Raw genomic sequence first — 56,568 nt, 5'->3', positions numbered from 1 at the left:
CGTTGTAGGCCCACTGTACACTGGCAGCGCCGCCGCCCAGCATGGTCTTCTGCATGCCGGCGGGGATCGCGACGATGCCGAACGCGCGGCGCTCGCGGATCAGGTGAAACGCTTCTGTCTCGCTGTTGGCGGCGAGCGCGACCTTCAGGCCCGGCGACTGGTCAAGCATGCGGATCAGGCTGCGCGAGAGCACCGAATGGTCGCGGTCGATCACCACCAGCGGCAGGTCGCGCGCCACGCCGGCCGAAAATATCCACCACGTCAGCAGGTACAGCGCGAGCGGGATCGACGTCAGCATGGCGAAGTCCCAGGGGTCTGCGCGCAGGCGCGTCCATTCGCGCCGCACGGATGACGAGATGGCGTTGGCGGCGCGCGTCATCGCTGCCGCTCAGCGATCGAACACGACCGTCATCCCCGGCCGCAGACCCGGCACCGGCGCGGTCGGGCGCAGCCGGATCTCGAACGTGCGCAGGTCGGTGCCGCCCGGGCGCGCCGCGCGCCAGGTGGCAAACGCCGGCAGCGCCGACACCACGGTGGCCTTGAACTGCGCCCTGGCCTTCAGCGCGGGAATGGTGGCCTGGTGCAGCGAACCGAGCGCGTACGGCGTGAATTCGTCTTCACGCACGGCCACCACCGCCCAGACATCGGCCAGGTCGACCAGCGTGATGACGGGAAAGCCCTGCGGCGCCAATTCGCCCGGCTGGATCGCCAGCTTGGTCACTTCGCCCGCAGCGGGCGCCATGATGCGCGTCTCGGCCAGCGCGGCGTCGGTTTCGGCAACCACGCCGGCGACCTGGCGCGTCTGCGCTGCGGCGGCCAGCTTGTCTTCCGTCCGGGCGCCCTGGCGCGCCAGATCGTACTGCGCCCTGGCGGCGGTGGCCAGTTCATCGGCCGAGCGCGCCTGCGCCTCGGCTTCGTCGCGTTTCTGGCCGGCGAGCACGCCCTCCGCAAACATCGATTGAACCCGCTGGAACGTCACGCGGGCCAGTTTGGCGCCCGCCTGCGCGCGCTCCCAGTTGGCGCGCGCGGCAACGATTTCCTGCGGCCGCGCGCCGGCCTGCACTTTCTGGTTGGCGGCACCGGCGGCGTCACGCGCGGCAGCGGCCTGCGCCACCTTGGCACGCACTTCCGGGCTGTCGAGCTCGAACAGCAGGTCGCCACGCTTGACCGTCTGCCCCAGTTGCACGTGGACCTTGCCGACCCGGCCCGGCACCTTGGAAGACACGTTCACTTCCTGCGCCTCGATCTGGCCCTGGACCGGATCACGGGTGGGCTGGAACGCCTGGTATGCGCCCGATCCGAGCAGGGCGATGACGACGACGGCGGCGCCAGCCGGGAGCAGGCGCCTGGAAGCGGGTTTGGCCATGTGTTCAGTCTTTCGTGATCTCGATGGTGTGCGTTGCGGTCCGCGCCAGCGCGGCCAGCCGGTCCGGCTCGCCCGCGGTAGCGAGCACTCTGGCGAGCGCGAGGACGTACTCGTAGGCGGCCTGGGCGCGCTCGAGCGAGACCTTGGTGAAGTTCAGCGAGGCATCGGCGACGTCGGTCGAAGTGGCCTGGCCGTTCTTGAACGAGACCTGCGCCAGGCGCCGCGTTTCTTGCGCCAGTTCGATCGCCGAGCCCATCGCCAGGTAGCGCTGGCGGGCGTCTTCCATCGCGCGCCACTGGCTCTCGGCCAGCGTCGCGATGTCGCGCCCGGCCTGCTCGGCGGCCACGTCGACGCGCTGCTGCTCGAGGCGCGCGGCGGCGCCCATCTTGGCGCGGTCGATGCGGTCGATCAGCGGCACGCTGAGCGACACGCCGACGAGCCAGTTCGCGCGCGCCGAGCTGCCGCGGTTGAGGTTGTAGTTGGCGATGCCGATGACGGTGGGGCTGAACTGGCCGCCCGCCAGCTGCACCGCGCCGGCGGCCTGGCGGCGCTTGCTGTCGATCTGCTTCCACGCCGCGTTCGACGCCATCGCCGCATCGACGAACGAGGCCAGCGAACCGGCCGGCTGGTCATGGACGAACAGCGGCGTGGCGGCGCTGACGGCGGCCGGCGCGCCGAGCAGGCGGCGCAGGGCCAGCTGCGCGATCTCGAGGTCGCTGGCTGCCTTGGACGCTTCACGGTTGGCGTTGTCGACGGCGACATCGGCCTTCAGCCGGTCCACCCTGGCGATCAGGCCGGCGCGTTCCATCTTCAGCGCGTCGCCCTGGTGTTCTTTGGCCAGCCGCGCCGCGCCGGCGCGCAGGTGCGACGCCTGGCGCGCCAGCTGCACCGTGAAATAGCGCTGCGCCAGCACGGTCGCCGCCTCGTCCTCTTCCTTGCGCACGCCCGCGCCCGCCTCGTCAGCGCGGCCGGCGGCGATCTCCTTGACCGCCTGCAGGCGTCCGCCGGTGTACAGCGGCCAGACCGAACTGACGCCGAGCGAGCGCACGTCGAACACGCGGTCGACGTTCAGCGTCGACGGGATCTCCGGCAAGTTCAGGCCCGGCAGCGGCGGCAGCAGGTCGAGCACCGGGTTGCCCGCCTGCGCCAGGTTGCTGGTGTCGACGCTCAGTGTGGTCGAGACGCGGCCGGCAAAGCCGGACAGGCGCAGGTCGGGGCCGTCGATGCGGCGCAGCGCCTCGGCCTGCAGCGTCCTGGCCTGGAAGTCGAGGCCGGCGCCGTTGATCGCGCCCGAACTGGCCTTCAGCTGGCGCAGCGCCTCGGCGTAGTCGACGGCGGTGCCGCCATTCGCGGCTGGCGCAGCAATGAGCACGACGGCCGCCGCGATCGATCTCGGATGGACAAACATTACTCGCACGGCGCACTCCGCTACGGCCTTGGTGGATCGAACATCAGCGCCCTGTCGGGCGCGATGAAAAGGAAATTAGTGCAGCCCTCCGTGTAGCTGGTGAAAAACATACCACCTCGAAATAATATCGTGTTTGTTGTATAGACGGGGCCTTATACCTCGTGCTTGCCCATCGCCTTAGACGACCGGTCTAATTTCATGTATAGTTGGTGCATGACAAGCGCAAAACCTGACGTCCGCCAGCACATCATCGATACCGGGATGGCCATCATCCTCGGCAAAGGATACTCGGCGGTCGGCCTCAACGAAATTCTGGGTGCCGCCGGCGTGCCGAAAGGTTCGTTCTATCATTATTTCCCGTCGAAGGAACGATTCGGCGAAGCCCTGCTGGCCGATTACGTCGCCGATTACCTGGCGCGGCTCGATGCCGTGCTCGGCGCGCCAGGCACGGCGGCGCAGCGCCTGATGCTCTACTGGGACAGCTGGATCGAACCGGGCAGCGACGACAGCGCCTCCTGCTCCTGCCTCGTCGTCAAGCTCAGCGGCGAAGTGGCGGACATGTCGGAGGCGATGCGGCTGGCCCTGCTCAACGGCACCAACCTGATCATCGCGCGCATCGCCGCCTGCCTGCGGGAAGGCGGCGCCGACGGCTCATTGCCGGCGCAGGCCGAGCCGGGCGACATGGCGCAGACCTTGTATCAGATGTGGCTTGGCGCCGCCCTTCTCACCAAGCTCAGGCGCAATCCAAGCGCACTGCGCAGCGCCCGCGCCGCCACCGAGCGCCTGCTCGGCCTGGCAACGCACCACGCTGCCTGAATTTTTGCCGCACGACCTGGCGTTGCGCCATCGTGTGTTTTTTTGCATCACTTACTAGACGACCAGTCTAATTACAGGAGTATCTTTCATGCTGAACTTCGAATTTCATAACCCGACCAAGATCGTCTTTGGCGCCGATACCATCGCCCGGCTGTCGACCCTGGTGCCGCCCACCGCGCGCGTGCTGATCCTTACCGGCGGCGCCAGCGCCGAAAAGAACGGCACCATGGACCAGGTCCGCGCCGCGCTCGGCGAGCGCAGCGTCCACCAGTTCACCGGCATCGAGCCGAACCCGAGTTTCGAGACCCTGATGCGGGCCGTCGAACAGATCCGCCGCGACGACATCGACTTCCTGCTCGCCGTCGGCGGCGGCTCGGTCATCGACGGCACCAAGTTCGTCGCCGCCGCCGCCCAGTACCAGGGCGATCCGTGGGAAATCATGCTCAGCGGCGGCGCCAAGGTGTCGTCGGCGCTGCCGTTCGGCGCCGTGCTGACCTTGCCGGCGACCGGCTCGGAAATGAACAACGGCGCCGTGGTGACGCTGAAGGCGACCCACGACAAGCTGGCGTTTCGCAGCGCCCACGTGTTTCCGCAGTTTTCGGTGCTCGACCCGACCCGCACCTATACCTTGCCGGCCAAGCAGGTCGCCAACGGCATCGCCGACGCCTTCGTCCACACCGTCGAGCAATACCTGACCTACCCGGTCGGCGCGCTGGCGCAAGATCGTTTCGCCGAGGGCCTGCTGCAAACGCTGGTCGAGATCGCCCCGCAGGCATTGGCCGCGCCCGAGGACTACGCCACCCGCAGCAACCTGATGTGGACCGCGACGCTGGCGTTGAACGGGCTGATCGGCGCCGGCGTGCCGCAGGATTGGGCCACCCACATGATCGGCCATGAACTGACGGCCTTGTACGACATCGACCACGCGCGTACGCTGGCGGTGGTGCTGCCGGCGCTGCTCGATGTGCAGCGCGCCGGCAAACGCGAGAAGCTGCTGCAATACGGCCAGCGTGTCTGGGGCATCGACAGCGGCAGCGAAGCGCAGCGCATCGACGCCACCATCGCCGCCACGCGCGCCTTTTTCGAGTCGCTCGGCATCCCGACGCGCCTGTCCGGCTACCAGCTGGGCCAGGCGGCGGTCGAGGCTGTCATCGACCAGCTCGGCGCGCACGGCATGACGGCGCTTGGCGAGCACAAGAACATCGACTTGGCCACCAGCCGCCGCATCCTCGAAGCGGCGCTATAAGCGACCGGATCTTCCATGATTGACTTCAACGAGGAAATAGCTGCCATGACCGAGACCATCAACCGTTCCATCGTCCTCGCCCGCCGCCCGCATGGCGCGCCGACCGCGGCCGATTTCCGCCTCCAGCAGAGTGCCGTACCGGCGCCGCAGGAAGGGCAAGTGCTGCTGCGCACCCTGTACCTGTCGCTCGACCCGTACATGCGCGGCCGGATGAGCGATGCGCCCTCCTACGCCGCCCCGGTGGCGCTCGGCGCGCCGATGGTCGGCGCCACCGTCTGCCGGGTCGAAGCGTCCCGACATCCCGGCTTCGCCGTGGGCGAACTGGTGCTCGCCTTCAGCGGCTGGCAGGACTATGCGGTCGCCGACGGCGCCGGGTTACAAAAGCTGGCCGGCCTGGCACAGCCGTCGAGCGCGCTCGGTGTGCTCGGCATGCCCGGCTTCACCGCCTACATGGGCCTGCTCGACATCGGCCAGCCCAAGCCGGGTGAAACGGTGGTGGTGGCGGCGGCCAGCGGGGCGGTCGGCAGCGTGGTCGGCCAGGTCGCCAAGATCAAGGGCTGCCGCGTGGTCGGCATCGCCGGCGGCGCCGAAAAGTGCCGCTACGTGGTCGAGGAACTTGGATTCGACGCTTGCATCGACCACCGCAGCGCCGACTTCGCGCAGCAGCTGGCCGCCGCCTGCGACGAGGGCATCGACGTGTATTTTGAAAACGTCGGCGGCGCCGTGTTCGACGCGGTGCTGCCGCTGCTCAACGCCCGCGCCCGCGTGCCGGTTTGCGGCATGATCGCCGACTACAACGCCACCGAACTGCCGCCGGGACCGGACCGCTTGCGCTTGCTGACGCGCACCGTGCTCACCAAACGCATCAAGATGCAGGGCTTCATCATTTTCGACGACTATGGCGACCGCAACGGCGAATTTTTCGCACAGATGAGCGCGTGGGTCGCAGAAGGCAAGATCAAGTTCCGCGAGGACATCGTCGACGGCCTGCAGAACGCACCGCAAGCGTTCATCGGCCTACTCGAGGGCAAGAACTTCGGTAAGCTGGTGATCCGCGTCGGCGACGCCTGAACCCAACTGACAACAACACGAAAAGGAATTAACATGGCCTACCAAAGCACCAATCCCTATGACGGCAAGATTCTCGCCACCTTCGACGACCACGATGCCGCCGCGCTCGAGACCAGGCTGCAAGGCGCCGCCGACTGCTTCGAACGCGACTGGCGCGAGCGCAGCTACGCCGGGCGCGCCGTGGTGCTCAAGCGCGCCGCCGCGCTGATGCGTGAGCGCGCCGGCGAGCTGGCCAGGCTGGCCACCCTCGAGATGGGCAAACTGCTGGCACAAAGCGCCGGCGAAGTGGCGCTCAGCGCGGCCATCCTCGACTACTACGCCGACAATGCGGAAGCGTTCCTGGCGCCGGAAACACTGGCCTCGCGCGCCGCCGACACGATCGTCGAAAGCAGCCCGGTGGGCGTGCTGCTCGGCGTCGAGCCGTGGAATTACCCGTATTACCAGATCGCCCGCTTCGCCGCGCCGAACCTGATGGCCGGCAATGTGGTGATGGTCAAGCACGCCTCCAACGTGCCGCAGTGCGCGCTGGCGTTCGAACAGCTGCTGCACGACGCCGGCGCGCCGGCCGGCGCCTACACCAACCTGTTCATCTCCAAAGACCAGATCGCCCAGCTGATCGACGACCCGCGCATCCGCGGCGTCGCCCTCACCGGCAGTGAAGCGGCCGGCGCGGTCGTCGCCGCGCGCGCCGGTCAGAACCTGAAGAAGACCACGCTCGAACTGGGCGGCAGCGACGCCTTCATCGTGCTCGACGATGCCGACCTCGACAAGGCGGTCAAGCACGCCGTGTCCGGCCGCATGGGCAACGCCGGCCAGGCCTGCACCGCCTCGAAACGGTTCATCGTCGTCGAATCGATGGCCGACCGATTCCTCGACAAGTTCCAGCAGGCACTGGGCAATTTCAGCGCCGGCGATCCGCTCGACGCCGGCACCACCCTGGCCCCGCTGTCGTCGGCACGCGCGCTCGACACCCTGCTCGAGCAGGTTGAACGGTCGGTTGCCGCGGGCGCCCGTCTGGTCATGGGCGGTGGCCGCATCGACGGCGCCGGTGCCTTCATGCAGCCGACTATCCTGGCCGATATCGACGCCGCCAATCCGGCCTATAAGGAAGAGTTTTTCGGCCCGGTGGCGCTGTTCTTTCGCGTCGCCGATGACGACGCCGCAGTGGCGCTGGCCAACGATTCACCGTTCGGGCTGGGCGGCTCGGTGTTTACCGCCGACATCGAGCGCGGCAAGCGCATCGCCCGCCGCATCGACACCGGCATGGTGTTCATCAACAGCGCCGCGGTGTCGTCACCCGAACTGCCGTTCGGCGGCGTCAAGAATTCCGGTTACGGACGGGAATTATCGGCCGCCGGCATCCAGGAGTTTGTCAACAAGAAGCTGATCCGCGTGGCCTGAGTGCCACCATGGGGGGCGCTGCTGGCGCCCCTCTCACCGCCATCAGTACGAAGCCCATGAAGTCACTTTCATGGGCTTTTTGCGTTGTCGCTCTTGTGGCGAATTCAGCCAATTCGATATGCGTTTATAAACCCCTTGCCTCGGCCACGAGCGAACAATAGTAGCCGACTGATAAATACTTGTAGCTGCGGCACAGATTGATCACGGTCGTTCCTGCGGCAGCGTAATCGTCCGGAGAACTCAGCAATTGAGCTGCTATGACGCCCTTGTATGGTGTCGTCGTATCGGGCCAATCCTTTAGTTGCTCAAGAACAATGATTAGGCGAGGAGTTTCAGTGCGTGATCGAAGCGATGCCGAGCGTGGGATGGCGGGGGGGCTGTTGCGAGTCCTCATCGAGGTGAGCTGCAAAGTGCGCAATCGTTGGGCACGGTAACTTGGTACGTAATGGTTGCATAATTTATTGGACGGTTGGTTGACTGCTCGTAGGACTGTTTTGCAGTTTGCCTACGGCCGAACAGGGCGCGCGCATCACGTTCCTCGACCAGGCGTAATCTTAGCCGCTCGCTTGAAAGCACCAACGGCGCGGTCCGATGAGATTTCATACGACGCCTTCAGCGAAGATTGTTTTCACAATGACGTAGACGACCGCAATTATCGTCGCGATAAGTGCAACCCAAAAAATTGTATGAAAGGTGGTGTTCTGCGCGTCAGATAGTCCCGCTTTCTTACGCGGGATTTTTCGAACACACCGACGATAGGAACTGCTATGCCGTTGATCTTTCATGTACGGGGATAGTTGGCCTCAGGTGTACACTCCACCGCCATCTCACGGGGCACGCTGGATTCGACGACTCAGCACCTGTAAACTGAGGCAATTAGTGTACTAATCTCCGCGTAAAGAATTTGTAAAAAATGAGGCCGTTCCCGTGAGGTTTCCGTAAACGGCGTCCGGAACATCGGCTTCCCGCCTCCATGGCAGGGCCGACGGGCTATCGGGCGGCACGTTCCGCGATATCGTTCTTCAGGTGCTAGGCCGGAACGGTCAGAAGCCTATATCCCACTCCCGTTTCCGTAAGTAGGTACTGCGGTTGGGCCGGATCGTCCTCAAGCTTGTGGCGCAAGTGACCCATGTAGATCCGCAAATAATGTCCATCTTCGGCGTGTGAAGGCCCCCATACAGAGCGGAGTAATTGGGGATTGGTTAGTACCCGGCCGGCACTTGCCACCATCATGGCGAGCAAACGATACTCAGTTGGCGTCAGATGCACACCGACGCCGCCCTTTGAGACACGTCTATCTTTGAGGTCGACGGTAACATCACCAAATTTGACTTGGCCGGCATTATCAATTTCTGGCTGCCGTTGACGCCGGATCGTCGCACGGACCCTGGCCTGCAATTCCCCAACACTAAACGGCTTGGTCAAATAGTCGTCCGCACCCGCATCGAGCGCAGTGATTTTGTCGGCCTCGCCGGTTCGCGCTGAGAGAACAATGACAGGGACACTCGACCATTTTCGAATATCGCCAATAAAATCAATTCCATCACCATCAGGCAGGCCCAAATCGAGAATGATCAGATCCGGACTGCGCGTGCCCGCGTCGCTAAGACCCCGCTGGACGGTAGCGGCTTCGTGGACATGCCACCCCTCCTCCTCCAGGGCTGCACGTACAAAGCGGCGAATTTGCGGTTCGTCTTCTACCAAGAGCGCAAGTGGGGCAATTCCGTTCATAGCGTGTTCCGTATGTCCATTTCCAGTTCTGGGGTTGATGGTGGCTGACCCAACGGCAAAGTGATGATGAATGCGGCGCCGCCAAGATCCGATCTGGCGTAACCAATCTGGCCCCCATGTGCCTCGACGATGGCGCGACAAATCGCCAGGCCCAGCCCAACTCCGCTCCGCGCCGCCTCGCGCTCGCCGCGCGTAAATTTCTCGAACATTTCTTCTTCCCGCCCAGGTGCAACACCTGGGCCGTTGTCGGCGACTGTCAGCGTCGCCAAAGTGCCAACAAGAGCGGCGGAGATGTCGATTCTAGATCCAGATACCGTATACTTTGCAGCATTTTCAAGCAGGTTACACAGGACCCGCTCCAGCAAGACAGCGTCAAATCGTATCAGGGGAAAATCCGCGGGAATATTCGTTGTCACGAGATGGTTGCAAAGCGACGATGAAGTCAAACGCAATGCCGTGCCTACCGCCTCTTCTAGCACTTGCCATTCCAAGTTCAGCTTTACCTCGCCGCTTTGCAGGCGCGCCATATCCAACAAATTGGCGACTAGCGCACTCATGCGCAGCGCCTCGCTGTGCAGCCCTTGCGCCATCTCCAATTGCGCATCCGGTAGCAATGGTTTCGAGCGGGTTAGTGATTCGGACAAGCCGACCAGCAATGTCAAAGGTGTACGCAAGTCATGCGACAGCGCGGCCAGCAAGGAATTGCGAAGGCGTTCCGTCTCCATGCTGACCAGCGCGCCTTGTGCAACTTCGATGTAATGTACGCGCTCAAGCGCGATCGCGGCCAAGGCCGCGAAGGTGTCGAGCTGTTTGCGTTGCTCCGGAATTAGGATCCAGCGTTGCTGTTCCGGCTCGATGGCCAGCACGCCTCGGGTCCGCATCGGAGCCACCAGCGGCAGGTAGAACAGTGGGCTGGCGGGCAATGTGTCTGTGCCCAGGCCAGCACTTTCGGCATGATCATAGGACCATTGCGCAATCCCCAGGTCCGGGATTCCTGCTCCATCGGCCGGCGCAGGCGCCTGCAACCTGTCGTCCAGGCCGGGGACGAGAAGAATCGCCTTGGCGCGGAAGGTGCGCTGAATGAAGTCGCGAGTTGCGTCAAAAATCTGTTCGGTTTGTAGAGCGCCGGACAGCTCTCGAGCAAATTCGTAAAGAGCCCGCGAACGCCTTTCACGATGGGCTGAAACGTGGGCCTGGAATCGAAGCCCTGCAGTCAGGTGGCCGGTGACTAAACCGACCGCAAGCATAACGCCAAACGTGATCAGGTACTGCAGATCGGACACAGCGAACGAGAAGCGCGGCGGGACGAAGAAGAAATCGAAACATGCAACACCAACGCAGGTCGCAACGACCGAGGCACCACGACCGAAGCGTACGGCAATCAGGACGACCACCAGCAGGAACAGCATGGCAATGTTGGCCAGGTCTAGATAGGGAAGCAGTGGCGTGGCGAGCAGTGCGGTGCCCAGACTGCTGGCCGCAGCAATAGAATACGAAATCCACTTGCGCTTGCCTCCGACGAAAGCTTGCGCTACTGTCCCCTGCGTAGATGCTTCCGCAACCGCATGGGCGGCGTCGCCGATTTCAATCAGGTCAATATCAGGCGCCATCGCCGTGATGCGCCGGAAGTGTGGCGTTCGCCAAGGCCATGTTTTATGCCCGCGCGCCATAACTATCTTGGACAAGTTATGTTCACGCGCGTATTCGACGACGGCGGCAGCGATATCGCTCCCAGCTAATACTGCAGTTGTGGCGCCAAGTTCGTTGGCCAGCTTTAACGTGAGCAGCGTGCCTTCGCGCCGTTCGGCAGGCAAACGCTGAAGCTCGGGAGTTTCGACATACACCGCATGCCAATCGGCGCCGAGCTGCCCTGCGAGGCGCGCGGTGCTGCGCACCACATGTTCATTGCCCGGCCTGGGCCCCACACAGGCCAGCAGGGCTCCAGCGGTTTTCCATACCGTGTCGATCGATTTTTCCACCCGGTAGGCGCGTACATCGTCCTCAACCCGGTCGGCGGTGCGGCGCAAGGCCAGTTCGCGAAGTGCGATCAGGTTACCCTTACGGAAGAAGTTCCTGGATGCCCGCTCTGCCTGCGGCGCCTGGTACACCCTCCCACTTTTTAGTCGCGCCAGCAGTTCGTCGGCAGGTAAATCGACTAGCACCACTTCATCAGCGGCATCAAATACGGTGTCGGGAACCGTTTCAGCGACCCGGATTCCGGTAATCCCGCCGACCACGTCGTTCAGACTTTCCAGATGTTGGACATTGACGGTGCTATACACGTCAATGCCGGCATTGAGCAATTCTTCGACATCCTGCCAGCGTTTCGGATGCCGCGAGCCCGGCGCATTCGAATGCGCAAGCTCATCCATCAGGATGAGCCCGGGGCGTCTCACAAGCGCAGCGTCGAGGTCGAATTCACCGAGCGACTTCCCTCGATAGCTGAGCATTTTAGGCGGCAGTAGCTCCAGCCCTTCGAGCAGAGCGGCAGTTTCGGCCCGTCCATGTGTCTCGATCACGCCGATCAGGGGGGCACGACCCTCGGCTTGCAGCTTGCGCGCGGCAGCGAGCATTGCAAACGTCTTGCCCACCCCTGCCGACGCCCCGAAGTAGATGCGCAAGCGCCCGCGGGCGTCCTTTCGTTCCTGACTCTGCACTTGAGCCAAGAGCTCATCAGGATCGGGGCGTTGGCAGTCATTCGGGGACATCAGCATGTTTCTCCATGGTCGTCAGTGCTTAGCCACCGGCGCGGCATCCATCGCCAAATTCAGTTTGAGCACATTAACCCGTGCTTCCCCGAAAAACCCGAGCGTTTGCCCTACAGTATGATCCGATACCAGTGCCTCGACACGATCACGCGGCAGTTTGCGCGCAGCCGCAACCCGTCCGACCTGATAGCGCGCAGCGGCGACGCTGATTTCTGGATCGAGTCCGCTGGCCGATGCGGTTACTAGGTCCACCGGCACCAGGCTCGTATTGCCCGGATCGGCCTCGCGCAGGGCGGCAATCCGGCCCTTTACCGCGTCGACAAGCGCAGGGTTTAATGGTCCCTGGTTCGAACCAGAACTGCCGCTGGCGTTGTTGGCCATTGGTCCAGTTGCCGAAGGCCGGCCCCAGAAGTAGCCAGGCGACGAGAAGGATTGACCGATCAGGGTCGAGCCCACCGTCTTGCCGTCGCGCACAACTAGGCTGCCCGACGCATTATCGGCGAAAGCGATCTGTCCGATGCCGGTCACTGCCAGCGGATAAAGGACACCGACGACCAACGTGAGCGCGCCAAACAGAACCAGGGCGGGACGCAGAGTGGATTTCATGACATATTCCTTTATACGAGGTTAAGGGCCGACAACAGCATGTCGATCAGCTTGATGCCGATGAACGGCAGGATGATGCCGCCTACGCCATAGATCAGGATATTTCTGCGCAACAGTGCCGCAGCGCCAATGGCACGGTATTGCACACCCTTCAATGCCAGGGGAATGAGCACGATGATGATCAGGGCGTTGAAAATGACGGCCGACATGATTGCCGAGTCAGGACTGGTCAACTGCATCACATCGAGCGCCTTCAGCTGCGGATAAGTGCCGACAAACGCCGCCGGAATAATCGCAAAGTACTTGGCGATGTCGTTGGCGATCGAGAACGTGGTCAGCGAGCCGCGTGTCATCAACATCTGCTTACCGATTTCGACGATCTCGAGCAGCTTGGTTGGATTCGAGTCCAGATCGACCATGTTGCCGGCCTCCTTGGCGGCCTGGGTACCGGAATTCATGGCGACCGCAACATCGGCCTGAGCCAGCGCGGGCGCGTCGTTGGTGCCATCGCCGGTCATGGCGACAAGCCTGCCCTGCGACTGGTAATCACGGATAAGCTTGAGCTTGTCTTCAGGCGTCGCTTCGGCCAGGAAATCATCAACTCCAGCTTCAGCCGCGATAGCGGCAGCCGTCAGCTTGTTGTCACCGGTGATCATGACCGTTTTGATCCCCATGCGGCGCAACTCGGCAAAGCGCTCCTTGATACCGCCCTTGACGATATCTTTCAGCTCAACCACACCCATCACGCGGCCGGCATCGACCACTACCAGCGGCGTGCTGCCGCGGCGCGACACGTCATCGACCAGGCGCGCCATCTCGGCAGGATACGGCATCCCCAGCGCTTCCACATGCTTCCGGACCGAGTCAGCTGCGCCCTTGCGCACCTGACGCTCTCCGATATCGACGCCGCTCATGCGGGTGTTCGCGCTAAACGGAATGAACACCGCATGCAGGCTACCCATTTCGCGCTCGCGGATGTTGAATTTTTGCTTCGCAAGCACCACTATGGAGCGCCCCTCGGGCGTTTCATCTGCCATCGAAGCGAGTTGCGCCACATCCGCCAATTGCTGCTCAGTGACGCCAGGCGCCGGAAAGAATCCGGCGGCCTGACGGTTGCCAAGTGTAATGGTGCCAGTCTTGTCGAGCAGGAGAACGTCCACGTCACCAGCTGCCTCAACGGCACGTCCTGACGTGGCGATCACGTTGGCGCCCATCATGCGGCTCATGCCTGCGACGCCGATTGACGACAGCAGCGCGCCAATGGTCGTCGGAATCAGACAAACCAACAGGGCGATCAGCACTGTGACGCTCACTGGCGAGCCGGCGCCGGCAGCTGCCACGCCGAACATCGAAAATGGCAACAAGGTCACCGTGACGACCAGGAATACGATGGTCAGCGCTACCAGCAAGATCGTCAGGGCAATCTCATTGGGTGTCTTCTGGCGCTTAGCGCCTTCCACCATCGAGATCATGCGGTCGAGGAAGGTTTCGCCAGGATTGACCGAAACGCGCACCACCAGCCAGTCGGACAGAACCCGCGTGCCACCAGTGACAGCCGAAAAATCGCCGCCCGACTCGCGAATAACGGGAGCCGATTCACCAGTAATGGCGCTCTCGTCGACCGAGGCCACCCCTTCAATGACTTCACCATCGATCGGGATGACATCGCCCGCTTCGACCAGGATAGTGTGACCTTTACGCAGGTCTGCGCCAGGCACTGGCAACCATGTGGTGCCGTGTTTTGGCGTGGCCAGTTTCTTGGCCATGACGGTTTGCTTCAGGCCGCGCAGTGATGCTGCCTGGGCCTTGCTGCGCCCTTCAGCGAGCGCCTCTGCGAAGTTGGCGAACAGCACCGTGAACCACAGCCACACCGACACGGCGAGGATAAAGCCACTGGTGGCGCTTTCGGCTGCGTTGCTCAGCGCCCGGAAATACATCAGCGTCGTCAGGATGCTGCCGACATAGACGACAAACATGACTGGGCTGCGGGCCTGGGTGCGTGGGCCGAGCTTCATAAAAGCGTCACCCATCGCGGGCCAGATGAGGCTGGCATCGAACAGGGTCAGCGACTTGCGTGAACTTGTTGCATTTGCTACCGGCGGTAGCGTTTTTACTTGAGACATCGTGGACTCCGTGGCCTTTGATCGTTACTTGGTATAGAGCTGCAGGTGTTCAACTACCGGGCCGAGGGCCAGGGCAGGAACGTAGTTCAGCACGCCAACGAGCAGTACCACGCCAACCAGCAAGCCGACAAAGATCGGGCCGTGGGTGGGCATGGTGCCCGGATTGGCCTCCAGGCGCGGTTTGGCAGCAAGCGCGCCGGCAATTGCCAGGATCGGCACAATGACCGCGAAACGCCCGAACCACATGGCGATGGCCAGCATAGTGTTGTAGAAAGGCGTATTGGCCGACAAGCCGGCAAACGCGCTGCCGTTGTTGTTCGCCGCAGAGCTGAAGGCATACAGGATCTCCGAGAAGCCATGCGCACCTGGATTGGCGATGCCTGCCCGGCCAACATCGAGCATGACGGCAACGGCAGTCCCGCCCAGCACCAGTACTGGTGTGATCAGAATCGCGATCGAGGTCATTTTCATTTCGTAGCTCTGGATCTTCTTGCCCAGGTATTCGGGGGTGCGGCCGATCATCAGGCCGGCGATGAACACGGCCAGGATCGCGAACACCAGCATGCCGTACAGGCCAGAGCCGACGCCGCCGAACACGACTTCGCCTAGCTGCATCAACAGCATTGGCACTGCACCGCCCAGCGGCGAAAACGAATCATGCATAGCGTTGACCGCGCCGCACGACGCTGCCGTAGTCACGGCGGCGAACAGGGTAGACGCAGAAATACCGAAGCGTGTTTCCTTGCCTTCCATATTGCCCCCCGCCTGGAGAGCGCTGGCACTCTGGTCTAGTCCAAGCGCCGCCAGTTGCGGGTGGGCGACCTGTTCGGCACCCATCACCACCAGGGTGGCCGCGACGAAAATCAAGCTCATTGCGGCCAGCACAGCGACGCCTTGACGTTGGTCACCTACCAACCGTCCAAACGCAAAACATAGTCCAGCGGGAATAAGGAAGATAGCGAGCATCTGCACGAAATTGGACAGCGGCGTCGGGTTTTCGTAGGGGTGGGCGGAATTGGCATTGAAGAACCCACCCCCGTTGGTGCCGAGCAGCTTGATCGCTTCTTGCGATGCCACCGGTCCCATGGCAATGGTTTGCGTAGTTGCGGCGACGCTCTGCATGACTGGCGCGCCTTGCGCATCCTTGAGCGGCTGGCCATCCGGGCTAGCTTTCGGAATTGAGTAGGCGACCGGTTCAATCAGCTGGACTTCCTGATATGCCGAGAAATTCTGGATGACGCCCTGTCCCATCAGGAAAACGGAAAAGATGAGCGACAGCGGCAACAAGACATAAAGCGTTGAGCGCGTCATGTCGACCCAGAAATTACCGATGGTCTTGGCCGAGCGGGAACTGAAACCGCGGATCAGCGCGTACGCCACGGCCATGCCGGTGGCAGCCGAGAAGAAATTTTGACCAGTAAGCGCGAGCATTTGAGTCAGGTAGCTCATGGTTTGCTCGCCGCTATACCCTTGCCAGTTTGTATTGGCCACGAAACTGACTGCAGTGTTGAACGATGCGTCAGGGCTGATATTGGCCAGTGACTGCGGATTCATCGGCAGCCATCCCTGCAACCGCTGTAGCGCGAACACAAACAGGGCGCCGATGCCATTAAAGACCAGCAAAGCCACGGCATAGGATTTCCAGCCCATGTCGGTCTCGGGCGAGACGCCCCCCGCCTTGTACAACAGGCGTTCGATCCGTCCCATCCACGTCATGCCTGGGACGGCGCCGCCGTCGCCTACGCGGGCAAGAACCAGACCCAATGGCCAGGCAAGTACAAGCAACACTGCGAGAAAGGCGCCGAGCAGCACCAGGGATTGCATCGTCATCACAGTTCCTCCGCCTTGAGCAGTGCATGGACCAGGTAGCCCAACAGGCCGACGGCGACGAATGCTCCAATTTGCCAGATCTCCATCATTTGCCTCCCAACTTATCGCAGCCGACCGCGAACGCCCACGTTAGTGCGAAAAACAGCACCAGTGCGCCGATGTACATTGCATCCATATGATCCCTCTTGCAGTTCTGGTTTTTGATACGGCAAGCGTAGCGCTTGCCGCATAAAAATTTTATAAAGACTTAAACGTAAGCCGTAAACAAACTGTAAAAATCAGAATGTTTTACTCACGGTGAGCACCAACGCCGATTTACCCAGAAACTTCCCATTGGCGGGTGACGCGTAGGCCACCTTGCCTGCATTGGTGCCGATAAAGGCGAGTGCGCCGGTAACTACGCCGAAGTCGCGTGTCACGCCCACTTTCCAGTCCGTGTAGCTGGCGGCGCTGTTATGCGCCACGCGCTGGTGTCCCGCATGGAGATTGACGATCAGCGCGTTGCCTGCATCCAGGTTGGCAGCAAGATCGAGGTAGCCACTATTTTTGCTGTCGACGAAACCGAACAAATTGGTCACTGCATGCGAATACTTGATCAGAGCGGGACCATATGACAATTGCCCATACACTTCCGTGGTATTGGCGCTGGCGAAGCCGAGCACGTTGGCCAGCTTGTTCGAAGGGTAGACGTAGGTGAGTACGCCAACGTCATAGCCAAGGCCGGCCGACAGTTCGCCGCGCTTGCCTGCGTACAGGTCAATCTCGATATCGCCATCACCGCCGGCATCTTTTGTCCATTTGATTGTGGAGGCCCAGGCACCCACATAGATCCCGGAAGCGTTGTGGACAAAATCGGCACCGCCCTGCAGCGCAGGTTTCAAGCGCGTCTGCGAGATCCCGCGATAGCGATAGTCGCTGGTGAGTGCAGCGTTGAAGCTCAGGTCGGTCGGAGCCTTGGCCTCATCGGCGCAGGCGTTGCCGGCAGCGAAGGTGGTCATCAAAGCTGCAACGAGGATCGTAAATTTCATATTCAGTCTTTCTATAGAGTGGTTCAAAGATGGGGACGCATTGCTTAGTGGACATATACTTCGTGGTACAGGGAATTGAGCTCGGCTGCCGCTCCGGGATCGCAGATCTCGGCATCGCATACGCAGCGACCGAGCCCGTAGTCGTAAGTGTCATGTACATGCAGCACCGTATGGGCCAGGGTTGCTGACATTACTTGCGTCACATACAACCTCACAGCGGCCAATTGTTGAAGCGAAGGAGTGGAGCTGTCGGTCACAAGGACAAAGATAACCTTGAGCGCCGGGTTGGACATGCGCGCCGAGTTCAGGCGCGCCACCAGGGCGTAGGGCAAATCGATGTCCACTTGGTCGACGGTCACCGGCACAATCACGATGCGGGCAGCGATCAATGCCGATTAGCGTCTCGTGCCGGTCATAGCGCCCGGTATTGATGAGGAGGTCCCCATATGACGGGCCTAGATTCTCTATTTCTCGCGAAAGCATGGGGCCCGACAGTGTCCGAGCCATGACCGATGGCGCTTGCGCAGCGATGCTGCGATCGCAACCCCAGCTATATGCGCATTCCTTCGGATCAGTATCGATTAAGCAGATCTTGCGGCCACTGCGGGCGCGCAGTACGGCCAGGTTTGCACTCAAGTGCGTCTTGTAGTGGCCTTCAAGACTGGCAATGGCGACGATCATGCAGCGGCTTCAGGCTGCTTTGGATTTGTCCTGAACTCGGCCCCTGGTAGCTGGCGCATGATCGTTTCGCTAAGCAGCGTGGCAAATGGCAGCCTGACGCAAAGCCAGACCTGGATTCGGGTCCCGCCGGCACAGATTGCGATGCGCATGAATTCAAGGGCCTCGCCGCACACGCGCATGGCCAGTTGACGCAGCGTGGTGATTGAAGCCGCGTCAACCGTCATGCGAATGGTGCAGGTATCGAACGAACAGGCCATTGGTGCAGGTGCGCGCCGAGCTTGTGGAAAAAACGTAGCAAATGACTTCATGAGGCCTCCGCCAGTAATACGTGATTGACTGGAAGGAGCGTAACAAACAAAGCGTAAATATTTTCTAAAAAACACATCGAGTCTTGTAAACGCCGCGTAAAAACTTAGCCCTATGCGCTGAACGTTTACGTTTTGTTTACGCGCTTTTAGCCGTGTTCTTGACAACGTTTTTATATCGCAGTGTGTACGATTGCCGCAGCGATAGAGAAAAGAAAAGGAACGGTGAACGATGAGCGTTGTCGATCAACAATGTGCCAATGGCAGCCATACACAAATTGAACGAACATCTGCAACGGGTCATGTTCGCGAGGCACTTGCGGAGGATATTCCGGCACTGGTATCCCTTGAAGAAGCCTGTTTTAATTCCGACCGACTCAGCCGGCGCAGCTTTCGCCACCTTATTACCGAGGGTAACTCTGTCACCCTGATCGACCATACGGCGGATCAGGCCCGCGGTTACATTACCCTGCTCTTTCGCGCCGACGTGTCCCTGGCGCGGGTGTATTCGATCGCCACCGCGCCCGGCTGGCTTGGCAAAGGGGTGGCGTCAGGACTGTTGCGAGCGGCCGAAGAACTCGCCCTTTCTCACAACTGCGTTGCAATGCGCCTTGAGATCCGCAAGGACAACTTGGCTTCCCAACAGCTTTTTCTTCGCCATGGCTATGCGGTATTTAGTGAGCATGCTGGCTATTACGAGGATGGCATGGATGCGCTTCGATTTGAAAAATCGCTGACAGCGCGCTTGCGCCCCGAACTTGCACGCACAACCTACTATCGGCAAACCTGATGGCAGGGGGCCACCAGGCGGCCTTCGAGCGCGCCCTCCCCTATCTTCAGCTAATGGGCAAGAACATCAGCCATGTTGGTGAAGCGGGCGCCGGCCAAGTGTGCAAGGTCGCCAATCAGATCATTGTGGCGCTCAATATCGAAGCGGTGAGCCAACCACTCGAGCGTTGAACATGTCAGGCACAGCAAGAATCAACCGCCGCCACCTCGCAGGATGTTGAAAGGGTTCGCTATGAGCAGAACCAGTAACCTGCTGCGGCTGTCGGTCCTAACCTTCATCGCGTGTGCAATCTGGCTGATCGGCTTGGGAGGATATTTTATTTTCGTACGGCCTCCGCTATTACCTGAGGATCGACGCTACATGCATGTAAGCGCCGGGCAAATTGCAATGTACATGCCGCTTCTGGCTTCGTGGTTGGACAAGGTTTTTTTGTCCTGGGCGGATTCATTGCGGGAAGCGGCTGCCTGCTTCTCTTCGTTGCCATATACGTGCTGCCACAACGCCTTCCCGGCACGAGTATTGCACTTGGATGCACTGGTTCCTGTACCGTTGCGACCTTTTGCCGGAGGTTCTGTAATTCCCGCCGTCAAGACGTCCGCCCCCTAATAACCGCTTGTTTCCGGATGATTTTGATGTGCGTCAAAAAAATTGCGTGTCTCAAAGACTAGTATGAAGTAAGAGGAACCTCTACTCGATTCAAAAAGTATTATTCGTAGAAACAGTTTGCTGACGTTTCAGCGCCCCAGACAGGAGTTTTCGATGAAATCAAAATTTAAATTTGCAACTTGGTTCGCCGCTATTTTTGCGGCTATGGCTATGGCGGGCTGCGCCACAAGTCAGGATACGGCGCAAAGCGGACTGCACTCGGACACCTCGAACGCGCAGCACGCAGGAATGATGTCGCACGGCGCGCCGGGCGACCAGATGGCAATGATGGACATGAAAGATATGAAGGCGATGTGCGACATGCACAAGAAAATGATGACCGGGAAAACACCGGACGAACAAAAGGCAATGATGAACGAGCGCATGAAATCGATGTCGCCCGAAATGATGAAAAAACATATGGCGATGATGGAACAATGTAAGTGATGACAGCGGGCGTCTTGTTCGACGCCCCGCCCAGGTTGCTGGGCAATCGCGTGTTCAGCGCCAGTGAAGCAAAGGAGGCAGCGATGAATAACGCACCACAAGCTCGTTCGGTCGAGTCGCAGAAAAATCGTAGCAAATGGGTTTTTCTTGGCTTCCTCGCTGTCGCCGCATTTTTTCTTCTATCCGAACACCGCGCACATTTCCTGGGAATACTTCCTTACCTCCTGATTCTTGCTTGCCCACTCATGCATTTTTTTCATCATGGGCACCGTGGGCATCACGCGCATCAGGACACTGGTCAGATCGCTCCGGAGACTGGCGTCACGAGCGCAGCGCCGGCAAATCCGGGAGATAAATCATGAATCACGAGTCATCAGCTTACGGACTGTGGTCGTTGGTTATTTTGAATTCGCTTGTGTTTATTATTTTTGCGTTCAGTTTTACCAAGCCGCAAACCGCGCACGACTGGCGCTCGCTTGGCGTATTCTCCGGCTTCGTTGTCGCGTTATTTACGGAAATGTATGGCTTTCCGCTAACGATTTATCTGTTGCTGCCTTGGTTGTCAACGCATTTTCCCGGCGTCGATTTCCTGACCCATGATGCAGGCCACCTGCTGGAAGTGATGTTTGGATGGAAGGTAAATCCGCATTTTGGTCCGTTCCACATCCTCAGCTACATCTTCATCTTCGGCGGCTTCACCATGCTCTCGTCTGCTTGGGGTGTGCTGTATGACGCACAGCGTCACCGTCGCCTGGCGACGACAGGGCTCTACGCCCGTATAAGACATCCACAATACGTGGCTTTTGTCCTGATCATGTTCGGGTTCTTACTGCAGTGGCCAACGTTGATTACGTTGGCAATGTTCCCCATTTTGGCATGGGTGTATGCCCGACTGGCAAAGTCGGAGGAACGTAGTATGTCAGCGGCTTTCGGCAATGAGTACGACCAGTATCGGCAACGTACGCCATCGTTTATCCCGGCATTGATGAAGAAGAGAATGGCGTTATGAACTAAAGCCGTTTTCGCAATGTAACCGCTTGACCCGGCATCAAGTACGAACACCGGGGTGCACGACGGGAAACGCATGTTCTGCATTCCCCCTGGATGGCAAGGTCATGACTGAACCGACAGCCGCTCAATCTCTTCATTGCGCTCGGGGCGATCTGCAGCAGAAACCCCGGCAGTAAATGCTTTGCCCGAACCAAACAATCGACCAGTATTCAACGCGGCGAGGTCCATTCCTCCTTCAGTGTATGGTTCAAGCAATATAAGGGGAACAGAATGGATATTCAATCTCGCGCAGCGCACGATCACTATCACGATAGCGACGCTGCGCATGTGCATGTCCCAGACTCGGCAGTAAGCCAGGACAAACCATTCACCGACCCCGTCTGCGGTATGAAGGTGGGCGCCGACCAAGCCAAAAAAATTGCGCATGAAGGCCAGGACTATTTTTTCTGCAGCCTTGGCTGCATGGCGAAATTTCGTTCAAATCCACAGTCATACCTGGACAAGATTAAAGCACCGGAGCCAGCAGTTGCTCAGGAGGGGACGATATACACCTGCCCCATGCACCCGGAGATTCGAAAAACCGAGCCAGGCAGTTGTCCGATATGCGGGATGGCGCTGGAACCAGTGATGCCTTCGCTTGACGACGAGGAGAATCCAGAGCTCGTCGATTTCCGACACCGGTTCTGGTGGACGCTGCCGCTTTCCCTCGCGGTTTTCGTGTTGGCAATGTTCGGTCACATGGTGTTCCCAGAAGGAATGCCAAATCAAAGTATCGTCGAGCTCGTTTTGAGTACACCCGTCGTCTTGTGGGCCGGCTGGCCTTTCTTTGTGCGCTGCGTGCACTCCGTACTGCATCGCAGTCCGAACATGTGGACATTAATCGGCGCCGGCGTTGCAGCCGCTTATGGCTATAGCGTCGTCGCCACGTTTGCTCCGGGCCTGTTTCCATCGACGTTCGCCGCCCACGGCGGCCGGGTCGGTGTCTACTACGAAGCGGCCGCCGTTATTGTTTCCTTGACCTTGCTGGGTCAAATCCTGGAGCTGCGCGCCCGCTCACAGACCTCGGCGGCCATCAAATCGCTGATGGGCCTGGCCCCAAAGACGGCGCGCCGCATCCGGGATGATGGTACTGAAGAGGACGTGCCCCTCACCCATGTTCATATTGGCGATGCGCTGCGGGTACGCCCGGGTGAAAAGGTACCCGTCGATGGCAAGGTCACGGAAGGTGAAAGCGCAGTCGACGAATCAATGCTCACTGGCGAGCCGATGCCAGTCACGAAGCGGCCCGGGGACAAGGTGATTGGCGCCACGCTCAATACGAGCGGCAGCCTGGTCATACACGCTGAAAAAATCGGCTCCCAGACGATGCTTTCCCAGATTGTGCAAATGGTCGCCCAGGCTCAGCGTTCTCGCGCGCCGATGCAGCGCCTGGCTGACGTCGTGGCCGGGTACTTTGTCGTCATTGTCATGGGTATCGCGCTGCTGACGCTGCTCGGCTGGGGCTTCCTCGGTCCTGAGCCAAGTTGGGTATTCGGCTTCGTCAATGCAGTTGCCGTGCTCATCATTGCATGTCCCTGCGCGCTGGGCCTGGCAACGCCGATGTCGATCATGGCGGCAACCGGCCGTGCGGCGACACAGGGAATGTTGTTCCGCGATGCCGCGGCGATCGAGGGAATGCACAAGGTCGACACGCTGATCGTCGACAAGACCGGCACCCTGACGGAAGGCAAACCCGCGTTCGACCGGGTGGTCGCGGCGCCCGGCTTCAGCGAGGAAGACGTTTTGCGGCTTGCGGCGAGCATCGACCAGGGAAGCGAGCACCCTCTTGCAAATGCGATTGTCGCGGAAGCGCGGAAGCGCGGCATGTCGCTGGAAAAGCCGGAAAGCTTCGAGTCGTCCAGTGGAATTGGCGTGCGCGGCGTCGTATCCGGCAGGCGTATCGCGTTGGGAAATACCGCTCTGATGGATGCCGAAAAAGTCGACTGGCATGGGTTGGTCAGCCAGGCGGAAGCACTTCGCAGCGAGGGGGCGAGCGTCATGTACCTCGCCGCCGATGCGCGTCTGGTCGGCCTGCTTGCCGTCTCCGACCCGGTCAAGCCAAGTACGATGGAAGCGCTGGACACACTGCGGGCAGCGGGCCTGACGGTCATCATGGCCACTGGCGACGGTCTGACGACGGCAAAGTCAGTCGCCCAAACACTCGGCATTACCGAGGTATATGGCGAGGTGAAGCCGCAAGATAAACTCGCACTGGTCGAACGACTGCAGAAAGAGGGCAAAGTAGTGGCGATGGCCGGCGACGGCATCAACGATGCACCTGCGTTGGCCAAGGCCGATGTCGGCATCGCGATGGGTACCGGGACCGACGTCGCGATGAACAGCGCCCACCTGACTTTGGTGAAGGGGGACTTGCGCGCCATCGCCCGCGCCCGGGTTCTTTCATTGGATACGGTGCGCAACATGCGCCAGAACCTCGGTTTCGCGTTCGTCTACAACTCGTTGGGGATTCCCTTGGCGGCCGGGCTTCTGTATCCGTTTACCGGACAGCTGCTATCGCCAATTATTGCCGCGCTTGCGATGAGTCTGAGCTCGGTATCGGTCATCACCAACGCGCTGCGTCTGCGCGGGACGGCGAAGTGATTTTTCGGGTTTTCGGGGCCGGTCCTGTACCAGGACGTGGCGGCGGTTCAAAACCATAACCACCTGTGAGAAAAAAATTTGTGCGTATGCATAACCTTGAAATAACCAAGCAATCGCCGTCGACTTCGGAAGAACGACCTGCCGCTCCGGTCAGTGAGCGGCTGAACAATTAGTGCTTCTGCGTCAGCCTTGACCACGCCGCGCTGCGGGACGCTTTGGCGTCCGAATTGGGGTCACCCGAATTGTTAGCGCTGGTCGAGGAGAGATGTCCACACCGCTTTTCCTCCAGGCCGGTGTTCATCTCCGATAGCCAGACAGAGCGCATGGCGAATGTCGTGCGTGCCGTCGAGTCGGTGGTGGCGCTACCAGCCTATCGAAGCCGTGTTCTCGAGGGTGCGCCGGCAATTGCCAGGCATGATCCGGGGGGGCGCAATCGGCGTCTTTTTTGGCTACGATTTCCACCTCCGGGGCGACGACATCGGACTCATCGAAATCAACACCAACGCCGGCGGGGCCATGCTCAATGCGGTAATGGCGCGGGCGCACCGCGCCTGTTGCCTCGATGGCAAACAGGTGGCTGTCGCAGCGGCCGCCGCAGCCAATCTGGAAAAAGATATGGTCGACATGTTCCATGCTGAGTGGCAGCGCTCCGCGCGGAGTCGGCCTCTGCAAAGCATTGCCATTGTCGACACGGATCCGAAGCAGCAATATTTGTATCCCGAGTTTCTCTAGTTCCAGCGCCTTTTCGAGCGCCACGGCCTGCGCGCCGTGATTTCAGACCCGACCGAACTGACATCGCAAGACGGCGTCTTGCGGCACGGCGACATTGCCGTCGACCTGGTCTACAACCGACTGACCGATTTCCTGCTGGAGGCGCCTGAAAGCGCGGCTTTGCGCGCCGCCTATCTCGCGAACGACATCGTGCTGACACCGCATCCTCAGGCACACGCCCTCTTCGCCGACAAGCGCAACCTGGCATTGCTCAGCGATGCGGGGCCAGCTACAAGCGCTTGGCGTTCCACAGCAAGTCCAGGAAATTCTCCTGGCGAACATCCTGTCCACGGAGATCGTCGACGCCGCCGATGGCGAGAGGCTATGGAGCGAGCGCCGGCGACTCTTTTTCAAGCCCACTGCAGGCTTCGGCGGGCGGTCAGCGTATCGCGGCGACAAAGTCACCAAACGCGTTTGGCAAGAGATCCTGGCGGGCGACTATGTGGCGCAATCCATCATGGTGACCGGGGACAGGGTCATCGGTAGCCACGAGGATCCTGAATTGCTGACGTTCGACCTGCGGCTATACACCTACGGCGCCGCCGTTCAGTGGACCGCAGCGAGAATTTATCAGGAACAGATGACGAATTTCCGCACTCCAGGCGGCGGCTTTGCGCCAGTCTACAGCCTGCCCGATGCGGAAATCACGAGCGAAATCGAAGGCATGGTAAATCCGCCAAAGAGCGCGGCCGCTTGTTGCTTGAATAACTGTGCATCGAGGCGGTGACACTCCCTTCGGTCTCTGTACCAGCCAGGATATTTGTCGTGCGCCCCGGGCCGTCCCGAACTTGGAGGCGTTCGCAATTTCACCCCCGCGCGTCCTTTGGTTTGTCACCTTTCGGCCAATCCTTTGTTTTGAATTTATATAGCGGCCGCGGCAAATGGGTGAAGTACTCGGCAACGTCCAGCGCCTCCTGATCACTCAAGGTTCCGCCCTGTCCAAGTGGCATGTTGTGTTTTACGAACGCTGCAGCGGTATAAGTGCGTGCCATGCCGGCACCATCGTTGAACGAATCCTTCCCCGCGACGGGTGGGAACCGATAACCCCCGGACGGGTTCCTGGTGCCGGCACCGGTCGCGCCGTGACAACTCGCGCACTTCGCCGCATACACGTCTTTCCCGTGGGCTGCGTCGGGTTTGAGTTTCTGGTCGAGCGGACCAAATCCCCGTCCTTTGACGCTGGTTCCGGTCGGCACCCCCGTCGATAGCCACTGCATATAAGCTAAAATATTGTTCATTTCCACGGAATCGTAAGCGAGAGGTTTTCCGTTCATCGACCGTTCGAAGCAATCGTTCACGCGCTCCGTCAACGAAATTACTTTGCCGCTACGCGAACGATATTCTGGAAAAACGCCCCAGATGCCGATCCAGGGCGAAGCGTTGGCCGTCGTACCACCTGCAAGATGGCAGCTCGTGCAGTTCAGGCCGTTGCCAACGTTTGTTGGCAAGCGCTGATGCGTTTCAGTCAGCAGTTTTTTGCCTTCCTGAATCGCTACTCCTTTCGGTCCCGCAGGAATGGTCGATGCGGCCGGCGTGTTCAGCGCCGGGGCCGCCGTTTGCGCAATGGCGCTGCCCGCCAGGCCAAGTGCCAGGCTGGCCGCTATCGATTGGAATGTCATGTTCATGTACGCCCCTAGTGACTAAATAAGAGATTTTTCTGTTTTGGCAAGCGGATGACGATGTTGCACGCTTCGTCCGTGTTCAGTGTACCAATTCCATTCTTATCGAAATTTGTTCAGCGAGCTGTCGTCGTTCCTTTGTTCAGGCAGGCCGGTTATTGCCGGCAACTCGGACAGGCGCGGCATCCCTCCCTTCACCTGGACTTTGCCTTGCTTGTCCTTCCAGATGACGCCAGGCGTGCCGGCGATGCCGAACCGCTGCATCAGCTCGCCGTTCTGGCGAATCGCCGAAGCGACGGCTGGCTGCGCGGTCTCGCTGGCCAGCGCTGAAGGTGTCCAGGGCTTGCCGTGATTTTCTTCCATTTTGCGGAAAGCGCCGACTTTGTCGGCTGCCGCCATGACTTCGATCGCCTTTGGCATGCTGGTGGGCCCAAGGGTGGCGACAGGGATCCAGCGCACCTGCAGGCCAACCTTCTCGTAAGGCTGCAAGGCAAGCCAGGTATAGTGGCAAAACGGACAGTTAGCGTCGACAAATACGTAGACGATGCTTGTCGGGCCAGAAAGAGTACCTTCCGCGACGTAGCTTGATTTATCCAGTTGCTGGAACAACGCGCCGAGATCTGGCTTGGGAGCATATTTTTCCTCGTACGCGGCGCTAATGTTTTCGCCGCTCTCCCCAATCAGGACGCCCGCCAGCAAGGTCTTCTTGTCCGCAGTCGTATAGACGGTCGAGTAGCGTCCGTCCTGCAACATCACCCACCCCGTCAGGCCCGATACGGCAGGGAAGCTCTTGACAACCTTCACGCCGGAGTCGACTGCCTGGCGGATGACTTTTGGATAGGGTTCCGCAGAAAATACGGTCGAAGCCGCAACCAGTGCGGCGCCACCGACCAACGCGGCAGCAGCGACGCGCCGACTCATTTCGAAGAAGACAGTTGGTTTTGCCATTGGATTTCCTTGTGCTTGGTTAGACCAAAATCGGTGTGATTTGCAGCCGGGAGCGACTGCTGGGCTGCTGCCAGCGAGATTAGGAACTGGTCCGCCGGCTGGTAGCCAACCACCTTGGCGTGGATTAATTCTTTGCCGGTCGCATCGAAAAAAATGATCCCTGGCGGGCCGAACAGTCCAAACCGTTTCAGCAGTTCCTTGTCGTCGCCGCTGTTGGCGCTGACGTCGACCTGCAGCAACAGCATCTTGTCGAACCGCGAACGGATGCGCGCGTCGGCGAACGTGTCTTTTTCCATTTCCTTGCACGAGACGCACCAGTCGGCATAGAAGTCGAGCATGACCGGCTTGCCAGGCGCCGACGCCAGCACTGCCTCAAGTTCGCCGACAGAAACGATGCGCTTGAACCGGGTCGCGTTCTCGGGTCTGTGGCCGATGGCGGCCAGCGGCGCCAGTGGATCGTCTGCGCCGGTAGCCACCCCGGCAAGCTGCGCTGCGCCCAGGCCGGCAAAGCCGATAGCTACTGCGCGCGCGCGCCATTTGCTTGCTTTCCCGAACGCCAGGGAGATCGCATATCCAATCGCCAGCGCAGCCCAGCCAGCCATTTGCAGCCTTGGAGAAATCACCGGCGAGACGATCCACAGCGCCGTCGCAAGCATCAGGACGCCAAAAAAACGCTTGATCGTGTCCATCCATGGGCCTGGACGCGGCAAGACAGCGCCCGCGGAGCCACCGATTGCCAGCAGCGGCACGCTCATCCCTGCCGCCATCGCGAACAGCGCCGCCGCACCCGTCAACGCGTCGCGTGTCTGGCTGATGTAGACCAAGGCGCCGGCCAGCGGCGCGGCCACGCATGGCCCGACAATCAACGCCGACAACGCGCCCATGACGAAGACCCCGGCATGGCTGCCGACAGACTGCTTACTTGACGCGCCAATCAACCTGGCCTGGATCGATGGCGGCATTTGCAGCTCGAACAGGCCGAACATTGATAGCGACAGCGTGGCCATCAGCAGGGCGAAACCGGACAATACCAAGCCGTTTTGCAGCGCAGCGGCCAGGCCCTCTCCGGCCAGGCCGGCGGCGACGCCCAACAAGGTGTAGACGATCGCCATGCCGAGCGAATACGTCGCCGACAGCGCAAGGCCGCGCAGGCGCGAGCCGCGCTGGCGGTCGCCGACAATGATCGATGACAGGATCGGCAGCATCGGCAAAACGCAGGGCGTGAACGCAAGGCCAAGTCCAAGCAACAGGAACATCGGCATGATTGCCAGCAGGCTGCCGCCCTGGAGCGTCGCGGCAATTGTCCCCAACTGTGCCGGCGCTGCTGCGGCAGGCGCGCCAACCGCAGCCGGATCGACCGTTAGTTTGGACGTCATCGGTGCATAGCACAAGCCCTTGTCCGAGCAGCCCTGGGAGCTTACTTCGAGGAGAAACTGTTTCGTCCCGGACTGCGGGATCAGGATCGACACGCTGCCGCGGTAAGTTTCGACGTCCTTCTGAAACGTCTCGTCGAACTTGACTTTGCCTTTCGGAAAGCGTGCTTGCCCAATCCGTCCGCCAGGCGCTGAGAAATGGAATCGCTCCCGGTACATGTAATAGCCGTCCGCCACGTCAAAGCGCAGTTCGGCTGTCGACGCGTCGACCATATGCAGCGTGGGCTTGAACGCCACCTCGGGCGCGAGGAAATTTTCGTCCGCACGCGCGGCCGGCGCCAGCGCCAGCATCAGCAGCAGTCCCCGTCCTGGTCCCAGCGCCATCCATGCGCGGACAAACCATTGCGCACGCCACCTTCCTGTGTGCGTCATCGTCCTTCCTCCTTGCTTGACAGTGTGACTGGCCGCTCCTGGCCGCGCGATTGGGTCTGGCGTGCATCGGTAATCGCGGCGAGCCGCTGCGCCAGGCTGGCGGCCGACAGCTCCCCCAGCCGGCGTTCGGCCAGCCTGCCCTGCGCGTCGAAGAACAAGGTCGCAGGCAGGCCTTGCGAACCGATTGCCGCGGGCAGGCCGAGCCGCTGGTCCAGCAAAACGTTGTCGAGATGAATCTGCTCGGCTGCCAGGTAGGCGCGCACCGCCGCGGCGGACTCGCCCTGGTTGGCGAACACGAACGTGACGCCGGGATGGCGCAGCTGCGCCGCGCGCAGAACCGGCATTTCGCGTCGGCACGGCGGACACCAGCTTGCCCACAGATTGACCACCACGGGCTTGCCGCGGAACGACTCCAGCCGGGTCTGCCCGCCGCGCAAATTGGCCAGCTCGATGACCGGAATCTGCATCGTGTCTTTCGGCTGCATGGCGACCGCCAGCGCAGCGCCCATCCATACCACCATGCCGGCCGCCACGCCGGCCATCAACGCACGACGTTTCGGCGGCAGGCGCCAGCTCAACCAGGCCATCGTCGCAACGCCGGCAACGATGCCCACCCAGGCGATCCAGCCGCCGTCGCGCACATTGAATATGCTCCATGGGCTGCTGAGGTAGGCATCCCGGTAGCGCAGCACATAGGCGGCCCGCGCCGCGATGAGCGCACATGCGATTACCACCCACAGCGCTGATTCGACCCGCACGCCGCTGCCACGCGCCACCCGATTGGCCGCCGCGGTGGCAAGCAGGATCGCAGCGAACGTTGCAAGCATTTCGACTGAAAACGACATCGGGCCGATATTTATTGCGTCCATTGAGTTATCCCTTCCGGTGCATGACCGGCATCGCGGACGGTGAAAAATTGTTGCAATTCGTTGCCCGTGGTTCAATCCGAATATAGTTCATGGCCACAGCGTACCCGCGACCGATTACGGCAACGTTAAGGCAGCGACGCCTCCCTTGGTTAACATGTTTTTAACCATCGACTGCTATGATGAAATTTTTTGGTGTAGCCAGCCCATGCATGTTTTACTGATCGAAGACGACGAGCTGGTGGCGAGCGGCATCGTGGCCGGCTTGCGGCTGTCCGCGATCACGGTCGACCATGCCGACACGGCGAAGTGGGCCGATGCGGCACTTGCGACGAGCGCGTTCGACGTCGTCATCCTCGACCTCGGCCTGCCCGACCAAGATGGCATCGCCTTGCTGCAGCGCTGGCGCAGTGCCGGCAATGACTGGCCAATCCTGATACTGACCGCGCGCGACGGCGTGCATGATCGCGTCGCCGGGCTGCGCGCCGGCGCTGACGACTATCTTCTCAAGCCGTTCGACCTGGCCGAGTTGGTGGCGCGCCTCCATGCCCTGCATCGGCGCGCCGCCGGGCGCAGCGTCGACGTGATCGAGCACGGCGGCTTGCGATTCGATCAGGCCAGTTGCCTTGTCACCTTGCACGGACAGCCGGTGGAATTGGCGCGGCGCGAGCTGGCCTTGCTTCAGGCGCTGCTGCATGCGGGCAAGCGCATACTGGGTCCGGACCAGGTCAAGGATAGCCTCTACGGGATGGCCGACATCGTCGAGAGCAATGCAATCAACGTCCATATTCACCACCTGCGGCGCAAACTTGGCCCGCACATCGTCGAAACGGTGCGCGGCATCGGTTACCGGCTCGGGGAAGCAGGAAAATGAGCCTGCGACTGCGGCTGCTGCTGATCATCGGCTTGCCTTTTGTGCTCTTGTGGCTAGCCGCATCGACCTGGATGCTGATCGACCTGCGCAGCGAATTTCGCGCCGCGCTCGACGAACGCCTTGCCGCGTCCGCCCACATGGTGGCCGGTCTGCTTGCACAGTTGCCACCGACGCCAGTGCCGGACATGTCGCCGGTGCAGCCGATGCCGTCGATCGTCTCACTCAATGGGGTTGCCTGCGAGGTCCGCCAACTGCGCGGGAACGTCGTCGCCCGAACCGGGAACAGCCCTGAACGCCTCGGCATGGCGTCGCCCGGTTATCGCACCAGGACGATTGACGGCGAGCGCTGGCGCAGTTTTACCCTGGAGCAGAATGGGCTGCGCGTTACCACGGCCGATCGGGTGGAGCGCCGCGAACAGCTGCTGTACGAGGTAGTGCGGGCCGCCTCGGTACCGGTACTGATCGCGATGGCCGGCAGTCTGCTGGCGCTTGGCCTGGGCGTGCGGTCCGGCCTGGCGCCACTCGAGCGCATTCGTGCGGCGCTGGCCGCCCGCGCGCCCGGCGCGCTGCAGCCATTGCCGCATTCCCGTGTGCCGTTCGAACTCGGCCCGCTGGTGACGACCGTCAACGCCTTGCTGGCCCGGGTCGCCGGCGCGCTCGAGCGCGAACGCCGCTTTACCGGCGATGCCGCGCATGAACTGCGCACGCCGCTTACTGCCGTCAAGACGCATATTCAGGTTGCTCGACTGTGCCCCGACGCCAAGGGTACGGGCGAAGCGCTGGCGCAAGCCGAAGCAGGTGTGAATCGCCTCCAGCGCACCATCGAGCAGTTGTTGATGCTGGCGCGGCTTGATGCTCCGTTTCCGTTGGACGATCAGGACCACGGGCGCGCCAATGCGATTGCGCACTCGGCGATCGCGCAGATCGCGCCAGCTTCACAGTCCCGCATCGTCATCGAACAGGTGGGCACAGATGGCGCACTGGTCATGCCGTCCAGCCTGGCGGTGGCGGCATTGCGAAACCTGCTCGACAACGCATTGCGCCACTCGCCACCGGGCAGTGAAGTGTTTCTGCGGATTGAAAAAGCCGGTGGGCAAATGTCATTTCGCGTAGAAGACTGCGGTACGGGCATGAGCGACGACGACATCGCCCGCTCGGTCGAGCGCTTCTGGCGCAAGGGGCGCGGCCACGGTTGCGGCCTGGGCCTGTCGATTGTGGACACAATTGTCCAGCGCTATGGTGGCGAACTCGCATTGGCAAACCGCGCCGATGGAGGCCTGAGCGCGCACCTGCGCCTGCCCTCGACGGCAGGATAGCCTGTCCTTAACCCGCCTGGTGGACTTACGGGGGTGCCGTAATCATGCGCCACCTTGGCAACAGGCCTGCATCTCTGCTGGTCGGCGTTTGGCGTCAGGTTAACTGGCGGTGACTTGGAGCGCGTCACTGGAACGATATGGCGTCACTCCCTCCAACCCCATTTCTTGAAAATAAGAGCACCCTCATGGGACTGCAAAAATTCGACAAACTGTTTGGCCTCGGGCTTCGTCGCCCCCCCGCGCCGTCAGGGCAACACCGGTATCGCGATAGATGGCGTAGTCAGCCTCGATTGGTACCACATCAGCCAGCTTTGCATTCGACACCTGCCAGATATTCCAAATCAGCCAGACATCAATCTCAGGCTTGCCAGTCCAGGTCGTTCGAGCCTCGGCACTGTTTTTGGCATAGCTGACGGTGTGTTGCGTAGCGTGCGCACTGTTTCGATACTACCTTTTCGGCCTGCCATGTCTTCCCAAACGCCGTTATGCCCTGCGCCATTGACGACGAGGATCTTTGTGCCGGGCTTCAAAAAATCTTTGACGCCTGTAATGTGCTTTGGGTTACCAGGCCATACAAGTATCGCCAGGGGACGAAGATACAAGGGCTTGATGGTCTGTTCGATGATCCGTCCTTCCATCGCCACCGCAAAATCCGTCATCATCGTTTCCGACCCACTATAGATGACATCGGCATTTTGTTTGGCTTTGTCGATCCAGGCCGAGGTGGGGCCTGCCGTTACCTCGACGCTTACGCCGGCGTTCTTTTCGAACGCCGTCGCGGTCTCCTTCATTGCGGGCGCCGGTCCGCCTGGACCATATATACGGAGGACGTCCTGCCCGACTGCGTTACCCATATTGATCAAAGAAATGCGCTGAACATCAGGCCAACCATCATTCTGGCCGACGTCTTTGGAATGCATGAAATCATGGTCGTAATCCTTTTTTCATTTTTGAAAGTCAGCTCTAGAACCCATCAGCATTGCTTTGCCCGGGTATGCGGACGCATCTGTTATTGAACCGTAGTTTCCCTTACGAAAACCGCAAAATTGTCCGAGTCTTCCAGGTTGAAGCCCATTCCCTGCGCCTCCTGAAACGTGCGCTCGGCCGTCCATCCCCGCTGCCTCGCGCGGCTCAGCACAAGCAGCAGTGCGGCCCTTGCTCCGGTAGCGCAGTGCAGTAGATAAGGTCCCGGCATCCGTTCCATCACATGCTCCAGTTCGTCGATTTGATGTCCTGCTAACGCTGTCTTGTTGACTGGTATGTTGACGTAGCCAAGGCCATTGCATCTCGTCATTTCATCATTGGAGGTCGGGCCTTCACCAGGCATGCGCATGTCGATAACCGTTTGAATGCCGAGCCGTTTTGCCTCTCTCAAGTCCTGCTCGGCAGGTTGAGGCCCGATGAAAATACCTTCGTCAGTGCGTTTAAAGTTTGCCATCTGGATTCCTTTCATTTTTAGTCATCAGTTAACCTTGCAGGCTTTCGCTCATCTGTTTGCAATATCCTGCCAGGTCCTCTGGCAAATGCGACGGACAAACGCCGCATTGCCGATTGCCCGGGACTGCGTAATCGATAAATTTCGGGTACGGCAGGTTCAAATTGCTCATGATGGCCTTGAATTCATCGAGCGTTTTGCTGTCGCCCAGGCGTGGATTCCTCCTCTTTTCCTGGGCGATGGATGAGACGAAGCGCTGCTTGTAGTCATGTGCCGGATAGACCAGGGTCTCGTCGGGTAGGGTAAATAACTTGCTGCGCACACTCTTGTACAGCGCATCGGCATCGCCGTTTTGAAAGTCGGTCCTGCCACAGCCCTCTATGAGCAAAGCATCTCCAGTGAAGACACGTTCACCGAACAGGTACGCAAAGTGCCCGTCGGTGTGCCCTGGAGTGTGTAACGGGTGCAAGACAACGCTACCGACAATGAAGGGCTTGCCTTCTTCGATGCCGACATCCGCACAAGGAAGCTGGTCGTGGGCCGGGGCAGCAATCTTACTGCCGACAGCTCGCTTCATTTCCATAGCCGCAGTTATATGGTCGGCGTGGATATGGGTGTCGACCGTATAGGCAAGCTTCAGGCCTAATCGGCGCACCTCAGCCAGGTCGCGGTCCATCGTTGCTATGACAGGGTCGATGAGTATTGCCAACCCCGAGTCTTCATCCCCAAGTAGGTAGGTATAGGTGCTCGAAAGGGGTTCATATAGTTGCCTGAAGATCATTATAACTCCGTCAGTTGTAGTCGATAAGGCGACACCGAGGACATATTTTATACTATTTTATAGATTATTTTCTGATATAGTGTTCGGGCGACGTCACTGTGAGCTGATTGGTGCCCACAACGAACAAAAACGGCTTATGGAAACGTGAGGCGGCTCCGGAAGACCCGGGAACGGCGGTGCTGGCTGACGGACCATTTAATAATCCGCTAATTCGATTGCGCTATCCAGAACATATTGTTGAGCTCGTGAGTAATCCATGGATGCAGTTCAGTTGGGGCCGCTTGTCATCCCCATGCAGGTTGCGCTACTGATCACGAGCCTATTGCTCGCTCATTCTGTCGCGACATGGTTTCGCACGTCACGCGTTCTCGACCCTGGCCCATGTCGTTATACATAAGTCATCCGAGCCCTTCACGTAGCGCGCAATGTCTCGGCGGCGGCGTGGACTTGATCGAGCCCGCGCCAGATCGTTTTTGCGCCAGGTTCACCGTCGCTCTTTCGGCCGAGGAACCCGCCCACCTGCGCGATGAGCCGTACGACTTCATTCACGGTTGGAGGGATGACCGGCATCTTCTTTTTGGTCAGTAGACGGGCGCCGCGTATCTCGTCGGGATCGAAGAACAACCGGGCGTCCAAGTCAGGACAGGTTCTGCCTTTGCGCATCAAATAGGTGACGCGCCAGGCGACCACCATGAACAGGGCCAGTGCCCGTTCGATCCGGTCGATCGCCGACAGTTGCAACGCTTCGACTTCGCAACCATTCTTGAGGACATGGAAATAGATCTCGATTTCCCAGCGAGCCCAGTACCAGTCGATCAGTTCGATGGCCTGCTCAAGCGTTGGTGCTGGTCGGTTCGTCAGCAGACGCCACTCGATCGGTTTGACGCCCTTGGGCGCGCCTATTTCGCGCGCCACTACACAGGTGGCAGTGATGCGTCCGCCCGCGCCATCCGATATTTCGACCGCTCGATTCCACAGTTGCTGGCGCACCGTGCGCGCCTTTTGCTTGTCGCGTGCCCCCAGCGTAAAGGTGATCTCCCCCAAGGCCGCACCGGCGCTGGCGTGGGCCCACAGTGCGTATTCCACGCAAATCAGCCACCCATTCCACAGCAATCCGGCCAGCCAGTCCACCGTAATCCGGCCACCTGGTCCACGCCAATTCAGCCACCCATTCCACATGATGGCGGCCAGTCAGAGCGTAGCGACGCGGGGTTAGTGTTTTTTACTATGATCTCCCTTTGCAGGTCAATCATTTTCCTTTTTTACCGCAGGCCTTTTCATGACGGCTGCATGCAGGACGGGACGTCGACATAGCCTTGTCCACGGCGGCCGGCGTGGTCCCTATCCAGACCATGAACGCTCGCCGCGGTGGGCAAGGCGGTGCCTGCGCACGTGCCCCTTATGCTTATCGTCAGACTGGTTTGCCGTTCTTGCGCAGCGACTCGCCGGACAGGTCTAGCGAGTGGGCCTGATGGACGAGGCGGTCAAGAATCGCGTCGGCAAGCGTGGGATCTCCGATTGACTCGTGCCATAGCTTCTGGGGCAGTTGGCTGGTGATGATGGTTGAACCGGCCTGGTGGCGGTCCTCGAAGATCTCCAGCAAATCGCGCCGGCCCTCGTCATTAAGCTTGGGCAGGGCCCATTCGTCGATGACCAGCACCGCCGTCTTGGCCAGTTTCGCCAACGTCTTGCCGTAGCTGCCATCGCCGCGTCCGAGCGCCAGGTCGGCGAGCAGCCGTGGCAGGCGCACGTACAGGGCGCTGTGGCCTTGGCGGCAAGCCTGGTTGGCCAGCGCGCAGGCAAGATAGGTCTTGCCGATACCGGTCGGACCGCACAGCAGAACGTTCTGGTGCTCGGTGACCCAACGGCACGTCATCAGGCGGGCGAACATGGCACGATCCAGACCGCGCGGGTGGCAGAAGTCGACGTCTTCCAGCGTGGCCGCCTGCCGCAGCTTCGCACGTTGGAGGCGCGCCCCGTTCTGGCGCGATTCGCGTTCGGCCAGCTCGGCGTCGACGAGCAGGCCGAGCCGCTCTTCGAACGACAGCTGGCCGATCTCGGCGTGCTGGCTTTGCTGGGCCAACGCCTTGGCCATGCCGGCCAGGCGCATCTGTTGAAGCTTGTCGTGGGTGGGATGATTCAACATGGTAACGTCCTTCAATGATAGTAGTTGGGGCCACGCACATTGGCGTGGTCGAACGGCAGACTCGATTGGGCCGGCACGCTGACCGGCTTGCGGTCAAGACCATGCTTGAGGATCGACTGCAGGCTGCGGTAGGACGGCGTGCCGACGGCGATGGCACGGTCGCAGGCCGCTTCGAGACGGTCGGCGCCAAACTGCTTGGCCATCCGTACAATGCCCAGGCAGGCGCGATATCCCTGCTGTGGATGTTGGTGCTGGCGCATCGCGCTGGCAACGACGGCGCAGGTGTGCGGACCGATGCGCGCGGCCCAGTCGGTAAGACGCTGGGCACTCCATCCATTGACCTCCTGGTGCGCCGCCGTCATGTGTGCATCGACCGTCGTGTGCCGGCCCTTGAACGCGCTGCGTACATGGCTGGCGACCCGGCTGCCGCGATGGAACAGTTCGACGACCGACACCGTCAGGCGCACATCGACCGTCTCGCGGGCGAAGCGGTGCGGCACCGAGTAGTAGTGGCCAGCGACATCGACGTGGTAGTCGATGCCGACGGTGGCCACCTTCCATTCGGCAAACTCGTAGCGCGTCGCCGGCAGCGCCCGCATGGCCGGTCGGTCAAGCTCCTCGAACACCGATTGGCGGCAACCCGGCAGCTTCTGGTACGGTCGCGCGTTCAGGGCGCCGAGCAGCGGGCGTATGCTCCGGTTCAGTTCGTCAAGGCTGAAGAAGCGCTGGTTGCGCAGCTTGGCCAGAATCCACCTCTGGGCCAGCAGCACGACAGCCTCCGCTTTCGGCTTGTCGCGGGGCCGATACGGCCGGGCTGGAAGCACTACCGAGCCATAGTGTGCGGCCAGATCACGGTAGGTGGGATTGATTTCCGGGGCCTAGAAGCAGGGCTTGATGACGCCGCTCTTGAGGTTGTCGGGCACAAGGGCTGCGGGAGCCGCTCCCATGTGCTCGAAGGCGCGCACGTGGCTGCCGATCCAATCTGGCAGCGATTGGCTCCAGGTCGCCTCGCAGTAGGTGTAGCTCGATGCGCCCATGGCGGCGACGAAGATGGCCGCCTCGCGTATTTCGCCAGTGCCGCGGTCGGTGATCGATACCGTGTTGCCGGCGTAGTCGACGAACAGCTTTTCACCTGGCGTGTGGGTCTGGCGCATCGTCACCGACAGCTTGCCGACCCGGCGCCGGTAGTGCTCGCAAAAGCCGCTGTACAGGTAGCCGTCCAGGTGGCGTTCCTTGTACTCCTGCCACAGCAGGTCCAGCGTCACGCCCTTGCGGCCCAGTTCCCGGTGCACATGCGCCCAGTCGGGCAACGGACGGCTCGTGCCCGATGGCGCCATCGGCGGATACAGTTTCGCCTCCAGCATCGCATTGTCCCAGTCGGCAGGCACCGGGTAGCTCACGCCGGCGAGCGTAGCCCGGCGCACGATCTCGCCAACCGACGTGCGCGCCACGCCGACGATTCTGGCAATCTCCCTGGTGCTGCGCCCATCGTCCTGGCTCAACCTCAGTATCTCGATAATATCTCGCATGGACAACCTCCTATTCGCCATCTGATCCTCAACAAAAATTGCCGAGGATGGCACAGTTGTCCCGCGTACTACGCTCGTTCCTGGCCGTCAGGCAGGTCGCCGATCAGGTGGCCGGATTGCCGTGGAACGGGTGGCCGGATTGGCGTGGAATCGGTGGCTGGATTGGCGTGGAATGGGTGGCTGGATTGGCGTGGAATGGGTGGCTGGATTGGCGTGGAATCGGTGGTCGCATGGCCATGGAATACGCACCCACAGCTTGTCGCCATCGCCATCGGGCAAGCAGCGGTTGTGCTTGGCCCGCACCAACCAATCGACTGGCGTGTCCAGTTCGCGCGCGCGGCGCATCATCGCCACCAAGTCGGCCTCGCGGTCGGCCACATACACCAGCCGTGTGTCCGCCATGTTAGCGGCCATCTCGGCGACGCGCTCGTAGCCTTCGATCCAGCGAGCGCTTTCTTTCTGCCCATGGCGCACACCGTCGGCATCGCGCATTTCACGCGCCCACATCCATGCATCGAGCACACCCAGCGGTTCGCGCCCTGGCGTGACCGCATACGTCGGATGCAGGTACATCCCGCGCCGTGCTTCGTAGTTCAGCGGTCCGAGGCCTTCAGCTTCCTGGCCGTTGAAATCGAGTTCGGTGGTGTCTTGAATGCACAGCACAACGGGATGTTCGCGCATGCGTTCCTGGGTGCGTTCCCAATGCGGGGCAAGAATTCCCTCCCACGACACCTCGTCGTTGCCAAGAAAGCGTAGGCCGCGCAGGTTTCGCTCCAGTTGTCGCATGCCTGCGGGATGCTCGCCGTCGGTGTCGCCGCAAATCGTTCCATCAATGTTCTCGCTCCCTTGTTGAGGCGAGCATCGCCAAGATTGAGTCCCGCAAATTCTTGATCCGTCCAGCGCTGCGTTACCTTGGTCAATGCGTCACCCAAAGTCAGAGAGTAAACGCGATCTCACGAAAGCTTACAAGCCCCATCTGCAACTCATTGAATGTTAACGACTTTTTGGGCCAGGCTGAGCGGGGCCGCGGACTTATGTATAACGACATGACCCTGGCCCCATAATGTGGAACATGATATTGATCGGCTTTTTCGAAGAATGGCTGCGAGATACAAGTGGCTGTGCTTCCGAAGCCGATCTGAGCGAGGAACGTTTGGTGGAGCTTGTAGGTACCACTCTTCGAGAAATTACACCAGAAGCGCGCGCCAGAGGTTTCGTCGACCTGGCAAACCTGTGCTATGCGATGGCCGACAAGACTCTAGGCTCCCAAGTTGCAACCAAATGCTTGGCGGTGGTGATAAGCGCCGGCCAACGCCACTGACCGGCCAGCCGAGGCGACTGCTCAGCCGCACCCACACAGCCATCGGCGGGCACCTCTCAGCGCCGGAGATCGAGCGAAATGATTGTCTTGGCCAGCCAACTGATGAAGATAGTCGCCGCGCGCCGCCCGAAGTTGCTACCCAAGCGCTCCAATGGCGGCGCGGCCGTCGGCGAGGGCGCCATCAGCCGCCTACCAGCCGAGGTGCCTGTGCGCGTACAGTGTTTCGGGGCGGAGCCTTCGTTGATCGCAAAGGGCGCGAAGCGACCTGGCTATCGCCGCTAGCCCCCGATACCGCAAAAGAGATTTTGAGGTGATGCCCTACGTTCTCGCAGCCACAGTCGGGCGATAAATTAACCCCTCGGTCGTAGACGACGCGAACTCTTACCCCAGGCAATGCCAGATCTCGAGATCAGTGGCGCCGGCGCGCTACTCCCGCCATCATCGCGTCCGAACGCCATCGCCCGCCATGATCGATGACTCAGCATTGATGAAATAGGGGTACACAATGGGTACGCGGGCTGATGCGAGAAACTAAAAGAACAAAGCTTGGAATTAAACCGGGCTAAGTCCTTGATTTTACTGGTGGGCCTCCCGTGAGTCGAACACGGCACCGACGGATTATGAGTTTGACAGCGAAACCGTCTGTCAAGCACAATCAAAGTAATGTAAGCGTAATTTGTAAAAGTTAAAAGTAATTACGAATCAGTAGTTTCGCGTAGTTTTACGGAATCGGGCAAACATGGTGGGTGTACCGTATGTGTACCGTTTTTTCCGGAGCCGCCGAATCAATTAATGAGGAGCGAGCCTGCGGCGCATGGTTCGCTGGAGACGTGCTACGGAGGCCGCCGGATCGTCCCTTCGGTTAGATCCACAATGCCGGCTTCGCGGTCCTTGCCAAGCCCCATTTTGCCATGGTGATGTAGCGCCTAGCCATCTGAAAATGGCGATGCGGTGCATTTGCTTGGGGTTCTACGCCGGAACCCCCGAAAATTTTGTCACCCGAAATCCAGCGCGGCCAGGAGCGCGTTCAGGTCGATCATCTTGCCATTACCTATCGCACGTGGGGTGCCCTGCGCTCGTGTGACCTAACCGAACACATAGCGACGAAAGTCAATCGCAGTCATCCGGTCCACGGCAAGGACGCCTTTCTCCTTGCTGCAAGGCCCATCACACAGCCTTTCTGGACGCCAGCTGGCGTAGCACATAATGCAGGATGCCGCCATGGCGAAAGTACACGACTTCCTTGGGCGTCATCAACAGCACCTGCGCTTTGAAGGAAACCGCGCGACCATCAATGCTGGTGGCGACAACGTCGACCATTCGACCAGCACCATCTTGCAGACCGGTGATGTCGAGCAACTCATTGCCCGTCAAGCCCAGGGATGCGCCATTCTGACCGGCCATGAATTGCAGGGGCAGCACGCCCATGCCGACCAGATTGGAGCGATGGATGCGCTCGAAGCTTTCGGCGATCACGGCCTTGACGCCCAGCAGCATCGTGCCCTTGGCCGCCCAATCTCGGGATGAACCCATGCCGTATTCCTTGCCGGCGACAATCACCAGCGGCACGCCGTCGGCCTTGTACTTCATCGCCGCATCGTAGATCGCCAGCTTCTCGTTCGACGGATAGTGGATGGTAGCGCCGCCTTCCTCTCCGGCCAGCATCAGGTTCTTGATGCGGATGTTGGCGAAGGTGCCGCGCACCATCACGTCGTCATTGCCACGACGCGAGCCGTAGGAGTTGAAGTGCGCCGGCGGCACACCGCGCGATTGCAGGAAACGACCGGCTGGCGAATCGGCCTTGATGTTGCCGGCCGGCGAAATATGGTCGGTGGTGATCGAATCGCCAAAAAGGCCAAGCAGGCGCGCGCCATGAATGTCGCCGATGCTACCGACGCTCATCTGCATGCCTTCGAAGTAGGGCGGGTTCTTGATATAGGTCGAAGCCTGGTCCCATTCGAACGCTGCGCCATCGGGCGAGGCAATCTGGTTCCAGCGGCTGTCGCCGGCGAAGACGTTGGCATAGTTGCGCTTGAACAGCTCCGGGCTGACATTGCGCGCGATCAAGTCGCCTATTTCCTGGTTCGACGGCCAGATGTCACGCAGGTAGACCGGTTCGCCATCACTGCCGGTGCCTAGCGGCTCACTCGTCAAGTCGATGTCCACCGTGCCGGCGAGCGCATAGGCGACCACCAGCGGCGGCGACGCCAGGTAATTCATTTTTACTTCCGGATGCACCCTGCCTTCGAAGTTGCGGTTGCCGGACAGGACCGCGGCGACGACCAGGTCTTGCTCGGCAATGTCACGCGTCACGTCGTCGGGCAGCGGGCCGGAATTGCCGATACAAGTCGTGCAACCGTAGCCGACGATGAAGAAACCAAGCTTTTCCAGGTCAGCGAGCAGGCCTGCCTTGGTCAGGTAATCGGTCACCACCAGGGATCCCGGGGCCATCGAAGTCTTGACCCATGGCGCGGCCTTGAGACCCTTGGTCACGGCATTGCGAGCGACCAGTCCGGCCGCCAACATCACCGCGGGATTGGAGGTGTTGGTGCAGGAGGTGATCGCGGCGATGACCACGGCGCCGTCCTTGAGCGCGACATCGCTGCCCTTCAACGCCGGGCTCGACGCGTTGACCGAGGTGTCATGCTCGACGGCGGTGTCGCCACCCTCGTCTTCGAAGCGTTGCACGGCAACCTTGCCCGGCTTGCGATTGGCGACGAAACCACTCAAATTGGTGGTGAAATTGTTCTTCATGTCCGACAGCAGCACGCGGTCTTGCGGTCGCTTCGGACCGGCGAGCGACGGCAGCACGGTGCCCATGTCCAGATGCAGGGTCGCGCTGTACTCGGCTTCCTGGTCGCTGCGCCACAGGCCTTGCGCCTTGGCGTAGGCTTCGACCAGGCGGATCTGTTCCTCACTGCGCCCGGACAGGCGCAGGTAGTTCAGCGATTCATCATCGATCGGGAAGATGCCGCACGTGGCGCCGTATTCCGGAGCCATGTTGCCGATCGTCGCGCGGTCGGCCAGCGGCAGGTGATTCAGGCCGTCGCCATAGAATTCGACGAACTTGCCGACCACGCCGAGCGAACGCAGCATTTGCGTGACGGTCAGCACCAGGTCGGTTGCGGTCGCGCCTTCGGGCAGCTTTCCGATGAGCTTGAAGCCGACCACCTGCGGGATCAGCATCGAACTTGGCTGACCCAGCATCGCGGCCTCCGCTTCGATGCCGCCAACGCCCCAGCCCAGCACGCCCAGGCCATTGATCATCGTGGTGTGTGAATCGGTGCCAAACACGGTGTCCGGAAACGCGTACTTCACGCCGTCAATATCGCGCGCCATCACCACGCGCGCCAGGTTTTCCAGGTTCACCTGATGCACGATGCCGGTGCTGGGCGGCACCACCTTGAAATTGTTGAACGCTTTCTGGCCCCAGCGCAGGAAGCTGTAACGCTCGCCGTTTCGGGCAAATTCGATCTCGCTGTTGATGTCGCGCGAGTCGGGCTTTCCGTAGGAATCGACCTGCACCGAATGGTCGATCACCAGCTCGGACGGGATCAGCGGGTTGATGTTGGTCGCCGAGCCGCCGAGCTTGACGACGGCGTCGCGCATCGCCGCAAAATCGACGATGCAGGGCACGCCAGTGAAATCCTGCAGCACCACCCGCGCCGGCATGAAGGCGATTTCCGTTGCCGGCTCGTCCGTCGCATTCCACTGCGCCACGGCCTCGATCGACGCCTTGGTCACTGACACGCCGTCTTCGTAGCGCAGCAGATTTTCTAGCAAGATTTTCATCGAGAACGGCAGCCGGGTCAAGTCGAAGCGCTGGCCCAATTTTGCCAGGCTGAAGATGGTATAGCCGGTGCCGTTGACGGTGAGAAGGTCGCGGGTGGAGAAAGAATCGCTCATTTGATGCTCCTGAGAAGGAATTGCCAAGGATTTCGGATGGCTACAGCATGCAAGAAGCATTTCAATCTATCAGATTGCCGCTCGTCGTGCCGAGGCACGACAGGTTCTGCGGGGCGATCAGCACGCTCTGGTGGTGGCAACCGCGCCGCCGCAGGAGCCAATCCCGCCCACCACCGTTGGCGCAAACCGGTTTCAGGCACAACCTGTTGCAACCGCTACATGGTCGGTCTAGTCCAGACTTCGCTTGTGCGCAGTTCGTGGTTTCTTTCTGCGCTGGGTGAATCTGGTTTGGCCGAATACCCGCTTAAACAGCATGGTTGACTAATTTAGTCGGGTATTATAAGCTGAATTGTTGACTAAATTAGTCAAGTATTTCGAGCGCGGTGTTTTGAGTGAAGTTTGACAGCAGATATCGCGTCAACTGGGCCGGTCGGCAACTGCCATCACAACGGCGTCGTCGGTGCGGTGAAGGGGCAAGGGCGGGCGAGGTCCGCATTTGGCAATCGGCCCGTCCGGCGATCAACACGGCCCGGTGTGCATAAAAAGGTGAATAGAAATGACAATTACATTGACGGAAAATGCAGCGAAAAAAAATTCAGGCCGAGCTTGCGAAAAACGGCAAGGGCCTCGGTCTGCGCGTGGGTGTCAAAAAAGTCGGCTGTTCCGGCTTTGCATACACATTCGACTACGCCGACGAAGTGCGTGCTGGCGACCATGTGTTCGAGTCGCATGACGCGACGCTTGTGGTCGATGCTGTCAGCCTGCCATTTCTGGCCGGCTCACGCGTTGATTTCGTCAAGAAAGGATTCAATGAGACGTTCAAGTTCGACAACCCCAACGCCGAGAGCGAGTGCGGCTGTGGCGAGAGCTTCAACTTGAAAAAAACACCGCTTCTCCGTAAATAGCCACGGAGCACCACCGGAGTTGCACGAGTGTCGCCGGGATTGTGAGCTCTTTGATATTTTTCGTTTTTCAAACAGGTTCAATTTCACATATTCGGTATGGATAACATTGAGGTAACTTTATGAGTGCGGTACTGCAAAATCTAGTCAACCAACCCTACAAGCATGGTTTCGTCACGAAGATCGAATCGGATGTCGCACCGAAGGGCCTCAATGAAGACATCATTCGCCTGATTTCAAGCAAGAAGAATGAGCCAGAATGGCTGCTCGAATTTCGCCTCACGTCGTACCAAGCATGGCTCAAGATGACGGAGCCAGAGTGGAAAAACTGTCACTATCCGAAGATCGATTTTCAGGCAATCAGCTATTTCGCCGCGCCCAAGGTCAAGGCCAAGTTGAAAAGCATCGATGAGGTCGATCCTGAATTGCTGCGTACCTTCGAGAAGCTTGGCGTGCCCCTGCACGAGCGCATGGCGATGGCGGGCGTCGCGGTCGATGTCATTTTTGACAGTGTGTCGGTGGCCACGACCTATAAAGACAAGCTGGCCGAGGTCGGCGTCATTTTCTGTTCGATGTCGGAAGCGGTGTTGGAGCATCCCGAGCTGGTGCAGAAATATCTGGGCAGCGTGGTTCCTGCTGGCGATAACTATTACGCGGCCCTCAACTCGGCGGTATTTACCGACGGCTCGTTTTGCTTCATTCCCAAGGGCGTCAAATGCCCGATGGATTTGTCGACCTACTTCCGCATCAACACCGAGGAGTCAGGGCAATTCGAGCGCACCCTGATCATCGCCGAGGAAGGGGCGTCAGTGTCCTACCTGGAAGGTTGTACCGCGCCAGCGTTCAGCACCAATCAGCTCCATGCGGCGGTGGTCGAACTGGTCGCCCTCGACAATGCCGACATCAAGTATTCAACCGTGCAGAACTGGTATGCCGGTGACGAAAACGGTGTCGGTGGCATTTACAATTTCGTGACCAAGCGCGGCCTCGCGAAAGGCGTCAACTCGCGTATTTCGTGGACCCAGGTCGAGACCGGGGCAGCGATCACCTGGAAGTATCCTTCTGTCGTCTTGCTGGGCGATAACTCGGTCGGTGAATTCTATTCGGTCGCAGTCACCAACAACTATCAGCAAGCCGACACCGGCACCAAGATGATCCACATCGGCAAAAATACGCGCAGTACGATCGTCAGCAAAGGCATTTCCGCCGGTAAATCGAACAACAGCTACCGCGGGCTGGTCAAAATTGCGGCCAGCGCCGCCAGAGCGCGCAATTATTCCCAGTGCGATTCGATGTTGATCGGCGACGAGTGCGGCGCCAACACCTTCCCGTATATCCAGGTACGCAACAACAGTGCCCAGGTCGAGCACGAGGCGTCGACCTCGAAGATCGGCGAGGACCAGATGTTTTACTTTGCCCAGCGCGGGGTCGATGCGGAGGCCGCAGTATCGATGATCATCAATGGCTTTTGCAAAGACGTATTTCAACAATTACCACTGGAGTTTGCGGTCGAGGCGACCAATCTCCTCAATTTCAAACTGGAAGGAAGTATCGGATGATTTACCAGGACAGCAAAATCTTGCTCGAAGTGCGCGGACTGTGCGCGAGCGTGAATGGCATCGACATTTTGAAAGACCTCGACTTCACGGTAAGGAGCGGCGAAATACACGCCATCATGGGCCAAAACGGTTCCGGAAAAAGCACCTTTGCCAAGGTGCTCGCGGGTCACCCCGCCTATGAAGTGACCAACGGCACGGTGCTCTTCGAAGGCCAGAACCTGTTTGAACTGAAACCCGAAGAACGTGCGCGCGCCGGTTTTTTCCTGGCCTTTCAGTATCCGATCGAGGTGCCCGGCGTCGGCAACAGCCAGTTCCTGCGCCTGACTTACAACACGGTCCAAAAACAGCGCGGCAAGGATGAGCTCGACCCGCTGGAGTTTGACGACTTCGTGCGCGAAAAGATGAAGTTGCTGGAAATGAGCCCCGATTTCCTCGATCGCAGCGTCAACGCAGGTTTCTCCGGTGGCGAGAAGAAACGCAACGAAATATTGCAGATGGCGTTGTTAGCGCCGCTTGTGGCTGTCCTCGATGAGACCGATTCCGGCCTCGACATCGACGCCCTTAGAATTGTCGCCCACGGTGTCAACCAGCTCTCCACCAAGGACAATGCGATCGTGATGGTGACGCACTATCAGCGTCTGTTGAACTATATCGTGCCCGACTACGTGCATGTCATGGAGGCTGGCCGCATCATCAAGACCGGTGCCAAAGAGCTCGCACTGGAACTCGAGTCGCGCGGCTACGACTGGGTCAGCGCCGAATACAAGGGTGCGGCGAAGGCTGCGAGGAGTGTAAGCGCATGAGCGAAACCACCGCACTGACTCCGACCATTGCCGGGAGTTATCTTGCAAGGCTGTTGGCAGGACAGCCGCAGCTCGCTGCGAGCCCGTTGGCGTGGCTCAATGCGCTGCGCAGCGACGCTCTCGAGCGCGCCGGCGCGCTGACCCTGCCCACAACACGTGACGAGGAGTGGCGCTTTACCGATATTTCTCTGTTCACCAAAATGTCGTTTGCTCCGGCACAAAGTGCAACGCATCTGGACGCGGCCGATGTCGCCCACTTTTTTATTGAAGAGGCGACTCGCCGTCTGGTGTTTGTTGATGGCATCTATGCGCCGCAGTTGTCCATCGCCGGGACAGACATCGGGACAGACAGCGGCGTGGTGGTGTCCAACCTGTCGGCAGCGATTGCTGCGCACGCGAGCAGGATCGAGCCGCATCTCGGCCGTCATGCGGCGTTCGACAACGATACATTCGTGGCGCAAAATACCGCATTTCTGCATGATGCTGCAGTCGTCCTCGTGCCGCGCGACGTCGCCGTGGAAGCGCCAGTGCATCTGCTGTTTATCGCAACCCAAAAAGATGTCGTCAGCACGCCCCGTTGCCTGGTGCTGGCCGACGCCGGTAGCGCCGTGACGGTGATCGAGGATTACGTCGTGTTGTACCAGCCACGCTGGCAAGAGGAGCCCCATTTCACCAACGCGGTAACCGAAATCGCGCTGGCAGATAATGCCCATGTGAATCACGTCCGGGTTCAGCGCGAAGGCAGTCAAGCGTTTCATATTGCAAACTGCGCGGTGTCACTCGGACGCGCCAGCAATTATTCGTCGGTGAGTGTTGCGCTTGGTGCGCGCATTTCACGCTACAACCTGAAGGTGGTGCAAGAGGCCGAAGGCGCCACTTGCGCGCTCGACGGCCTGACGCTGATCTCGGGGCGACAACTGGCCGACACCCACACCCTGATCGACCATGCCCAGCCAGACGGCTCGAGCCACCAGCTGCACAAATGCATCGTCGGCGGCAGTGCGCACGCCGTGTTCAACGGCAAGGTCATGGTGCGCGAAGGCGCGCGGCGCACCGACGCCCAACAGTCCAACCGCAACCTGCTATTGACAGGCAAGGCGCACATCGACACCAAGCCGCAACTAGAGATTTTCGCTTCCGACGTGAAGTGCACGCATGGTGCGACCGTTGGCCAGCTCGACAGCGAAGAGGTGTTTTATCTGCAGAGCCGTGGCTTGCCCGAGGCCGCTGCCCGTAACCTGCTGACGTATGCGTTCGGTGCCGAAGTCATCGACCGGATCCCGGTGGCATCGCTCAAGCGCCAACTCGAGCAGACCGTGCTCGAACAAACTACCAGCCTGCCATGACCACCATTCAGACTGCACCGAAGGCAGCAGCAGCGACGCCGGCAGCGCGATTCGACGTCGATCGGATTCGCGCCGATTTTCCGATCCTCACGCTCCAGGTCAATGGCAAGCCGCTGGTGTATCTCGACAATGCGGCCTCGAGTCAGATGCCGCACCAGGTGATCGATCGCCTGGTGCGTTATCAGAGCACGCAGCACGCCAATATCAATCGCGCCGTGCATACCCTGTCGGAACTTGCGACCAACGAATTCGAGGCAGCGCGTCGCACGTTGCAGCATTTCATCCACGCGCGAGAGGAACGCGAAGTGATCTTCACCAGCGGCACCACCGATGCGATCAATCTGGTGATGCACGGCTACGGTCGCAAGTTCATCGGGCCTGGCGACGAGATCATCCTGACCACGCTCGAACACCATTCGAACATCGTGCCGTGGCAGATGCTGGCTGAAGAAAAAGGCGCGACGATTCGCGTGGTGCCGGTCAACGACGCCGGTGAGCTGCTGATCGACGACTACGAGAAGCTGTTTAACGGGCGCACCAAGTTCGTCGGCGTGACACACGTCTCGAACGCGCTAGGCACGATCAATCCGATCAAGCAGATGATCGCCTTTGCCCATGCGCGCGGGGTGCCGGTGCTGGTCGACGGTGCGCAAGCGGCGCCGCACATGCGGGTCGACGTGCAGGATCTCGATTGCGATTTTTACGCATTTTCAGGGCACAAACTGTGTGGCCCGACCGGCATCGGCATTCTTTTCGGCAAAGCCGCACTGCTGGAGTCGATGCAGCCATTCAAGGGCGGCGGCGACATGATCCTGTCGGTCACGTTCGAAAAAACCACCTACAACACGATCCCGCATAAATTCGAGGCCGGCACACCACCGATCGCGGCCGCGATCGGGCTGGGTGCCGCTGTTGATTATCTGTCGGCAATCGGTATGGACGCTATTGCCGCGCACGAACTTGCGCTGCTCGACTACGCCACTGAGCAGATGGTTCGAATGCCGGGCGTGCGCATCATCGGCACCGCTTCGCGCAAGGCCGCAGTGCTGTCGTTCGCAGTCGAGGGTGTGCATCCGCACGACATCGGGACGCTGCTCAATCTGGAAGGCGTCGCGGTGCGCACCGGACACCATTGCGCGCAGCCGGTGATGCAGCGCTTCAAGGTGCCGGCCACCTCGCGCGCCTCGTTTGCGTTTTATAACAGCATGGAGGAAGTTGACGCCCTGATCGCCGCCATCCGCACCGTGCAGAAAGTGTTTTTATGATGGCCGATCCTAGAGCGTTATATCAAGAGGTGATCCTCGACCATAACAAGCAGCCACGCAACTACGGTACGCTCGCGTGCCGCAGTCATCATGCGGTGGGGCATAATCCGCTGTGCGGCGACCATATCGACGTTGAACTCAATATGGGTAAAGCGCTCGGCAGTGGCGCCGCCGGCCAGTCCATCGAGGCCATCGCGTTTCAGGGTTCGGCGTGCGCCATCTGCAAGTCGTCGGCTTCGATGATGACGATGGCCGTCAAAGGCAAGACGCGCACCGAGGCCGAAGTACTGATCAATGAGTTTCTCGATATGGCGACCGGCAAGCTCGAGCTTGCCGACGCTCACCATATCGGGCGGCTGCGGGTATTTTCCGGCATCCGCGACCTGCCGGTGCGCGTGAAATGCGCGATCCTCCCGTGGCACACGCTGCATGCCGCGCTCAATGCCATGCAGAACACGTCGACCGAGGCCGAACATGATCCGATGCACGCGGCGATCGGCGATGCCTGATCCGGATCCGATAGTGAGGGAATGACCATGCCAAAGATTGCCGAAATTGAAGACACGCCCAATCCGAATGCGGTGAAGTTCACTCTTCATGAGCCGCTCAGCTGGGGTATCGCGCACTCGTACGAGAACCCCGTGCAAGCCAAGGACGATGTGCTCGCCAGCACGCTGTTCGACATCGAGCATGTCAGCAATGTGTTTTACGTTGACCGCTGGCTCACGGTCACGCAGGACGGCGGCGCCGACTGGCCGGACCTAGTGCGCCTGATTGCCGTACCGCTGCGCGCCGCGCCGGCGGCGCAGGCGCAATCGGCCGCCATGGTTGCTGCGGCGAGCAGCGCAATCCTGGATCTGAGTGCCGACGATCAGCAGCGCCTGGAAAACATCAACGAGCTACTCGACGAGCAAATCCGTCCCTCTTTGCAAGGCGATGGCGGCAACTTGCACGTGGTCGGCCTGGCCGGCAATTATCTCAGCATCCACTATCAGGGTGCCTGTGGCACCTGTCCGAGTTCCATCGCGGGCACCCTCAAAGGTATCGAGAATCTGATTCGCACGATTGAACCGGAGATCGAAGTGTTGGCTGTGTAAGTCTTGATGCGCCGTGGTATTTCCCGGTTGGTCTCTGGGAACCGCTTGCGTTGAAACGCAAGCACACAGCATGACACCGATTGCCTTGACCATCGTCGGGTCGGGTCGGTTTGGCGCTGCCGACATGCAGTCCGACCTGAAGATATTTAAGCCGCGGAACGTCGCACCCTCTGAACTGAAAACGACAAGGAACTTAGCCATGCAAACGTCTGACCAGGACCCACAAGCGAAGGCACGCGCCTGGCACGTAATCACACCAGGCGGTCGGCACCGGGAAGCTGCCCGGGATACGGCAGATCATCGCCGTCGGCAGCGCCAAGGGCGGCATCGGGCAATCACCGGCGCGAACCAGCGGAACGAAGGTGAACGCTTCGGCCTCTTTATGATCGGCTCGGAGTTACTGAAGGCCACGCCGGCTGGCAACCGTTTTGAAAAAATATGTGGAGGAACTCGTTGGCGCGCAAATAGATGAATGAGGAATAGCAATGAGTGAATGGGTAACAGTCGCGCGTGTCGCAGAGTTCGGTTCCGGCGAGCGCCGGGTTGTCGAGCTCTATGATACGCAGGTCGTGGTGTTTAACCTGGGTGGGCAATATTATTCCATCGAAGATGTCTGCACGCATGATGGCGGACGGCTCACTGGCGGCACTGTCGAAGGCGATCAGATCGTTTGCCCTCGCCACGGCGCACGTTTTTGCATTCGCACCGGGGCGGCATTGTCCGCGCCGGCCTATGAGCCAACCAGCACGTTCCCGGTACGCATGCAAGATGGCGTGATTCAGGTACGCGACGACCGTTGGGATTAATCGCACAATGAGTGAGGACAACTGCAACATGAGCACCGAAACCATCACCTTCAGAAATATTGTCGCTGTACTGCCGCAGCCATCGGAGACCAATCATCTCCCTGATCGGACGGACCAGCAAAGAGGCTCGCAAAAGACCAAACGGGACCAGATGCTTCCGGGCGCAAGATTGCCCAAGCCAAGCTGGATCCGCGCCAAGGCTCCGTCCTCGTCGGGCCGCTACAGCGACATCCAGAACATCGTCAGCAGCAACGCTTTGGTGACCGTCTGCTCGGAGGCGTCGTGCCCGAACATCGGCGAATGTTGGAGCAAAGGCACCGCGACCTTCATGATCATGGGTGACAAATGCACGCGGCGCTGTCGGTTTTGCAACGTCAGCACTGGCCGCCCCGACGCACTCGACGCCAACGAACCGGAACGGCTGGCCAGAACCATTGCGTTAATGATGCTCAATTACGTGGTCATTACCTCGGTAGACCGCGATGACTTGCGCGACGGCGGCGCCAGCCATTTTGTAGCATGCATCGTCCAGATCCGCGCCCGTGCACCGGCCACGCGCATCGAAATTCTGACGCCTGACTTCGCTGGTCGGCGCGACCTGGCGCTCGATATCCTCAGCGGCGCGCCGCCGGATGTGTTGAACCACAACATAGAAACCGTGCCGCGTCTGTACAAGGAAGCGCGTCCCGGCGCCGATTTCCAGAATTCGCTGAACCTGTTGCAGCGTTTCAAGCAACGCCATCCCGCCATACCGACCAAGTCCGGGATCATGGTCGGGCTGGGCGAGACCGATGCCGAAATCTTGCAAGTGATGCGCGATTTGCGGGCGCACGACGTCACCATGTTGACCATCGGCCAGTACCTGCAGCCTTCCGGCGGTCACCTGCCGGTGCGCCGCTATGTGCACCCGGATATGTTCAAGATGTATGAGAAAGAAGCTTACAAGATGGGCTTTGTGAATGCGGCGTGCGGCCCGATGGTGCGCAGTTCCTACCATGCCGATGAGCAGGCTGCCCGAGCAGGCGTGGTTTAATTTTAGTATTTACCTGGAGTCATAAATGAATGCAATTGTTGAAATACCGGCACCGATCATCTTTACTGATAATGCAGCAATGAAAGTCGCCCAACTGATTGAAGAAGAAGGAAATGCGGACCTGAAGTTGCGCGTATTTGTGCAGGGCGGCGGTTGCTCAGGTTTCCAGTACGGCTTCACTTTTGACGAAGTCGTCAATGAAGATGACACGGCGATGGTGAAAAATGGCGTGCAATTACTCATCGATTCAATGAGTTACCAGTACCTGGTCGGCGCAGAAATCGACTACAAGGATGACCTCGAAGGGGCCCAGTTCGTCATCAAGAATCCGGGTGCGACGTCAACTTGCGGCTGCGGCTCTTCTTTTTCGGCCTGATTTTAAACATGACGACGCACTACAACCGCATCGGGGGCGCTGAAAAGGTACGCGCGCTGGTCACCCGCTTCTACCGGAGCATGGACGAACTGCCGGAGTCCTATGGCATTCGCCAGATGCACCCCGACAATTTGCAAGGCTCGCAGGACAAGCTGTTCAAATATTTGTGTGGCTGGATGGGCGGACCAGCGCTCTATGTGCAGCAATACGGTCACCCGATGCTGCGCCAGCGTCACCTGCCTTTTTCCATCAGCGACTGCGAGCGCGACCAATGGATGCTATGCATGAATAGTGCACTGCGCGATGAGGTGGAGGACGCCGATCTGCGCCGCGAGTTGTCAAACGCCTTTGCCAAAGTTGCCGACCACATGCGCAATAAACCGCAATGACCCTGACGCTCAGCAGGCTCAATGACAGCGTTTATCGCGTCCTCGCTGACCAGGGTCTGCATGTGGGCAACCTTAAGTTGATTGAAGGGCTGTGGAAATTCAAGGCCATCGGTTACGAGCGCAATGGCGACATCATTCCAGGCTGGGGTCCGCTCACCGAGCTGCACAATACCACCTTCGTCGCGCTCGACGAGGCTTTGATCAACGCCAGGCTTGTACCGACTTGAGACGCCGACGCTGCGGTTTACCCTTTTAGATTCCAGGAATTGTAATGAGCCAATTGTCTTTAGATAAATCAAAAATCCGCTTTCTGTTGCTGGAAGGTGTACATAAAAATGCCATCGGTGTCTTGAGCAGCAATGGTTACACCAATATTGACTACCTGCACACGGCGCTCGATGAAGATGCGCTGATCGAAAAAATCAGGAACGTCCACTTTGTCGGCATCCGCTCGCGCACCAAAATTAATGAAAGAGTATTGCAAGCGGCCGATAAACTGATTGCCATTGGCTGCTTCTGTATCGGCACCAACCAGGTCAATCTGCGTGCAGCGATGGCCAAAGGCATTCCTGTTTTCAATGCGCCCCATTCCAATACTCGCTCTGTGGCTGAACTTGTGCTGGCCGAAACCATCCTGCTATTGCGCGGGATTCCGGAGAAAAATGCACTGGTGCATCGCGGCGGTTGGTCGAAATCTGCAGAAGGCTCGTTTGAAGCCCGTGGCAAGACACTGGGTATTGTCGGTTATGGCAACATCGGCAGTCAATTATCCGTGCTGGCGGAAGCGCTGGGCATGCATGTAATTTATTATGATGCCATCACCAAACTACCACTGGGTAATGCTCGTCAGCTGGGCACACTGGACGAGCTGTTGGCGCAAGCCGATGTCGTATCCCTGCATGTGCCTGAAATCGCTTCGACCGAAAACATGATGGGTGCCAAACAGTTTGCAACAATGAAATCTGGCAGCATCTTTATCAATGCCGCACGTGGTAGTTGCGTCGATATCGACGCGCTGGCTGCGGCGCTAGAAAGCAAACAACTCGGTGGCGCTTCGATCGACGTGTTCCCAAAAGAACCGAAAGCCAACGATGAAGAATTTCTGTCGCCGCTGCGTCGATTCGACAACGTTATTTTAACGCCGCATATCGGTGGCTCGACGTTGGAAGCCCAGGCTAATATCGGTCTGGAAGTGGCCGAGAAATTTGTCCGCTACTCCGATACCGGCGCCACGCTGTCGGCGGTAAACTTTCCGGAAGTGGCAGTGCCTTTACTCGCTGGCAAGCACCGTTTGCTGCACATTCACAAAAATATCCCCGGTGTATTGTCTGCCATTAACGGCATTTTCGCTGAAAATGGCTTCAATATCTCGGCACAGAGCCTGATGACCAATGATGCGGTAGGATATCTGGTGATGGATGTCGATGTCGACTATTCCACCGTGGTGCTGCACAAGCTGCAGGAAATTGACGGCACGATTTGGGCCCGCGTATTGTATTGATGAACTGACACCAGACCATGATCGAAAAACTGCAAGCCATCGTAGGCGCGACCCACGTCAAAATAGATGCCGACAGCTTGGCAAACTGGGCTTGTGACGCAAGCCGCCAATATGCGCCGGCCGCCACAGCCATTGTGTTTCCAGCCAGCACCGAAGAAGTGCAAGCCATCGTCAAACTGGCCAATCTGGAAAAAATCGCTTTGGTGCCATCGGGTGGCCGCACCGGTTTGTCGGCCGGCGCCGTGGCCGCGCATGGCGAAGTCGTGGTCAGCTTCGACCGGATGAACAAAGTGCTCGAGTACTTACCTCTCGATCATATAGTGCGGGTCCAGGCTGGCGTGCTGACTGGGCAACTTCAGCAGTTTGCCATCGAGCAAGGGCTGTATTATCCGGTCAATTTTGCATCGGCCGGTTCCAGCCATATCGGCGGCAATATTGCCACCAACGCCGGCGGAATCAAGGTGATCCGTTATGGCATGACCCGCGACTGGGTGCTTGGTTTGACCGTCGTCACCGGCAACGGCGACATTTTGCACCTGAACAAGGGTATGACGAAAAATGCGACCGGATATGACTTGCGGCATTTGTTTATCGGTGCCGAAGGCACGCTCGGTTTTATCACAGAAGCGGAGATCAGGCTGGAACGCCAACCGCGCGATTAGCGTGTGATGGTACTGGGTATGCCCGACTTCAATTCGATTATGCTTGTCCTGGCGGCGTTTCAAGCTAGGCTGGACTTGACCGCCTTCGAGTTCTTTTCCGAACTAGCGCTGCAATGCGTGATTGCCGATGGCAATGTGGCCCGTCCGTTCCAGGATGCGACACCGTTTTATGTGTTGCTCGAATTTGAAGCTTCATCACCCGTCGTTGAAGAGCCGGCGATGCAAGTCTTTGAAGCGTGCATGGAGGCCGGCTGGGTACAAAATGGCGTAATGAGCCAGAGCGAAACCCAGGCCAGGCAGTTATGGCGCCTGCGCGAAGACATTTCGGCGACGATCGCCAAATTCGCGCCGTATAAAAACGATATTTCCGTGTTGATTACGCATGTGCCGGCATTTGTTGTCGACATCGACGCCATCGTGCAGGCCAACTATCCGGACTTCGATATCGTCTGGTTTGGCCATATTGGCGATGGTAATTTACACCTGAATATTCTCAAGCCTGCCAACTTGGGCAAGGACGAGTTTCTTGCCAAATGTCAGATTGTGAACCGATCGGTGTTTGAAACTGTGCAAAAATATGACGGTTCAATTTCTGCCGAACACGGTGTCGGCATGACCAAGAAGCCGTATTTGGGCTATACCCGGTCAAAGGAAGAAATTGCGTATTTACAGGCGATCAAGCAGGTGTTTGATCCGAACAACATCATTAATCCGGGCAAAATTTTTGACCTGACATAGACAGCATTTGCGCGCACTGACTGTTCTGCCGCTATGTGTAGCGCCCCCAAACCGGCGGAATTTGTCCATCTCAAATCACCAAACCAGCGATGGGCTCGACATTGATCGGTTCGTTCTATGTTCGAAGTTGCTGCGGAGTTTTTTTAAGTTTTTCATATTGAAAAAGGTTATTGATTTTTACAGGACAAGCCTGATCGGTCTGATTTCGGTGTCTGCGGCCCGTCGGAAAACAGTTGTTTTACGACAGCCGCTCAACTGTCACCCGAAACGTCCGCTCATCGCCTTTAAAAACATGCGGAAAACCTTGTCGCTATTGGCTACTATACGGAAACTTAATCTTAATGGTTTCCGCTTATGCTGGTTGGCTACATGCGCGTGTCGTCGGACTCCGACCGGCAGAACACGGATTTGCAGCGCGACGCGTTGCTCGCTGCCGGCGTCGATGCGCGCCACATGTATCAGGATCGCGCCTCCGGCGCAAAGGATGATCGTTCGGGTTTGATCCAAGCGCTCGAATTCGTCCGGCCCGGCGATGTGCTCGTGGTCTGGAAACTGGATCGGCTCGACCGCTCGCTGTCGCACCTGCTCGCCATCGTGAACACGCTGAAGGAGAAACATGTCTCCTTCCGGTCGCTGACCGAAGGTATGGATACCACTAGTGCATCGGGCAAGCTGCTGTTCCACGTGTTCGGCGCGCTCGCGCAGTACGAACGGGCCTTGATTCAGGAGCGGGTCATTTCTGGTCTGGCCGCTGCCAGGCGGCGCGGCCGAATCGGCGGGCGACCCGCAGCCATCGTGGGCGCCCGAGTTCGACAGTTGAGCGCGTAAGTTATTGATTCATATAGAGGCGATGTTAAAAAATGCCACTACAGGAGGGTCAATTGGGTCTCAAGGGTGGGTTTCTTGATCGTCAGGGCGGTG

General features: G+C 59.6%; 54 protein-coding genes and 4 pseudogenes (1 of these 58 only partly in view). 32 read left to right on the top strand and 26 right to left on the bottom strand.

The features are described 5' to 3' along the window. The 3 genes in view from ACP7DD_RS21685 to ACP7DD_RS21675 are tightly spaced (at most 9 nt apart) and all read right to left on the bottom strand, a layout consistent with a single transcriptional unit that may run on beyond the window. A protein-coding gene (locus tag ACP7DD_RS21685) for an ABC transporter permease (protein ID WP_426176905.1) crosses the window boundary here: on the bottom strand, window positions 1–379 show its 5' end (the start). The gene continues 803 nt to the left of window position 1, outside the view; only the first 379 of its 1,182 coding nucleotides appear in the window; it begins with the start codon at window positions 377–379; its stop codon lies beyond the left edge, outside the window. A gap of 9 nt (window positions 380–388) precedes the next feature. Then, entirely contained in the window at window positions 389–1,366 is a 978-nt protein-coding gene (locus tag ACP7DD_RS21680; RefSeq protein WP_426176904.1) for an HlyD family secretion protein, read from the bottom strand. A 4-nt stretch (window positions 1,367–1,370) separates the two neighbouring features. Then, complete coding sequence (locus tag ACP7DD_RS21675; protein ID WP_426176919.1) at window positions 1,371–2,774, bottom strand: TolC family protein; 1,404 nt, start codon at window positions 2,772–2,774, stop codon at window positions 1,371–1,373. A gap of 213 nt (window positions 2,775–2,987) precedes the next feature. Between ACP7DD_RS21675 and ACP7DD_RS21670 the strand changes: the two genes are divergently transcribed. From ACP7DD_RS21670 to ACP7DD_RS21655, 4 genes are all read left to right on the top strand, one after another. After that, window positions 2,988–3,590: a TetR/AcrR family transcriptional regulator gene (locus tag ACP7DD_RS21670; protein WP_426176903.1), complete on the top strand. Its 603-nt coding sequence runs from the start codon at window positions 2,988–2,990 to the stop codon at window positions 3,588–3,590. An 88-nt stretch (window positions 3,591–3,678) separates the two neighbouring features. Continuing rightward, complete coding sequence (locus ACP7DD_RS21665) at window positions 3,679–4,836, top strand: iron-containing alcohol dehydrogenase (RefSeq protein ID WP_426176902.1); 1,158 nt, start codon at window positions 3,679–3,681, stop codon at window positions 4,834–4,836. A gap of 15 nt (window positions 4,837–4,851) precedes the next feature. Further along, entirely contained in the window at window positions 4,852–5,907 is a 1,056-nt protein-coding gene (locus tag ACP7DD_RS21660) for an NADP-dependent oxidoreductase (protein WP_426176901.1), read from the top strand. Window positions 5,908–5,940: 33 nt separating this feature from the next. Then, window positions 5,941–7,308, top strand: a complete 1,368-nt coding sequence (locus ACP7DD_RS21655) for an NAD-dependent succinate-semialdehyde dehydrogenase (RefSeq protein WP_426176900.1) — start codon at window positions 5,941–5,943, stop codon at window positions 7,306–7,308. A gap of 124 nt (window positions 7,309–7,432) precedes the next feature. Here the strand turns inward: ACP7DD_RS21655 and ACP7DD_RS21650 are convergent, their stop codons facing one another. From ACP7DD_RS21650 to ACP7DD_RS21605, 10 genes are all read right to left on the bottom strand, one after another. Further along, entirely contained in the window at window positions 7,433–7,702 is a 270-nt protein-coding gene (locus ACP7DD_RS21650) for a RimK-like ATPgrasp N-terminal domain-containing protein (RefSeq protein ID WP_426176918.1), read from the bottom strand. Between the two features lie 635 nt (window positions 7,703–8,337). After that, window positions 8,338–9,039, bottom strand: a complete 702-nt coding sequence (gene kdpE, locus ACP7DD_RS21645) for a two-component system response regulator KdpE (RefSeq protein WP_426176899.1) — start codon at window positions 9,037–9,039, stop codon at window positions 8,338–8,340. After that, window positions 9,036–11,747 carry a two-component system sensor histidine kinase KdpD gene (gene kdpD, locus ACP7DD_RS21640; RefSeq protein ID WP_426176917.1) on the bottom strand — a complete coding sequence of 904 codons (2,712 nt, stop codon included), beginning with the start codon at window positions 11,745–11,747 and terminating at the stop codon, window positions 9,036–9,038. The genes kdpE and kdpD overlap by 4 nt, the downstream gene beginning before the upstream one ends. 21 nt (window positions 11,748–11,768) lie before the next feature. Beyond that, a complete protein-coding gene (gene kdpC, locus ACP7DD_RS21635) occupies window positions 11,769–12,353 on the bottom strand; it encodes a potassium-transporting ATPase subunit KdpC (protein ID WP_426176898.1) in 585 nt (194 codons plus the stop codon). 11 nt (window positions 12,354–12,364) lie between these two features. Beyond that, window positions 12,365–14,476 (bottom strand): potassium-transporting ATPase subunit KdpB, encoded by a 2,112-nt coding sequence (kdpB, locus tag ACP7DD_RS21630; RefSeq protein WP_426176897.1) that lies wholly within the window; start codon window positions 14,474–14,476, stop codon window positions 12,365–12,367. Between the two features lie 24 nt (window positions 14,477–14,500). Continuing rightward, window positions 14,501–16,306, bottom strand: a complete 1,806-nt coding sequence (kdpA, locus tag ACP7DD_RS21625) for a potassium-transporting ATPase subunit KdpA (RefSeq protein WP_426176896.1) — start codon at window positions 16,304–16,306, stop codon at window positions 14,501–14,503. Continuing rightward, a complete protein-coding gene (kdpF, locus tag ACP7DD_RS21620) occupies window positions 16,306–16,395 on the bottom strand; it encodes a K(+)-transporting ATPase subunit F (RefSeq protein WP_426176895.1) in 90 nt (29 codons plus the stop codon). The genes kdpA and kdpF overlap by 1 nt, the downstream gene beginning before the upstream one ends. A 189-nt stretch (window positions 16,396–16,584) precedes the next feature. Beyond that, window positions 16,585–17,334, bottom strand: coding sequence for a TorF family putative porin (locus ACP7DD_RS21615; RefSeq protein ID WP_426176894.1), 750 nt, complete (start codon window positions 17,332–17,334; stop codon window positions 16,585–16,587). A 44-nt stretch (window positions 17,335–17,378) separates the two neighbouring features. Further along, window positions 17,379–17,723 (bottom strand): hypothetical protein, encoded by a 345-nt coding sequence (locus tag ACP7DD_RS21610; protein WP_426176893.1) that lies wholly within the window; start codon window positions 17,721–17,723, stop codon window positions 17,379–17,381. A gap of 288 nt (window positions 17,724–18,011) precedes the next feature. Next, the gene (locus ACP7DD_RS21605; RefSeq protein ID WP_426176892.1) at window positions 18,012–18,323 is read right to left on the bottom strand and encodes a hypothetical protein; all 312 of its coding nucleotides are present in this window, start codon (window positions 18,321–18,323) and stop codon (window positions 18,012–18,014) included. 229 nt (window positions 18,324–18,552) lie between these two features. Here ACP7DD_RS21605 and ACP7DD_RS21600 point away from each other — a divergent pair, with 229 nt between their 5' ends. From ACP7DD_RS21600 to ACP7DD_RS21580, 5 genes and pseudogenes are all read left to right on the top strand, one after another. Next, a complete protein-coding gene (locus tag ACP7DD_RS21600) occupies window positions 18,553–19,110 on the top strand; it encodes a GNAT family N-acetyltransferase (protein ID WP_426176891.1) in 558 nt (185 codons plus the stop codon). Then, window positions 19,107–19,271 (top strand): annotated as a pseudogene (locus ACP7DD_RS21595) (2-hydroxy-3-oxopropionate reductase); the annotation flags it as partial. The gene ACP7DD_RS21600 and the pseudogene ACP7DD_RS21595, both read left to right, overlap by 4 nt. Window positions 19,272–19,869: 598 nt before the next feature. Beyond that, a complete protein-coding gene (locus ACP7DD_RS21590) occupies window positions 19,870–20,202 on the top strand; it encodes a hypothetical protein (protein ID WP_426176890.1) in 333 nt (110 codons plus the stop codon). 83 nt (window positions 20,203–20,285) lie between these two features. Beyond that, entirely contained in the window at window positions 20,286–20,564 is a 279-nt protein-coding gene (locus tag ACP7DD_RS21585; RefSeq protein ID WP_426176889.1) for a DUF2933 domain-containing protein, read from the top strand. After that, on the top strand, window positions 20,561–21,211 hold the full coding sequence (locus ACP7DD_RS21580) for a methyltransferase family protein (protein WP_426176888.1): 651 nt from the start codon (window positions 20,561–20,563) through the stop codon (window positions 21,209–21,211). The genes ACP7DD_RS21585 and ACP7DD_RS21580 overlap by 4 nt, the downstream gene beginning before the upstream one ends. Window positions 21,212–21,315: 104 nt before the next feature. On the opposite strand, the gene ACP7DD_RS21575 is transcribed toward ACP7DD_RS21580, so the two are convergent. Continuing rightward, window positions 21,316–21,441: a hypothetical protein gene (locus ACP7DD_RS21575; protein ID WP_426176887.1), complete on the bottom strand. Its 126-nt coding sequence runs from the start codon at window positions 21,439–21,441 to the stop codon at window positions 21,316–21,318. Window positions 21,442–21,483: 42 nt separating this feature from the next. On the opposite strand from ACP7DD_RS21575, the gene ACP7DD_RS21570 reads away from it, so the two are divergent. From ACP7DD_RS21570 to ACP7DD_RS21560, 3 genes are all read left to right on the top strand, one after another. Continuing rightward, on the top strand, window positions 21,484–23,853 hold the full coding sequence (locus tag ACP7DD_RS21570; RefSeq protein ID WP_426176886.1) for a heavy metal translocating P-type ATPase: 2,370 nt from the start codon (window positions 21,484–21,486) through the stop codon (window positions 23,851–23,853). A 381-nt stretch (window positions 23,854–24,234) separates the two neighbouring features. Continuing rightward, window positions 24,235–24,585 carry a hypothetical protein gene (locus tag ACP7DD_RS21565; protein WP_426176885.1) on the top strand — a complete coding sequence of 117 codons (351 nt, stop codon included), beginning with the start codon at window positions 24,235–24,237 and terminating at the stop codon, window positions 24,583–24,585. A 256-nt stretch (window positions 24,586–24,841) separates the two neighbouring features. Then, window positions 24,842–25,351 carry a hypothetical protein gene (locus tag ACP7DD_RS21560; RefSeq protein WP_426176884.1) on the top strand — a complete coding sequence of 170 codons (510 nt, stop codon included), beginning with the start codon at window positions 24,842–24,844 and terminating at the stop codon, window positions 25,349–25,351. 79 nt (window positions 25,352–25,430) lie between these two features. Here ACP7DD_RS21560 and ACP7DD_RS21555 read toward each other — a convergent pair whose 3' ends face one another. From ACP7DD_RS21555 to ACP7DD_RS21540, 4 genes are all read right to left on the bottom strand, one after another. Further along, window positions 25,431–26,249, bottom strand: coding sequence for a c-type cytochrome (locus ACP7DD_RS21555; protein WP_426176883.1), 819 nt, complete (start codon window positions 26,247–26,249; stop codon window positions 25,431–25,433). Window positions 26,250–26,345: 96 nt separating this feature from the next. After that, window positions 26,346–27,191 carry a thiol:disulfide interchange protein DsbG gene (gene dsbG, locus ACP7DD_RS21550; RefSeq protein ID WP_426176882.1) on the bottom strand — a complete coding sequence of 282 codons (846 nt, stop codon included), beginning with the start codon at window positions 27,189–27,191 and terminating at the stop codon, window positions 26,346–26,348. Next, a complete protein-coding gene (gene dsbD, locus ACP7DD_RS21545) occupies window positions 27,161–28,948 on the bottom strand; it encodes a protein-disulfide reductase DsbD (protein ID WP_426176916.1) in 1,788 nt (595 codons plus the stop codon). The genes dsbG and dsbD overlap by 31 nt, the downstream gene beginning before the upstream one ends. Window positions 28,949–28,992: 44 nt before the next feature. Then, window positions 28,993–29,865 (bottom strand): prolipoprotein diacylglyceryl transferase family protein, encoded by an 873-nt coding sequence (locus tag ACP7DD_RS21540; protein ID WP_426176881.1) that lies wholly within the window; start codon window positions 29,863–29,865, stop codon window positions 28,993–28,995. Window positions 29,866–30,070: 205 nt separating this feature from the next. Here ACP7DD_RS21540 and ACP7DD_RS21535 point away from each other — a divergent pair, with 205 nt between their 5' ends. Next, window positions 30,071–30,736, top strand: a complete 666-nt coding sequence (locus ACP7DD_RS21535; RefSeq protein WP_426176915.1) for a response regulator — start codon at window positions 30,071–30,073, stop codon at window positions 30,734–30,736. Next, window positions 30,733–32,052 carry an ATP-binding protein gene (locus ACP7DD_RS21530; RefSeq protein WP_426176880.1) on the top strand — a complete coding sequence of 440 codons (1,320 nt, stop codon included), beginning with the start codon at window positions 30,733–30,735 and terminating at the stop codon, window positions 32,050–32,052. Before ACP7DD_RS21535 ends, ACP7DD_RS21530 begins: the two co-directional genes overlap by 4 nt. A 341-nt stretch (window positions 32,053–32,393) precedes the next feature. Here ACP7DD_RS21530 and ACP7DD_RS21525 read toward each other — a convergent pair whose 3' ends face one another. The 7 genes and pseudogenes from ACP7DD_RS21525 to ACP7DD_RS21495 form a co-directional block, all read right to left on the bottom strand. Beyond that, window positions 32,394–32,972, bottom strand: coding sequence for a substrate-binding domain-containing protein (locus tag ACP7DD_RS21525; protein WP_426176879.1), 579 nt, complete (start codon window positions 32,970–32,972; stop codon window positions 32,394–32,396). A gap of 89 nt (window positions 32,973–33,061) precedes the next feature. Beyond that, complete coding sequence (locus tag ACP7DD_RS21520) at window positions 33,062–33,490, bottom strand: beta-lactamase hydrolase domain-containing protein (RefSeq protein ID WP_426176878.1); 429 nt, start codon at window positions 33,488–33,490, stop codon at window positions 33,062–33,064. A gap of 28 nt (window positions 33,491–33,518) precedes the next feature. Then, window positions 33,519–34,268, bottom strand: a complete 750-nt coding sequence (locus ACP7DD_RS21515) for an MBL fold metallo-hydrolase (RefSeq protein ID WP_426176877.1) — start codon at window positions 34,266–34,268, stop codon at window positions 33,519–33,521. Between the two features lie 411 nt (window positions 34,269–34,679). Beyond that, window positions 34,680–35,342, bottom strand: a pseudogene (locus tag ACP7DD_RS21510) (IS4 family transposase); the annotation flags it as partial. 337 nt (window positions 35,343–35,679) lie between these two features. Continuing rightward, entirely contained in the window at window positions 35,680–36,414 is a 735-nt protein-coding gene (istB, locus tag ACP7DD_RS21505; protein ID WP_426176876.1) for an IS21-like element helper ATPase IstB, read from the bottom strand. A gap of 11 nt (window positions 36,415–36,425) precedes the next feature. Further along, window positions 36,426–37,964, bottom strand: a pseudogene (gene istA / locus ACP7DD_RS21500) (IS21 family transposase). A gap of 228 nt (window positions 37,965–38,192) precedes the next feature. Continuing rightward, window positions 38,193–38,863, bottom strand: a pseudogene (locus tag ACP7DD_RS21495) (IS4 family transposase); the annotation flags it as partial. A gap of 143 nt (window positions 38,864–39,006) precedes the next feature. Between ACP7DD_RS21495 and ACP7DD_RS21490 the strand changes: the two are divergent. Beyond that, on the top strand, window positions 39,007–39,264 hold the full coding sequence (locus ACP7DD_RS21490) for a hypothetical protein (RefSeq protein ID WP_426176875.1): 258 nt from the start codon (window positions 39,007–39,009) through the stop codon (window positions 39,262–39,264). Between the two features lie 1,167 nt (window positions 39,265–40,431). Here the strand turns inward: ACP7DD_RS21490 and acnA are convergent. Next, window positions 40,432–43,170, bottom strand: a complete 2,739-nt coding sequence (acnA, locus tag ACP7DD_RS21485) for an aconitate hydratase AcnA (RefSeq protein ID WP_426176874.1) — start codon at window positions 43,168–43,170, stop codon at window positions 40,432–40,434. Between the two features lie 578 nt (window positions 43,171–43,748). Between acnA and ACP7DD_RS21480 the strand changes: the two genes are divergently transcribed. The 17 genes from ACP7DD_RS21480 (at window position 43,749) to ACP7DD_RS21400 (ending at window position 56,475) form a co-directional block, all read left to right on the top strand. Next, the gene (locus ACP7DD_RS21480) at window positions 43,749–44,075 is read left to right on the top strand and encodes a HesB/IscA family protein (protein ID WP_426176873.1); all 327 of its coding nucleotides are present in this window, start codon (window positions 43,749–43,751) and stop codon (window positions 44,073–44,075) included. Window positions 44,076–44,194: 119 nt separating this feature from the next. Continuing rightward, window positions 44,195–45,631, top strand: coding sequence for a Fe-S cluster assembly protein SufB (sufB, locus tag ACP7DD_RS21475; RefSeq protein ID WP_426176872.1), 1,437 nt, complete (start codon window positions 44,195–44,197; stop codon window positions 45,629–45,631). After that, window positions 45,628–46,434 carry a Fe-S cluster assembly ATPase SufC gene (gene sufC, locus ACP7DD_RS21470; protein ID WP_426176871.1) on the top strand — a complete coding sequence of 269 codons (807 nt, stop codon included), beginning with the start codon at window positions 45,628–45,630 and terminating at the stop codon, window positions 46,432–46,434. Before sufB ends, sufC begins: the two co-directional genes overlap by 4 nt. Beyond that, the gene (gene sufD, locus ACP7DD_RS21465) at window positions 46,431–47,780 is read left to right on the top strand and encodes a Fe-S cluster assembly protein SufD (RefSeq protein ID WP_426176870.1); all 1,350 of its coding nucleotides are present in this window, start codon (window positions 46,431–46,433) and stop codon (window positions 47,778–47,780) included. The genes sufC and sufD overlap by 4 nt, the downstream gene beginning before the upstream one ends. After that, window positions 47,777–49,045 (top strand): SufS family cysteine desulfurase, encoded by a 1,269-nt coding sequence (locus ACP7DD_RS21460; RefSeq protein WP_426176869.1) that lies wholly within the window; start codon window positions 47,777–47,779, stop codon window positions 49,043–49,045. Before sufD ends, ACP7DD_RS21460 begins: the two co-directional genes overlap by 4 nt. Beyond that, a complete protein-coding gene (sufU, locus tag ACP7DD_RS21455; protein WP_426176868.1) occupies window positions 49,042–49,554 on the top strand; it encodes a Fe-S cluster assembly sulfur transfer protein SufU in 513 nt (170 codons plus the stop codon). Before ACP7DD_RS21460 ends, sufU begins: the two co-directional genes overlap by 4 nt. A gap of 27 nt (window positions 49,555–49,581) precedes the next feature. Then, a complete protein-coding gene (locus tag ACP7DD_RS21450) occupies window positions 49,582–50,142 on the top strand; it encodes a NifU family protein (protein ID WP_426176867.1) in 561 nt (186 codons plus the stop codon). 70 nt (window positions 50,143–50,212) lie between these two features. Then, entirely contained in the window at window positions 50,213–50,614 is a 402-nt protein-coding gene (locus ACP7DD_RS21445) for a hypothetical protein (protein ID WP_426176866.1), read from the top strand. A gap of 13 nt (window positions 50,615–50,627) precedes the next feature. Further along, on the top strand, window positions 50,628–50,948 hold the full coding sequence (locus ACP7DD_RS21440) for a non-heme iron oxygenase ferredoxin subunit (RefSeq protein ID WP_426176865.1): 321 nt from the start codon (window positions 50,628–50,630) through the stop codon (window positions 50,946–50,948). A 28-nt stretch (window positions 50,949–50,976) separates the two neighbouring features. Further along, window positions 50,977–51,981, top strand: coding sequence for a lipoyl synthase (lipA, locus tag ACP7DD_RS21435; RefSeq protein WP_426176864.1), 1,005 nt, complete (start codon window positions 50,977–50,979; stop codon window positions 51,979–51,981). A 25-nt stretch (window positions 51,982–52,006) separates the two neighbouring features. After that, window positions 52,007–52,357: an iron-sulfur cluster insertion protein ErpA gene (erpA, locus tag ACP7DD_RS21430; protein ID WP_426176863.1), complete on the top strand. Its 351-nt coding sequence runs from the start codon at window positions 52,007–52,009 to the stop codon at window positions 52,355–52,357. Between the two features lie 8 nt (window positions 52,358–52,365). After that, window positions 52,366–52,746, top strand: coding sequence for a group II truncated hemoglobin (locus tag ACP7DD_RS21425; RefSeq protein WP_426176862.1), 381 nt, complete (start codon window positions 52,366–52,368; stop codon window positions 52,744–52,746). Further along, window positions 52,743–52,973, top strand: coding sequence for a hypothetical protein (locus tag ACP7DD_RS21420; protein WP_426108135.1), 231 nt, complete (start codon window positions 52,743–52,745; stop codon window positions 52,971–52,973). Before ACP7DD_RS21425 ends, ACP7DD_RS21420 begins: the two co-directional genes overlap by 4 nt. 44 nt (window positions 52,974–53,017) lie before the next feature. Then, window positions 53,018–54,247, top strand: coding sequence for a phosphoglycerate dehydrogenase (gene serA / locus ACP7DD_RS21415; protein ID WP_426176861.1), 1,230 nt, complete (start codon window positions 53,018–53,020; stop codon window positions 54,245–54,247). Window positions 54,248–54,264: 17 nt separating this feature from the next. Beyond that, window positions 54,265–54,909 (top strand): FAD-binding oxidoreductase, encoded by a 645-nt coding sequence (locus tag ACP7DD_RS21410; protein ID WP_426176860.1) that lies wholly within the window; start codon window positions 54,265–54,267, stop codon window positions 54,907–54,909. A 6-nt stretch (window positions 54,910–54,915) separates the two neighbouring features. Then, window positions 54,916–55,647: an FAD-linked oxidase C-terminal domain-containing protein gene (locus ACP7DD_RS21405; RefSeq protein WP_426176914.1), complete on the top strand. Its 732-nt coding sequence runs from the start codon at window positions 54,916–54,918 to the stop codon at window positions 55,645–55,647. 354 nt (window positions 55,648–56,001) lie between these two features. After that, the gene (locus ACP7DD_RS21400; RefSeq protein WP_426176859.1) at window positions 56,002–56,475 is read left to right on the top strand and encodes a recombinase family protein; all 474 of its coding nucleotides are present in this window, start codon (window positions 56,002–56,004) and stop codon (window positions 56,473–56,475) included. The last annotated feature ends 93 nt before the right edge of the window (window positions 56,476–56,568 follow it).

This window comes from Massilia sp. TWR1-2-2, assembly GCF_049897565.1.
GTDB lineage: Bacteria > Pseudomonadota > Gammaproteobacteria > Burkholderiales > Burkholderiaceae_D > JAFCUW01.
This window is presented reverse-complemented; position numbering and strand designations above follow the sequence as displayed.

Bases quoted from the DNA above. Each gene is read 5' to 3' on its own strand.
- ACP7DD_RS21520 (WP_426176878.1), bottom strand. From the start codon at position 33,490: ATGGCAAACTTTAAACGCACTGACGAAGGTATTTTCATCGGGCCTCAA.
- ACP7DD_RS21605 (WP_426176892.1), bottom strand. From the start codon at position 18,323: ATGAAGTCATTTGCTACGTTTTTTCCACAAGCTCGGCGCGCACCTGCA.
- ACP7DD_RS21405 (WP_426176914.1), top strand. From the start codon at position 54,916: ATGGTACTGGGTATGCCCGACTTCAATTCGATTATGCTTGTCCTGGCG.
- serA (WP_426176861.1), top strand. From the start codon at position 53,018: ATGAGCCAATTGTCTTTAGATAAATCAAAAATCCGCTTTCTGTTGCTG.
- ACP7DD_RS21515 (WP_426176877.1), bottom strand. From the start codon at position 34,268: ATGATCTTCAGGCAACTATATGAACCCCTTTCGAGCACCTATACCTAC.
- ACP7DD_RS21585 (WP_426176889.1), top strand. From the start codon at position 20,286: ATGAATAACGCACCACAAGCTCGTTCGGTCGAGTCGCAGAAAAATCGT.
- ACP7DD_RS21525 (WP_426176879.1), bottom strand. From the start codon at position 32,972: ATGCATTCCAAAGACGTCGGCCAGAATGATGGTTGGCCTGATGTTCAG.
- ACP7DD_RS21675 (WP_426176919.1), bottom strand. From the start codon at position 2,774: ATGTTTGTCCATCCGAGATCGATCGCGGCGGCCGTCGTGCTCATTGCT.
- istB (WP_426176876.1), bottom strand. From the start codon at position 36,414: ATGTTGAATCATCCCACCCACGACAAGCTTCAACAGATGCGCCTGGCC.
- ACP7DD_RS21660 (WP_426176901.1), top strand. From the start codon at position 4,852: ATGATTGACTTCAACGAGGAAATAGCTGCCATGACCGAGACCATCAAC.
- kdpD (WP_426176917.1), bottom strand. From the start codon at position 11,747: ATGTCCCCGAATGACTGCCAACGCCCCGATCCTGATGAGCTCTTGGCT.
- ACP7DD_RS21530 (WP_426176880.1), top strand. From the start codon at position 30,733: ATGAGCCTGCGACTGCGGCTGCTGCTGATCATCGGCTTGCCTTTTGTG.
- kdpB (WP_426176897.1), bottom strand. From the start codon at position 14,476: ATGTCTCAAGTAAAAACGCTACCGCCGGTAGCAAATGCAACAAGTTCA.
- ACP7DD_RS21575 (WP_426176887.1), bottom strand. From the start codon at position 21,441: ATGGACCTCGCCGCGTTGAATACTGGTCGATTGTTTGGTTCGGGCAAA.
- ACP7DD_RS21400 (WP_426176859.1), top strand. From the start codon at position 56,002: ATGCTGGTTGGCTACATGCGCGTGTCGTCGGACTCCGACCGGCAGAAC.
- ACP7DD_RS21535 (WP_426176915.1), top strand. From the start codon at position 30,071: ATGCATGTTTTACTGATCGAAGACGACGAGCTGGTGGCGAGCGGCATC.
- sufD (WP_426176870.1), top strand. From the start codon at position 46,431: ATGAGCGAAACCACCGCACTGACTCCGACCATTGCCGGGAGTTATCTT.
- ACP7DD_RS21460 (WP_426176869.1), top strand. From the start codon at position 47,777: ATGACCACCATTCAGACTGCACCGAAGGCAGCAGCAGCGACGCCGGCA.
- kdpE (WP_426176899.1), bottom strand. From the start codon at position 9,039: ATGAACGGAATTGCCCCACTTGCGCTCTTGGTAGAAGACGAACCGCAA.
- ACP7DD_RS21580 (WP_426176888.1), top strand. From the start codon at position 20,561: ATGAATCACGAGTCATCAGCTTACGGACTGTGGTCGTTGGTTATTTTG.
- kdpC (WP_426176898.1), bottom strand. From the start codon at position 12,353: ATGAAATCCACTCTGCGTCCCGCCCTGGTTCTGTTTGGCGCGCTCACG.
- ACP7DD_RS21560 (WP_426176884.1), top strand. From the start codon at position 24,842: ATGCGGGGCCAGCTACAAGCGCTTGGCGTTCCACAGCAAGTCCAGGAA.
- ACP7DD_RS21420 (WP_426108135.1), top strand. From the start codon at position 52,743: ATGACCCTGACGCTCAGCAGGCTCAATGACAGCGTTTATCGCGTCCTC.
- ACP7DD_RS21540 (WP_426176881.1), bottom strand. From the start codon at position 29,865: ATGGACGCAATAAATATCGGCCCGATGTCGTTTTCAGTCGAAATGCTT.
- erpA (WP_426176863.1), top strand. From the start codon at position 52,007: ATGAATGCAATTGTTGAAATACCGGCACCGATCATCTTTACTGATAAT.
- kdpF (WP_426176895.1), bottom strand. From the start codon at position 16,395: ATGATGGAGATCTGGCAAATTGGAGCATTCGTCGCCGTCGGCCTGTTG.
- ACP7DD_RS21665 (WP_426176902.1), top strand. From the start codon at position 3,679: ATGCTGAACTTCGAATTTCATAACCCGACCAAGATCGTCTTTGGCGCC.
- acnA (WP_426176874.1), bottom strand. From the start codon at position 43,170: ATGAGCGATTCTTTCTCCACCCGCGACCTTCTCACCGTCAACGGCACC.
- ACP7DD_RS21440 (WP_426176865.1), top strand. From the start codon at position 50,628: ATGAGTGAATGGGTAACAGTCGCGCGTGTCGCAGAGTTCGGTTCCGGC.
- dsbG (WP_426176882.1), bottom strand. From the start codon at position 27,191: ATGGCAAAACCAACTGTCTTCTTCGAAATGAGTCGGCGCGTCGCTGCT.
- ACP7DD_RS21655 (WP_426176900.1), top strand. From the start codon at position 5,941: ATGGCCTACCAAAGCACCAATCCCTATGACGGCAAGATTCTCGCCACC.
- ACP7DD_RS21490 (WP_426176875.1), top strand. From the start codon at position 39,007: ATGTGGAACATGATATTGATCGGCTTTTTCGAAGAATGGCTGCGAGAT.
- ACP7DD_RS21650 (WP_426176918.1), bottom strand. From the start codon at position 7,702: ATGAGGACTCGCAACAGCCCCCCCGCCATCCCACGCTCGGCATCGCTT.
- kdpA (WP_426176896.1), bottom strand. From the start codon at position 16,306: ATGACGATGCAATCCCTGGTGCTGCTCGGCGCCTTTCTCGCAGTGTTG.
- ACP7DD_RS21680 (WP_426176904.1), bottom strand. From the start codon at position 1,366: ATGGCCAAACCCGCTTCCAGGCGCCTGCTCCCGGCTGGCGCCGCCGTC.
- ACP7DD_RS21615 (WP_426176894.1), bottom strand. From the start codon at position 17,334: ATGAAATTTACGATCCTCGTTGCAGCTTTGATGACCACCTTCGCTGCC.
- ACP7DD_RS21445 (WP_426176866.1), top strand. From the start codon at position 50,213: ATGACACCGATTGCCTTGACCATCGTCGGGTCGGGTCGGTTTGGCGCT.
- ACP7DD_RS21425 (WP_426176862.1), top strand. From the start codon at position 52,366: ATGACGACGCACTACAACCGCATCGGGGGCGCTGAAAAGGTACGCGCG.
- ACP7DD_RS21590 (WP_426176890.1), top strand. From the start codon at position 19,870: ATGAAATCAAAATTTAAATTTGCAACTTGGTTCGCCGCTATTTTTGCG.
- ACP7DD_RS21410 (WP_426176860.1), top strand. From the start codon at position 54,265: ATGATCGAAAAACTGCAAGCCATCGTAGGCGCGACCCACGTCAAAATA.
- ACP7DD_RS21555 (WP_426176883.1), bottom strand. From the start codon at position 26,249: ATGAACATGACATTCCAATCGATAGCGGCCAGCCTGGCACTTGGCCTG.
- ACP7DD_RS21600 (WP_426176891.1), top strand. From the start codon at position 18,553: ATGAGCGTTGTCGATCAACAATGTGCCAATGGCAGCCATACACAAATT.
- ACP7DD_RS21480 (WP_426176873.1), top strand. From the start codon at position 43,749: ATGCAGCGAAAAAAAATTCAGGCCGAGCTTGCGAAAAACGGCAAGGGC.
- sufC (WP_426176871.1), top strand. From the start codon at position 45,628: ATGATTTACCAGGACAGCAAAATCTTGCTCGAAGTGCGCGGACTGTGC.
- ACP7DD_RS21670 (WP_426176903.1), top strand. From the start codon at position 2,988: ATGACAAGCGCAAAACCTGACGTCCGCCAGCACATCATCGATACCGGG.
- sufU (WP_426176868.1), top strand. From the start codon at position 49,042: ATGATGGCCGATCCTAGAGCGTTATATCAAGAGGTGATCCTCGACCAT.
- sufB (WP_426176872.1), top strand. From the start codon at position 44,195: ATGAGTGCGGTACTGCAAAATCTAGTCAACCAACCCTACAAGCATGGT.
- ACP7DD_RS21570 (WP_426176886.1), top strand. From the start codon at position 21,484: ATGGATATTCAATCTCGCGCAGCGCACGATCACTATCACGATAGCGAC.
- ACP7DD_RS21450 (WP_426176867.1), top strand. From the start codon at position 49,582: ATGCCAAAGATTGCCGAAATTGAAGACACGCCCAATCCGAATGCGGTG.
- lipA (WP_426176864.1), top strand. From the start codon at position 50,977: ATGAGCACCGAAACCATCACCTTCAGAAATATTGTCGCTGTACTGCCG.
- dsbD (WP_426176916.1), bottom strand. From the start codon at position 28,948: ATGGCGCTGGGACCAGGACGGGGACTGCTGCTGATGCTGGCGCTGGCG.